The sequence below is a fragment of the Amycolatopsis sp. NPDC102389 genome, from assembly GCF_044765885.1.
In the GTDB taxonomy this organism is placed as follows: domain Bacteria; phylum Actinomycetota; class Actinomycetes; order Mycobacteriales; family Pseudonocardiaceae; genus Amycolatopsis.
The window spans coordinates 1-43,418 of sequence record NZ_JBIWKX010000066.1 but is presented as its reverse complement, the minus strand read 5'-3'; the positions used below and the strand labels follow the sequence as shown (position 1 = coordinate 43,418).

At 68.2% G+C, this 43,418-nt stretch carries 36 protein-coding genes and 2 pseudogenes; 25 read left to right on the top strand and 13 right to left on the bottom strand.

All coding sequences use genetic code 11. The features are described from left to right. Positions 1 to 118 precede the first annotated feature (118 nt). Complete coding sequence (locus ACIRGA_RS35105) at positions 119 to 2,380, bottom strand: ATP-binding cassette domain-containing protein (RefSeq protein ID WP_400949681.1); 2,262 nt, start codon at positions 2,378 to 2,380, stop codon at positions 119 to 121. A 78-nt stretch (positions 2,381 to 2,458) separates the two neighbouring features. Here ACIRGA_RS35105 and ACIRGA_RS35100 point away from each other — a divergent pair, with 78 nt between their 5' ends. The 5 genes from ACIRGA_RS35100 to ACIRGA_RS35080 all read left to right on the top strand — a co-directional run bounded on the left by ACIRGA_RS35100 (position 2,459) and on the right by ACIRGA_RS35080 (position 6,591). Beyond that, entirely contained in the window at positions 2,459 to 3,241 is a 783-nt protein-coding gene (locus ACIRGA_RS35100) for a TetR/AcrR family transcriptional regulator C-terminal domain-containing protein (protein WP_400949678.1), read from the top strand. A 10-nt stretch (positions 3,242 to 3,251) separates the two neighbouring features. Next, positions 3,252 to 3,683: a nitroreductase family deazaflavin-dependent oxidoreductase gene (locus tag ACIRGA_RS35095; RefSeq protein ID WP_400949675.1), complete on the top strand. Its 432-nt coding sequence runs from the start codon at positions 3,252 to 3,254 to the stop codon at positions 3,681 to 3,683. Between the two features lie 206 nt (positions 3,684 to 3,889). Continuing rightward, entirely contained in the window at positions 3,890 to 4,369 is a 480-nt protein-coding gene (locus tag ACIRGA_RS35090; RefSeq protein ID WP_400949685.1) for a pyridoxamine 5'-phosphate oxidase family protein, read from the top strand. 30 nt (positions 4,370 to 4,399) lie between these two features. Beyond that, positions 4,400 to 5,947 (top strand): GAF domain-containing protein, encoded by a 1,548-nt coding sequence (locus ACIRGA_RS35085; RefSeq protein ID WP_400949672.1) that lies wholly within the window; start codon positions 4,400 to 4,402, stop codon positions 5,945 to 5,947. Next, positions 5,944 to 6,591 carry a response regulator gene (locus tag ACIRGA_RS35080; RefSeq protein WP_400949669.1) on the top strand — a complete coding sequence of 216 codons (648 nt, stop codon included), beginning with the start codon at positions 5,944 to 5,946 and terminating at the stop codon, positions 6,589 to 6,591. The genes ACIRGA_RS35085 and ACIRGA_RS35080 overlap by 4 nt, the downstream gene beginning before the upstream one ends. Here the strand turns inward: ACIRGA_RS35080 and ACIRGA_RS35075 are convergent. Beyond that, the gene (locus ACIRGA_RS35075; protein ID WP_400949666.1) at positions 6,588 to 7,220 is read right to left on the bottom strand and encodes a sigma-70 family RNA polymerase sigma factor; all 633 of its coding nucleotides are present in this window, start codon (positions 7,218 to 7,220) and stop codon (positions 6,588 to 6,590) included. The two genes, ACIRGA_RS35080 and ACIRGA_RS35075, sit on opposite strands and share 4 nt — an antisense overlap. 243 nt (positions 7,221 to 7,463) lie before the next feature. Between ACIRGA_RS35075 and ACIRGA_RS35070 the strand changes: the two genes are divergently transcribed. After that, on the top strand, positions 7,464 to 9,233 hold the full coding sequence (locus tag ACIRGA_RS35070; RefSeq protein ID WP_400949663.1) for a chitinase: 1,770 nt from the start codon (positions 7,464 to 7,466) through the stop codon (positions 9,231 to 9,233). A gap of 383 nt (positions 9,234 to 9,616) precedes the next feature. Here ACIRGA_RS35070 and ACIRGA_RS35065 read toward each other — a convergent pair whose 3' ends face one another. From ACIRGA_RS35065 to ACIRGA_RS35055, 3 genes are all read right to left on the bottom strand, one after another. Further along, a complete protein-coding gene (locus ACIRGA_RS35065) occupies positions 9,617 to 10,957 on the bottom strand; it encodes a cellulose binding domain-containing protein (RefSeq protein ID WP_400949683.1) in 1,341 nt (446 codons plus the stop codon). A gap of 37 nt (positions 10,958 to 10,994) precedes the next feature. Beyond that, on the bottom strand, positions 10,995 to 12,641 hold the full coding sequence (locus ACIRGA_RS35060) for a glycosyl hydrolase family 18 protein (RefSeq protein ID WP_400949660.1): 1,647 nt from the start codon (positions 12,639 to 12,641) through the stop codon (positions 10,995 to 10,997). Positions 12,642 to 12,902: 261 nt separating this feature from the next. After that, entirely contained in the window at positions 12,903 to 13,334 is a 432-nt protein-coding gene (locus tag ACIRGA_RS35055; protein ID WP_400949658.1) for an RpiB/LacA/LacB family sugar-phosphate isomerase, read from the bottom strand. 60 nt (positions 13,335 to 13,394) lie between these two features. On the opposite strand from ACIRGA_RS35055, the gene ACIRGA_RS35050 reads away from it, so the two are divergent. After that, positions 13,395 to 14,024: a TetR/AcrR family transcriptional regulator gene (locus tag ACIRGA_RS35050; RefSeq protein ID WP_400949655.1), complete on the top strand. Its 630-nt coding sequence runs from the start codon at positions 13,395 to 13,397 to the stop codon at positions 14,022 to 14,024. Here ACIRGA_RS35050 and ACIRGA_RS35045 read toward each other — a convergent pair. Further along, positions 14,021 to 14,566 carry a DM13 domain-containing protein gene (locus tag ACIRGA_RS35045; protein ID WP_400949653.1) on the bottom strand — a complete coding sequence of 182 codons (546 nt, stop codon included), beginning with the start codon at positions 14,564 to 14,566 and terminating at the stop codon, positions 14,021 to 14,023. The genes ACIRGA_RS35050 and ACIRGA_RS35045 overlap by 4 nt on opposite strands. Before the next feature lie 170 nt (positions 14,567 to 14,736). On the opposite strand from ACIRGA_RS35045, the gene ACIRGA_RS35040 reads away from it, so the two are divergent. Together ACIRGA_RS35040 and ACIRGA_RS35035 are read left to right on the top strand one after the other, a co-directional pair. Continuing rightward, positions 14,737 to 15,603 carry a bile acid:sodium symporter family protein gene (locus tag ACIRGA_RS35040; protein ID WP_400949650.1) on the top strand — a complete coding sequence of 289 codons (867 nt, stop codon included), beginning with the start codon at positions 14,737 to 14,739 and terminating at the stop codon, positions 15,601 to 15,603. Between the two features lie 14 nt (positions 15,604 to 15,617). Further along, positions 15,618 to 16,382 (top strand): annotated as a pseudogene (locus ACIRGA_RS35035) (alpha/beta fold hydrolase); the annotation flags it as partial. Between the two features lie 105 nt (positions 16,383 to 16,487). Here ACIRGA_RS35035 and ACIRGA_RS35030 read toward each other — a convergent pair. After that, positions 16,488 to 17,825 (bottom strand): aspartate aminotransferase family protein, encoded by a 1,338-nt coding sequence (locus tag ACIRGA_RS35030; protein ID WP_400949648.1) that lies wholly within the window; start codon positions 17,823 to 17,825, stop codon positions 16,488 to 16,490. Between the two features lie 86 nt (positions 17,826 to 17,911). Between ACIRGA_RS35030 and ACIRGA_RS35025 the strand changes: the two genes are divergently transcribed. Beyond that, positions 17,912 to 18,808 (top strand): LysR family transcriptional regulator, encoded by an 897-nt coding sequence (locus ACIRGA_RS35025; protein WP_400949646.1) that lies wholly within the window; start codon positions 17,912 to 17,914, stop codon positions 18,806 to 18,808. Here ACIRGA_RS35025 and ACIRGA_RS35020 read toward each other — a convergent pair. Next, on the bottom strand, positions 18,729 to 19,955 hold the full coding sequence (locus tag ACIRGA_RS35020) for an MFS transporter (RefSeq protein ID WP_400949643.1): 1,227 nt from the start codon (positions 19,953 to 19,955) through the stop codon (positions 18,729 to 18,731). The genes ACIRGA_RS35025 and ACIRGA_RS35020 overlap by 80 nt on opposite strands. A 64-nt stretch (positions 19,956 to 20,019) precedes the next feature. Between ACIRGA_RS35020 and ACIRGA_RS35015 the strand changes: the two genes are divergently transcribed. Together ACIRGA_RS35015 and ACIRGA_RS35010 are read left to right on the top strand one after the other, a co-directional pair. After that, positions 20,020 to 20,391: a MerR family transcriptional regulator gene (locus ACIRGA_RS35015; protein ID WP_350576315.1), complete on the top strand. Its 372-nt coding sequence runs from the start codon at positions 20,020 to 20,022 to the stop codon at positions 20,389 to 20,391. A gap of 88 nt (positions 20,392 to 20,479) precedes the next feature. Next, positions 20,480 to 21,619 (top strand): Gfo/Idh/MocA family protein, encoded by a 1,140-nt coding sequence (locus ACIRGA_RS35010; protein WP_400949640.1) that lies wholly within the window; start codon positions 20,480 to 20,482, stop codon positions 21,617 to 21,619. Here ACIRGA_RS35010 and ACIRGA_RS35005 read toward each other — a convergent pair. Beyond that, positions 21,616 to 22,359, bottom strand: coding sequence for a GAF and ANTAR domain-containing protein (locus ACIRGA_RS35005; protein WP_400949638.1), 744 nt, complete (start codon positions 22,357 to 22,359; stop codon positions 21,616 to 21,618). The two genes, ACIRGA_RS35010 and ACIRGA_RS35005, sit on opposite strands and share 4 nt — an antisense overlap. A gap of 59 nt (positions 22,360 to 22,418) precedes the next feature. Further along, entirely contained in the window at positions 22,419 to 24,302 is a 1,884-nt protein-coding gene (locus tag ACIRGA_RS35000) for a GTP-binding protein (RefSeq protein ID WP_400949635.1), read from the bottom strand. A 259-nt stretch (positions 24,303 to 24,561) separates the two neighbouring features. Between ACIRGA_RS35000 and ACIRGA_RS34995 the strand changes: the two genes are divergently transcribed. From ACIRGA_RS34995 to ACIRGA_RS34975, 5 genes are all read left to right on the top strand, one after another. Continuing rightward, complete coding sequence (locus ACIRGA_RS34995) at positions 24,562 to 28,140, top strand: CARDB domain-containing protein (RefSeq protein WP_400949633.1); 3,579 nt, start codon at positions 24,562 to 24,564, stop codon at positions 28,138 to 28,140. Between the two features lie 113 nt (positions 28,141 to 28,253). Then, positions 28,254 to 28,853, top strand: coding sequence for a TetR/AcrR family transcriptional regulator (locus tag ACIRGA_RS34990; RefSeq protein ID WP_400949631.1), 600 nt, complete (start codon positions 28,254 to 28,256; stop codon positions 28,851 to 28,853). After that, complete coding sequence (locus ACIRGA_RS34985) at positions 28,843 to 29,724, top strand: crotonase/enoyl-CoA hydratase family protein (RefSeq protein ID WP_400949629.1); 882 nt, start codon at positions 28,843 to 28,845, stop codon at positions 29,722 to 29,724. Before ACIRGA_RS34990 ends, ACIRGA_RS34985 begins: the two co-directional genes overlap by 11 nt. Continuing rightward, on the top strand, positions 29,721 to 30,611 hold the full coding sequence (locus ACIRGA_RS34980) for a diiron oxygenase (protein ID WP_400949627.1): 891 nt from the start codon (positions 29,721 to 29,723) through the stop codon (positions 30,609 to 30,611). Before ACIRGA_RS34985 ends, ACIRGA_RS34980 begins: the two co-directional genes overlap by 4 nt. Before the next feature lie 16 nt (positions 30,612 to 30,627). Beyond that, on the top strand, positions 30,628 to 30,873 hold the full coding sequence (locus ACIRGA_RS34975) for a hypothetical protein (protein ID WP_400949625.1): 246 nt from the start codon (positions 30,628 to 30,630) through the stop codon (positions 30,871 to 30,873). 47 nt (positions 30,874 to 30,920) lie between these two features. On the opposite strand, the gene ACIRGA_RS34970 is transcribed toward ACIRGA_RS34975, so the two are convergent. Together ACIRGA_RS34970 and ACIRGA_RS34965 are read right to left on the bottom strand one after the other, a co-directional pair. Beyond that, positions 30,921 to 31,640, bottom strand: coding sequence for a S1 family peptidase (locus tag ACIRGA_RS34970; protein WP_400949622.1), 720 nt, complete (start codon positions 31,638 to 31,640; stop codon positions 30,921 to 30,923). Between the two features lie 325 nt (positions 31,641 to 31,965). Further along, the gene (locus ACIRGA_RS34965) at positions 31,966 to 32,211 is read right to left on the bottom strand and encodes a hypothetical protein (protein ID WP_400949688.1); all 246 of its coding nucleotides are present in this window, start codon (positions 32,209 to 32,211) and stop codon (positions 31,966 to 31,968) included. Between ACIRGA_RS34965 and ACIRGA_RS34960 the strand changes: the two are divergent. From ACIRGA_RS34960 to ACIRGA_RS34925, 8 genes and pseudogenes are all read left to right on the top strand, one after another. Continuing rightward, a pseudogene (locus tag ACIRGA_RS34960) lies at positions 32,201 to 32,382 on the top strand (S8 family serine peptidase); the annotation flags it as partial. The gene ACIRGA_RS34965 and the pseudogene ACIRGA_RS34960 overlap by 11 nt on opposite strands. A gap of 94 nt (positions 32,383 to 32,476) precedes the next feature. Then, positions 32,477 to 33,364, top strand: coding sequence for an XRE family transcriptional regulator (locus ACIRGA_RS34955; protein ID WP_400949619.1), 888 nt, complete (start codon positions 32,477 to 32,479; stop codon positions 33,362 to 33,364). A gap of 200 nt (positions 33,365 to 33,564) precedes the next feature. Continuing rightward, the gene (locus ACIRGA_RS34950; protein ID WP_400949617.1) at positions 33,565 to 34,410 is read left to right on the top strand and encodes an acetylxylan esterase; all 846 of its coding nucleotides are present in this window, start codon (positions 33,565 to 33,567) and stop codon (positions 34,408 to 34,410) included. Between the two features lie 122 nt (positions 34,411 to 34,532). After that, positions 34,533 to 34,694, top strand: coding sequence for a hypothetical protein (locus ACIRGA_RS34945; protein WP_400949614.1), 162 nt, complete (start codon positions 34,533 to 34,535; stop codon positions 34,692 to 34,694). Continuing rightward, on the top strand, positions 34,694 to 37,495 hold the full coding sequence (locus tag ACIRGA_RS34940; protein WP_400949611.1) for an ATP-binding protein: 2,802 nt from the start codon (positions 34,694 to 34,696) through the stop codon (positions 37,493 to 37,495). Before ACIRGA_RS34945 ends, ACIRGA_RS34940 begins: the two co-directional genes overlap by 1 nt. A gap of 258 nt (positions 37,496 to 37,753) precedes the next feature. Then, positions 37,754 to 39,316, top strand: coding sequence for a S8 family serine peptidase (locus ACIRGA_RS34935; RefSeq protein ID WP_400949609.1), 1,563 nt, complete (start codon positions 37,754 to 37,756; stop codon positions 39,314 to 39,316). A gap of 26 nt (positions 39,317 to 39,342) precedes the next feature. Continuing rightward, positions 39,343 to 40,803: a trypsin-like serine protease gene (locus ACIRGA_RS34930; RefSeq protein WP_400949606.1), complete on the top strand. Its 1,461-nt coding sequence runs from the start codon at positions 39,343 to 39,345 to the stop codon at positions 40,801 to 40,803. A 28-nt stretch (positions 40,804 to 40,831) separates the two neighbouring features. Then, positions 40,832 to 42,361: a S8 family peptidase gene (locus ACIRGA_RS34925; protein WP_400949604.1), complete on the top strand. Its 1,530-nt coding sequence runs from the start codon at positions 40,832 to 40,834 to the stop codon at positions 42,359 to 42,361. A 490-nt stretch (positions 42,362 to 42,851) separates the two neighbouring features. Here ACIRGA_RS34925 and ACIRGA_RS34920 read toward each other — a convergent pair whose 3' ends face one another. Continuing rightward, positions 42,852 to 43,349, bottom strand: coding sequence for a hypothetical protein (locus tag ACIRGA_RS34920; RefSeq protein WP_400949602.1), 498 nt, complete (start codon positions 43,347 to 43,349; stop codon positions 42,852 to 42,854). Positions 43,350 to 43,418 lie beyond the last annotated feature (69 nt).

Genomic DNA, 43,418 nt, shown 5'->3' with positions numbered 1-43,418 from the left:
GGGGGGGGGGGGTTCTGGGGGGGGGGGGGGCGGGGGTTGGGGGGGGGGGGGGGGGGGGGGGTTGTTGTTTCTTATACCTCAAAAAACCAAAAAAACACCCCCCCCCCCACCACGCGCGCTAGCGGCCCACGTAGGTGCGAAGGTGCCGCGCCGTGAGCGTGTCACCGGAGGCGACCAGATCGGCCGGAGTCCCCGTGAACACCACCTGACCGCCGTCCGAACCCGCGCCCGGCCCGAGATCCACGATCCAGTCCGCGTGCGCCATCACCGCCTGGTGATGCTCGATGACCACCACCGTGTTCCCGTCGTCGACGAGCCGGTCGAGCAGGCCAAGCAACTGGTCGACGTCGGCGAGGTGCAGACCGGTGGTCGGTTCGTCGAGGACGTAGGTCGCCGACTTCTCCGCCATCCGGATGGCGAGTTTGATCCGCTGCCGTTCCCCGCCGGACAGCGTCGTGAGCGGCTGCCCGAGCCCGAGGTAGCCGAGCCCGACGTCGGAAAGCCGGTCGAGGATCGCCCGCGCCTGTCCGGAGGGGAAGAACTCACGCGCCTCGGCGACCGGCATCGCGAGGACCTCGCTGATGTTCTTGCCCCGCAGCTTGTACGTCAGCACTTCCGCGGTGAACCGCTTGCCCTCGCATTCCTCGCAGACCGTCGCCACCCCGGCCATCATCGCCAGGTCGGTGTAGATCAGCCCGATGCCCTTGCATTTCGGGCACGCGCCTTCGGAGTTCGCGCTGAACAGGGCCGCCTTGACGCCGTTGGCCTTGGCGAACGCGGTGCGGATCGGGTCGAGCAGGCCGGTGTAGGTCGCCGGGTTGCTGCGCCGCGAGCCCCGGATGGCCGACTGGTCGAGCACCACCACGTCGTCCCTTGTGGACAGTGAGCCGTGGATGAGCGAGCTCTTGCCCGAACCGGCGACCCCGGTGACCACGGTCAGCACCCCGAGCGGGATGTCCACGTCGACACCGCGCAGGTTGTGGCGGGTCGCGTTCCGGATCTCGATCCGCCCGCGCGCCACCCGGACGTCGGTGCGCAGCCGCGCCCGGTGGTCGAGGTGCCGTCCGGTGAGCGTGCCGGAAGCGCGCAGCCCGGGGACGTCGCCGGTGTAGCAGATCTGCCCGCCGTTCGGCCCGGCGCCGGGGCCGAGGTCGACGACGTGGTCGGCGATCTCGATCGTCTCCGGTTTGTGCTCGACGACGAGCACCGTGTTCCCCTTGTCCTTCAAGAGAAGCAGGAGACCGTTCATCCGCTGGATGTCGTGCGGGTGCAGCCCGACGGTCGGCTCGTCGAAGACGTAGGTGACGTCGGTGAGGCTGGAACCCAGGTGCCGCACCATCTTCACGCGCTGCGCCTCGCCGCCCGAAAGCGTCCCGGATTCGCGATCGAGGCTGAGGTAGCCGAGCCCGATCTCCACGAGCGAGTCGAGCGTGCCGCGCAGGGTCTGCATCAGCGGCCCCACCGACGGATCGTCGATCTTGCGCAGGAAATCCGCCAGATCGTTGATCTGCATCGACGAGCAGTCGGCGATGTTCAACCCCTCGATCTTCGAGGACAGCGCGGCTTCGTTGAGCCGCGCGCCGCCACAAGCCGGACAGCGCCGGAAAGTGATCGCCCGGTCCACGAAGGCGCGGATGTGCGGCTGCGTCGCTTCCTTGTCCTTCGACAGGAACAGCCGCCGCACCTTCACCAGGAGGCCTTCGTAGGTGGTGTTCATCCCGCCGAGCTTCATCTTGGTGGCGGGCTTGTGCATGAAGTCTTCCCACTGCTGTGGGGTGTAGTCCTTCAGCTTGACAGCGGGATCGACGAAACCGGATTCAGCCAGCCCCTTCCAGTACCAGCTTCCCGGCGTGAAGTTCGGGACGGTGATCGCCCCTTCGTCGAGCGAAAGCTCTTTGTCGACGAGCTGGTCGATGTCGATGCTGGTGACCTTGCCCAGCCCCTCGCATTCGGGGCACATCCCCTCGGGAAGGTTGAAGCTGAACGCTCCCGACGTCCCCACGTGCGGTGTTCCCAGCCTGCTGAAGACGATCCGCAGCATCGTGTGCGCGTCGGTCGCGGTGCCGACCGTGGAGCGGGAATTGGCGCCCATCCGCTCCTGGTCGACGACGATCGCGGCGCTCAGATTTCGCAGCGCGTCCACGTCCGGCCGTCCGACCGGGGCCATGAAGGACTGGATGAACGCGGTGTAGGTCTCGTTGATCAGCCGCTGCGATTCCGCGGCGATGGTGCCGAACACCAAGGACGACTTCCCCGACCCCGAGACACCGGTGAAGACGGTGAGGCGGCGTTTGGGGATGTCGACCGAGACGTCGGCGAGGTTGTTCTCTCTGGCTCCGCGCACCTGGATCATGTCGTGGCTGTCGGCGGCCGAAGGCATGGCTCTCCCCTGGTTGGAACTCTTTAGCCTGTAAAGTGAGGGTAGCAGAGGTTAGTTTATGCTGTAAGGAGTTGGCAAGTGGTCGTCTACGCGGCTCAGGGAGACCCTCGGCGGTCGATGGCCCTGCTGTGGCGGACCGAGTCGCCGGACGCCGAGCGACCCGGCCCCAAACCGGGACTTTCGGTGGATTTGATCGTCGAAACCGCCATCGCGATCGCGGACGGCGAAGGCATGGCGGGCCTCTCGATGCGTGCCGTCGGGGACAGGCTCGGCCGGACGGCCATGGCGCTCTACACCTATGTCCCGAGCAAGAGCGAACTCGTCGATCTCATGTACGACAAGGCGCTCGCCGAGCTTTCGGCCACTTACGACGGAGACGGCTGGCGTGCCGACGCCGCGCGCTGGGCCGAGGATCTCTGGGACTTCTACCTGCGTCACCCCTGGGTCCTGCAGGTCTCGCAGGCGCGGCCGGTGCTCGGGCCGAACGAATACGTCGTCCTGGAGGCGCTGGTGAAGATCCTGCGCCGCACCGGATTGCCGCCGACGGCGCTGCGACGGCTGGTCAGCGCGCTGTACTCGTGCGTGCGCGAGCCCGCCAGGACGGCTTCGGAGGCGCGGCTGGCCGAAAAGGTGACAGGGCAATCCGACGACGAGTGGTGGTACGCGCGGTCCGCGCATCTGAAGGAGGTCTCGCCGGACTTCGCGGAGCGATTCCCGACGCTGACCTGGATGGAGGGCGAGCACGCGTTCCGGATGGAGGACGAAACGGTGTCCTATCTGGAACAGGAGGCGAGGGAGGCCTTCGAGTTCTCCCTGGCGGTCCTGCTGGACGGAATCGAAGTCGCGACCAAAGCGGAGTAGCCTTCTCCGCATGCCCTCCGATTTCGCCTTGAAGACCATGAACGCCGTCCATCGCGTCATCCAGAAGGTCAGCGGCGGCCGCGCCGGCTGGCAGGTCGCCGGGATGACCGTCCTGGAACTGACCACCATCGGCCGCAAATCCGGCCAGCCGCGCACGGTCCTGCTGACCTCGCCGCTGCGCGAGGGCGACGCGTACGTCATCGTCGCCTCCCGCGGTGGCGACGACCAGCACCCGGCGTGGTTCCTCAACCTCCGCGACAACCCCGACGTCCAGGTCACGCTGAAGGGCGAGAGCCCGAAGCCGATGGTCGCGAGCGTGGCCGACGCCGAGCAGCGCGCCCGGCTGTGGCCCAAGATCACCGCGGACTACAAGAACTACGCGCAGTACCAGACCAAGACTGAGCGAGAGATCCCCGTCGTCCTGCTGAGCCCGAAGGCGTAGTTGCGCGTTCGGGCCAGGTGGTGGGGGGGGGGGGGGGGGGGGGGGGGGGGGGGGGGGCGGCGCGCCCCACCCCCCCCCCCCCCCCCCCCCCCCCCCCCCCCCCCCACCACCGCATCCCCCGCACGGGCCGGGTCCATCGGCCCTACCGGCGAGTCGGTAAGCCGGGGACCGTGGATCTCGACGAAGTACACGACGAGAACGCGGGGATGCCGATGTCCGACTCCTTGGGTCTCGAGACGCTCGACCGCGAGCAGTGCCTGGCGCTGCTCGCGGGCGCCGGGCTCGGCCGGGTGGTGTTCACCTCCCGCGCGCTGCCCGCGATCCAGCCCACGCGGTTCGCGCTCCACCACGGCGCGATCATGGTCCGGACCCCGGCGCAGAGCGCGTTGTTCGCCGGGGTGCTCGACACCGTGGTGGCGTTCGCCGTCGACGAGTTCGCCGCGGACGAGGGAACCGGCTGGTTCGTCACCGTCCTCGGCCGCGCCTCCGAGGTGCGTGATCCGATCGTGATCGCCGAGCTCGAGACCCTGCCGCTGGGCTGCTGGACTGGTCAGGCGGACTCCCGGTATCTCCGGATCCTCCTCGAATCGGTAACCGGTCGAAGGATCCTCGGCGCTTGCAGTAACGAAGCACTGTCCGTGATCGACGCACCAGATGAGCGATCCGGGCGCGTTTGTCATTCCTGACCCCACTGCCCGGGGAGTTACTCCGGGACGGTGACGCCAGTGCGGCGGGTGAGTGCGGCGAGCGACGCCAAGGCGCCCAGGATCCTGGACGCGGTGGCCGGGATCGCCCACGATCTCAGCCTCTCCGACGTCCTGCGGCGGATGGTCGAATCCGCCTGCGAGCTGACCGGTGCGCCGTTCGGCGCGTTGAGCGTGCTCGATTCCGACGAGTTCATCCGCTTCGGCGAGGCTTGGGAACGGCCGCCGTCCGAGGACGAGTCCCGGGTGGTGCCCATCCGGATGCGCGGCCGCATCTTCGGGATGTTGTACCTCGCCCGCAAACCGGACGGTGAGGAGTTCACCGACTCCGAGGACGACCTGCTCGTCGCGCTCACCGCGGCGGCCGGTGTGGTGATCGAGAACGCCGCGCTGTTCGATCAGGTGCAGCGGCGCGAGCGCTGGCTCGAAGCCTCCTACCACGTCACCGGCGCGCTCCTGACCGACCAGGATCTGACCGCGACCCTTCGTCTGATCGCCGAACGCGCCCGCGTCGTCGCCGGTGGCACCGCGGGCGCGGTGGCCCGGCCGCGCGGTGACGGGCACCTGGTCTTCGAGATCGTCGAGCCGCCGGGGCCGGACGCGGACCGGCTCGCCGGGATCGCCGTGCCGACCGAGGGCACCGCGACCGGGATGGCGTTCACCACCGGCAAACCCGTCGTGGTCCGGGAATACGGCGAAAAGGTGGTCGAGTTCCAGGGCGGGCGCGGGGCGGTGATGCCCGCGGTGGTCAAGGACCTCGACTCCACGGTCGCCGTCCCGCTGATCGTCGGCGAGGAGAAACTCGGTGTCCTGCTGGTCGCGAAGTTCCGCGACAAGACCCCGTTCTCCGCCTACGACGTCCAGCTCGCCGAGACCTTCGCCGCGCACGCCGCACTGGCGGTCGAGTTCGCCCGCGCGCAGCAGGACAGGCAGCGGCTCGCCGTCTTCGAAGACCGCGACCGGATCGCCCGCGACCTGCACGACCTGGTGATCCAGCGGCTGTTCGCGATCGGGCTCGGGCTGGAGGGGCTTAGCAGGCTCGCGGGCGAACCCGCCGTCGCCGACCGCGTGACCGGTTTCGCGCACGAGATCGACCGCACCATCCGCGAGATCCGCAACAGCATCTTTTCGCTGCAGGAACCGGCGGAGGCCCAGGGCAGCCTCCGGTCGGAGCTGCTGCGGGTCGCGCTGGACGCGGGCTGCGCGTCCGAACCCCGGGTCGGGTTCGACGGTCCGCTCGATTCGTCAGTACCGGACACGGTCCGCTCGGATCTCATCGCGACACTGCGCGAAGCACTGTCCAATGTGGTCAGACATGCCGCGGCGACGACGGTTTCGGTCGACGTCGCCGTCGACCGTGACGGGCGGTGGCTGAACCTTTCGGTGGTGGACGACGGCGTCGGGATACCGGCCGAGCCCGGCCATCGCAGCGGGGTGGCGAACCTCGCCGAACGCGCGGCCCGCTGGAACGGGACGTTCCGCGTCGAAGCGCGGCCCGAAGGCGGGACGAGGCTCGACTGGTCGGTGGAGCTGCCGGCCCGACAGGGGAGTGTGGGATGACGATTTCGGTGTTCCTGCTGGACGATCACGAACTCGTCCGCACCGGGCTGAAGACCGTCTTCGAGGCCGAAGACGATCTCACGGTGGTCGGCGAAGCGTCCACGGCCGCCGAAGCCTACGTCCGGATCCCCGCGGTCAAACCGCAGGTCGCGGTGCTCGACGTCCGGCTGCCGGACGGTGAAGGGGTCAGTGTCTGCCGGGAGATCCGGGCTTCCATCGACCCACCGCCCGCCTGTCTGATGCTGACGTCCTATTCGGACGACGACGCGTTGTTCGGCGCGATCATGGCGGGCGCGGCCGGGTACATGCTCAAGCAGGTCTCCGGCGGCGCGCTCGTCAAGGCCGTCCGCACGGTCGCCGCGGGCGGATCGCTCCTGGACAGCACGCTGACGGCGTCGGTGATGAACCGGCTGCGCGGCGAGAGCGACGCCCCGGATCCGCGATACGAACAGCTGAGCCCGCAGGAGCGGCGGGTGCTCGACCACATCGCCGACGGGCTGACCAACCGCCAGATCGCGGAAAAGCTGTACCTGGCGGAGAAGACGGTCAAGAACTACGTGTCGTCCTTGCTGCACAAGCTCGGTTTCGAACGCCGGACCGCCGCCGCCGTCTACGCCACGCAACGCCGCAAGCCCACCTCTTAGAAAAAGGTGAATCCGCCGGCGAAATCGGGATCCTCGCGCAACACCCGGCGCAGTTCGTTGAGGGCCCGGTGCTGGGTGACGCGGACCGCGCCCGCGCTCGCCATGCCCAGCGCCTTGGCGGTCTCTTCGGCGCTGTAGCCGTGGATCACGCGCAGCACCAGCACGTCACGCTGCTTCGCCGAAAGCACCTCGAACAGTCGTGAGAGCCGTCGGCTGCGATCCGCCTTCTCGACCTCTTCGAACGTCGGGTTCCACGGTCCGTCCAGTTCGGGCTCCGGATCGGGCACCGGCGCGGACGGGTCGCGGGCGAGATTGCGGCGGACGTCGGCGACCTTGTGCGAGGCGATCCCGAAGACGTACGGCAGGAAGCTGGTGTCCTGGTAGTTGTAGCGCGGCAAGGCGACGAGGACGGCCATGAGGACCTCCTGCGCGCAGTCTTCGGCGTTGGAGACGCCCCGGATCGTCCCGCCCAGCCTGCCCGCGCAGTACCGGAACACGATCGGCCGGAGGAGGGCCAGCAGACCCTCGACGGCCCGCCGGTCGCCACTGATCGCCGCACGGATCAATTCGCCGTCCGGTTCCCCCGGGCGGGGCGAATACGTCGGGCGTACGGCTTCCGACACGGTCATCACGCCGGATGGGCCGTTCTCGCCGCGCCCCTGTGCGTTCCCATCGTCCCCACCTCCCGAAAGCCCCCAGCTCTGTTTGGCCCTTTCGACGTTACGGAGCGGGTCCGCGCGTCACACCGGTACAGCAGCCCGGAGTAGTCGGGTCTTTGGACCCTGGTGTCGCCGGGGTATGGACTTTCGCCAGATTGGTCTAGACAATTAGCCCAGCGCGGCGGCAGGCCGCCCTTGCACGGAGGAATCGCGATGAGGCGTTCCAGATCCTTGGCATTTCTGGCCGTTTTGGTGCTCACCTTCACCGGTCTGATCACGGGCGGCGGTACCGCGAACGCGGCCAACCTGCTCCTCAATCCCGGGTTCGAGGCGGGTTCGATGTCCGGCTGGTCCTGCGCGGCGGGCGCGGCCGTCACCACACCGGTGCGTTCGGGTGGTTACGCCGTTTCGGTGACGCCCGGCTCGACGATCGGAAAATGCGCACAGACGGTATCCGTCCGGCCGAACACGACCTACGCGGTTTCGGCCTGGGTGAACGGGAATCCGGTGTACCTCGGCGTCACGGGCGGGCCGTCGACCTGGACCGCGGCGACCTCCTACACGCAGCTGTCGCTTTCGTTCACGACGACGGCCACCCAGACAACGGCGGAGGTGTACGTCCACGGCTGGTACGGGTCGGGCACCTACTACGCGGACGACATCAGCCTCGACGGACCCGGTGGTGGCACCCCCGGCGCGCCGCCGTCACCGGGGAATCCGGCCGTGGGCACGGTGACGAACTCGTCGATCGCCCTGTCGTGGGGCGCCTCGGCGGGGACGGTGACCGGCTATCGCGTGTACGAGGGCGGGAACGTCGTCGCGACCGTGACCGGGACTTCGGCGACGATCTCGGGGCTGACGGCCTGTTCGTCGCACAACTACTCGGTGGCCGCGTACAACAGCGCGGGTGAATCGCCGAAGACGACCGAGGCGAGCGCCACGACTTCCGGCTGCGTCGACAGCGGCCTGCCGAAGCACGCGCTGATCGGCTACCTGCACGCGAGTTTCGCCAACGGTTCCGGCTACACGCGGATGGCCGACGTTCCGGCGGCGTGGGACATCATCAACCTGGCCTTCGGAGAACCGACTTCGGTGACCTCCGGCGACATCCGCTTCACGCGGTGTCCGGTCGCGGAATGCCCGGCCGTGGAAAGCGACGCGGATTTCATCGCCGCGATCCGCGCGAAGCAGGCGCAGGGCAAGAAGGTCCTGATCTCCATCGGTGGCCAGAACGGTCAGGTGCAGCTGACCACGACCGCGGCACGCGACGCCTTCGTCAGCTCGGTGTCCGCGATCATCGACCGGTACGGGCTGAACGGGCTCGACATCGACTTCGAGGGACACTCGCTGTACCTCAATTCCGGGGACAACGACTTCCGCAACCCGACCACGCCGGTGATCGTCAATCTCATCTCGGCGCTGAAGACGCTGAAAGCCAAGTATGGAGCGGGATTCGTCCTGACAATGGCGCCGGAGACGTTCTTCGTGCAGACCGGATACCAGTACTACGGCGGTCTCGGCGGCGCCGACAACCGGACGGGCTCGTACCTGCCGGTGATCCACGCGATGAGGGACGCGCTCACCGTGCTGCACGTCCAGGACTACAACTCCGGACCGGTGATGGGCCTGGACAACCAGTACCACTTCATGGGCGGCGCGGATTTCCACATCGCGATGACCGACATGATCAAGGCGGGTTTCACGGTGTCCTCGACCGGATTCCGGTTCCCAGGGCTGCGTGAGGACCAGATCGCGTTCGGCCTGCCCGCCGCGGTGAGCGCGGGCAACGGGCACACCGCTCCGGCGGCGGTGCATTCCGCGCTGAACTGCCTGGTGAAGAACTCCGGCTGCGGGTCGTATGCGTTGCGGGGCGGTGCTTCGCCGGCGTTGCGCGGGCTGATGACGTGGTCGATCAACTGGGACCGGTACTACGGGTGGGAGTTCCAGAACGCCCACGAGCCTTTCCTGAACGCTCTGCCCTGATCGCTGCGGACTTTCCGTGAAGGCCTCCTTGAGGGACCCAGAGTCCCTCAAGGAGGCCTTCACGGACCGGTTCTGAGGCTCCGGTGACCAATGTGGTCACTGAGGTGTTCGGTAAGTACATGAAGGCCCCCTTCACTGCGCTAGACGTAGTGAAGGGGGCCTTCATGTACTTACGGGCGCGCTGGAGGAACTACCCGTCCGGCACTACATGATCGCGACGTCGTGAAGGCCTCCTTCCCTACCCTCAAAGTAGGGAAGGAGGCTTCACGGACCGCGGCTCGCGAACCCCGCGCAATTAGTCCTCTGGATGCGATCGGTTGCGGGAGAAAGGAGCGGGCCCGCACCGTGCAGCATCGGTGCGGGCCCGCAGTTCAAAAGGGACGTCAGAAGCCCGCGGTGATCCGCGTGAAGTCCCAGTCGTTCTGTGCGATACCACTGCAGTTCTCGGCGACCCCGCCGTTCGGGCAGCCCCGGTCACGGTTGGCCGACCAGAACGCCAGCCTGGCGATCTTGTTGGTCTTCGACCAGTTCGTGATCCGGGTCCAGGTGTCGAGACTCGTCAGTTCCCGCTGGTCCGAAAGACCGTTCATCCCGCTGATGCCCAAGTGGGCGTACGCCGTGGCGTCGTTCCACCCGAAGGCCGACTTCAGCTTGTCCCGCAGACCGTTCGCGGCGTTGATCGTGTTGCCGTACATGTCCGCGCCGCCACCGAAATCGAACGGCATGATCGTGTAGACGTCGATCCCGGCGTTCAACGCCTTCGACTGGTCGATCAGCCGCTGGCCCCAGGAGTTCGGGCCGCTGGTCGTCGTGCCGAAGGTGAGGATGGTCTGGATACCGGGGTTGTTCGCCTTCACGATCTTCAGTGCGTTCAGGACGCGGTCCTGCACGGTCGCGTTCTCGAACTCGTCGGTGTTCTCGATGTCGATGTCGATCGCCTTGAGACCGTAGGCGTCGATCACCTTCTGGTAGGCCCCGGCGAGCGCTTCCGGCGTCGAGCAGTTCGGGCCGAGCTTGTTGCCGCTCCACCCGCCGAAGGACGGCACGACCTGGCCGCCCGCGGCCTTGATCTGCGCGATCGCGTTCGCGTCGGCGCCGCCCTGCAGCGGACGGCTGCCGTCCCAAGCGGGATTGCAGCCACCGGACGACAGGACGAACGCCAGCGTGAACCACTTGATCCCGGTCGCGTTCATGACCGTCTGCGGGTTCGGCGGGTCACCCCAGCCCATGTACAGATACGGCGCGCCACGGCCGCCGGGCAGCGGCGGGTTGCTCGTGGTCGTCGTCGGGGAGGTGGTGGTCGTGCTCGTGGGTGTGGTCGGCGTCGTGGTCGGGCCGCCGCCTCCCGGATCGCAGGAACCACCGTTGATCTTGCAGTTCGCCGGGGCGACGTAGCCACCGGAGTACTTGACGTTGAACCCGAAACTGGTGCTGCCGCCGTTGGACAGGTTGCCGTTCCAGGTGTTCTTCACCGTCACGTGCTGGCCGGAGACGGAATAGCTGCCGTCCCACAGCGAAGCGATCGAGTGCCCCGAGGGGAGGTCGAATTCGACCGTCCAGGCGGGAAGGCTCGATCCGGAGTTGTTGCTGATCGTGTACTTGCCTTCCCAGCCAGAGCCCCAATCGGAGCCCTTGCTGAAGGCGGCGCCGATGCCGCCGGCCGCGGAGGCCGGCGCGATCACGAGGACCGCGCCGGCCGTTGCGGCAGCGGCGGCCAGGCCCACGGCCTGGATCCAAGTCCGCTTAGCCACTGTCAGCCTCTCAGTTCAGGCCATTGCGCATGGCCGTGACCAATTCACCGTTGGAGGTGTCGCCACTGAGCTCCCAGAAGAACGCGCCGCCGAGACCCTGGTTCTTGGTCCAGCCCATCTTTCCGTTGATGGTCGAGGGAGTGTCGTAGCTCCACCAGTTGTTGCCGCACTTCGCGTACGCGGTGCCCGCGATCGTGCCGGTCGACGGGCAGCTGCTCTTGAGGACCTTGTAGTCCTCGATGCCCGCCTCGTACGTCCCCGGCGCCGCACCGGTCGCGGTGCCGCCCGGGGCGTCCTGGGTGACGCCGGTCCAGCCTCGGCCATAGAAACCGATACCCAGCAACAGTTTGCTCGCCGGAACTCCCTTGGCCTTGAGCTTCTGGATGGCCTCGTCGGAGTTGAAGCCCTGCTGCGGGATGCCGGGGTAGGCCGTCAGCGGCGAGTGCGGGGCCGTCGGGCCCTGCGCCGCCCAAGCGCCGAAGAAGTCGTACGTCATGACGTTGTACCAGTCGAAGTAGGCCGACGCGGGGCCGTAGTCGGCGAGGTCGAGCTTGCCGCCGCTGCTGGCGTCCGCGGTGATCGCGGCGGTGACCAGGAACGACGAGCCGAACTTGGTGCGCAGTGCCTGAGCCACGTTCTTGATCGCGGCGGGACCGCTGGTGTCACAGGAAAGACCGCAGGCGTTCGGGTATTCCCAGTCGATGTCGATACCGTCGAAGACGTCGGCCCACCGCGGGTCCTTGATCAGCTTGTAGCAGGAGTCCGCGAACGCGGCCGGGTTCTTCGCCGCCTGGCCGAAGCCGCCGGACCAGGTCCAGCCGCCGAACGACCACAGCACCTTCAGCCCCGGGTACATCTTCTTCAGCTTGCGCAGCTGGTTGAAGTTGCCGCGCAGGGCGCCCGCGTCCCACGTGTCCGCGACACCGTCCACACTGGACCCGGCGTCGTAGAACTTGTCGTAGTCGGCGTAGGTGTCGTCGTTCGCGGAGCAGGAGCCGTTGGTGACGTTGCCGAACGCGTAGTTGATATGCGTCAGCTTGGCCGCCGAACCGGAGGTGTGAATGTTCTTCACGTGGTAGTTACGGCCGTAGACGCCCCACTGCACGAAGTAGCCGAGGTTCTTCTTCGCGCCCGGGTTCGGGTTCGAAGTCGTGGTGGTGGTCGGCGGGTTGCTCGTGCTCGTCGACGTCGGGGGATTCGAGGTCGAGGTGCCTGTGGTCGGTGTGGTCGGCGTCGTCGTCGGGGTGCCACCACCTGGGTCGCAGGAGCCGCCGTTGATCTTGCAGTTGGCGGGCGCGGTGTAAGCGCCGGAGTACTTGACGTTGAAGCCGAAGCTGGTGGAACCACCGTTGGAAAGGTTGCCGTTCCAGGTGTTCTTGACGGTCACGTGCTGGCCGGAGACGGTGTAGCTGCCGTCCCACAGCGAAGCGATCGAGTGGCCCGCCGCGAGATCGAACTCGAGGGTCCAGTTGGTCAGGCTCGATCCCGAGTTGTTGGTGATCGTGTACTTGCCTTCCCAGCCGGAGCCCCAGTCCGAACCCTTGGTCAGGGTGGCTCCGACCCCGCCCGCCGCGTTCGCCGGGACGGTCACCAGACCGACCGCCAGCGCCGCGACGGCCGTGAACAGGCCGACCAGATGCCATCTTTTTCTCGACATTTCACTCCTTACAACCCGGTGCAGGGAAATGATCTTGGAGATGATTTCGTCAAAGGGAAATCGGCGACATCGCGTTGCCTCGGCCGAAGCCGGGCAGGCGGGGATGCGTCTTCATCGACCACCTCCATGCGGAACGCTTTGTTGCGGGAGACGGTACGTGGTCTGGACCAATATGGGAAGCATCACTACATAGAGTGGTGATTTTCCTGCGAACGGCCTAATACGTTCGACAGCGTTAATCGTTCACTGGTTCGGTGCCGGTCACCGGCGGAATTCGTCCATTTCGCCGAGCCGGGCGATATTCGCCGATTCATCGGGATCGGGCGCGATGCCGGAAAGGAACACGTCGGTGATTTCGACGGCCACGTCGGGAGCGAGCCGCTTGAGGCTCAGCGCCAGCACGTTGGCGTCGTTCCACTTGCGCGCGCCGGCGGCGATCCAGGTGTCCCAGGCCAGTGCGGCGCGGACCCCGGGGACCTTGTTGGCCGCGATGGCCGTGCCCGTCCCGGTCCAGCACATCACCACGCCGAAATCGGCCTCGCCTGCCGCGACCGCCCTGCCGACCGCCGCGCCGAGTTCCGGCCAGATGTCCGACGTCGCCGGGCGGAGCACCTCGTGGCCCGCCTCGGCGAGGTACGCCTGGACGGCGTCCGTGGTGGCGTTCCGGTCGTCGGCGGCGAAGGCGATCCTCATATCCGGATCGTAACGCCGCGTCGACGGGTGACGAACCGGAAGTCATGGGAGGATCTCGGCGTGGACTCGTCTGCGGAGGAGCACCAGGTCCAGCGTGACCAGGAGATCGCACGGACACGGATTCTCGACACCGCCGCCCGCCTGATCGGCGAGGCAGGTTTCGCCCGGCTCAAGATCGGCATGATCTGCGCCAGGACCGGTTATCCCAGCGGCGTCGTGTACCAGTTGTTCGGCTCGAAGGAGACGCTGGTGCAGCGGCTCGTCGAGTTCGCCGCGGAGAAGTTCGCCGACGTCTTCAGCGCCGCCGTCGCCACGCGGACCGGCGGACTGACGCCCAGCCCGATGGACATGTTGCGCGCACTGCTGGACATCTTCTTCGAGCTGCTCACCGACATGCCGCCGCTGAACCGGGCGTTCGTGGTGCTCTGGACGGACGCGACCGTCGGCGATCCGGCGGTGCGGTCGGCGATGACCGAGGCCGACCGCCGGTACCGCTTCGCCATCGCGCAGACCGTCGCCGCCGGGCTCGCGGACGGTTCCATCACCGGCGTCCGCGACCCGGACGCGTACGCGGCCGCGCTGGTGGGGCAGCTGCGAGGGATCGCGGTGGCCGCGATCATCGACCCCGGCGGCATCGATCTGCGCGCCGTTCGCGCGGAGATGGAATACGCGGTGGACCGGCTCGCCTAAACCTTCTGCAACGAGGCTGCGCCGAAGGACACGTTGAACCGGTCGCACCAGATCGTCACGCTCGAATAGCGCGCCAGATCGGTGCCCGCCGGCAGCTGATAGTTCTGGCTTCCCTTGTTGCCCTTGAGTTTCCCGGCGCTGACGTAGGCACCGTCGTCGAACACGGACCAGCCGTCCTTGCCGGGCAGGACCGGCGCGTCGGTGAGCCAGACCCGCAGATCCGGGCCATTGCTCGTGTCGAGATTCTCCAGGCGCAGCACCAATGATCCGTCGGCCGCGCGCAGGATCCGGACGTCGCCACTGGTCGTGTGCTCATGGCTGATCAGTGCGCCGGTGGCCACCACCGTGGGCTCTTTCGGGGCGGGCGCGGCACTTTCGGAGATCTGCGTGGAGGGTTGCGCCGACGGCTGGGCCGCGACGGGCACGGCCTCCTGGACCGTTTCGTTCACCCAGAGCTTCCACGGCTGGAACCAGTAGAGACCGGCGGCCACCGCCACCACCAGACCGGCCGCCACGACGGCGAGCACCCGCTTGCGTTTCATGGGGGACATTCAACCGCGCGAACCGTCCGGATCGCCCGGTTCGGGCGGTTACCGAACCCTTACGGCGCCGATCGGGCGGGGTCACGGCTGGGTTTCGGTGCCTTGACCACGGGTCGCGCCGCTGACACGATTGCCGCTCTGAAAAGGGCATATCGGACGGAGGCCCCTCGATGGGTTCGGCGATGTTCTCCATCCTCCTGCCGGTAGCGCTGGCACTCGTCATGTTCGGGCTGGGGCTGACCCTGACCGTCGGCGACTTCACTCGGGTGCTGAAGTACCCGAAGGCCGCCGTCATCGCGCTGGTGTGCCAGATGATCTTGCTGCCCGTGATCTGCGTCGGCCTCATCGTGGTGTTCGGCCTCGACAGCGTGCTGGCGGTCGGCATGATGCTGCTCGTCGCCTCGCCCGGCGGGACCTCGGCGAACCTGTTCAGTCACCTCGCCGGCGGCGATGTCGCCCTCAACGTCACGCTCACGGCGATCAACTCCGTGCTGGCCGTGTTCACCCTGCCGCTGGTGGTCGGCCTGTCGATGGCCGAATTCCTCGACGGCGGTGCGTCTGTCGGGCTCCAGCCCGCGAAGTTCGTGCAGGTGTTCGCGATCGTGCTGATCCCGGTCGTGCTCGGGATGGCGGTGCGGGCCCGGTTCACCGGCTGGGCCGAGCGGATGCGCAAACCGGTCAAGATCGGCTCCGCCGTGGTGCTCGTGCTGGTGATCGTGGCCGCGATCGCGCAGGAGTTCCGGACGCTGGTGGACAACATCTGGACGCTCGGGCCGGTGGCGCTGGCGCTTTCCGTGCTCAGCCTCGCGATCGGGTACTACGTGCCGCGGCTGTTCCGCGTGGACCGCGGGCAGGCAATCGCGTCGGCCATGGAGATCGGCGTCCACAACGCGACCCTCGCGATCGCCGTGGCGATCTCCGTGCTCGGGGACAAGGCGATGGCCGTGCCCGCCGGGATCTACGGCGTGCTCATGTTCCTGCCCGCCGGGATCGCGGCGTTCCTGTTGTCCCGCAGCAGGGAGCGCGCGCCGGTCTGAGCTACTTTGGGGGCGTGCCTCGTTCCCCCATCGGCGAAATCCTCGACGTGAACGGCGTCGCCGTCCATGTCCGCCAGGACGGCGCCGGGCCGCCGTTGGTGCTGTTGCACGGGTATTGCGGGTCGGTGCACTGGTTCGACCGGCTCACCCTCGGCCTGGCCGCGGCGCATCACGTGATCCGGGTGGATCTGCTGGGGCACGGATGCACCGGTGGTTCGTCGGGTTTGGACGCGGCGTCGCAAGCGCGCATGGTGGCCGGTGTCCTCGATTCGCTGGGCGTCGAAGACGTTTTGGTCGCCGGTCACTCCTTCGGTGCCGATGTCGCCTTGGCGCTGGCCGCGATCTCGCCACGGGTGGGTTCCCTGGTGCTGATCGGGCAGGCGCCGGACTACAGCTACGCGTCCTTCCCGCCGGGCAGCTCGGTATTGCTGCCGATGGTCAGCGCGCTCGTGCGGACGGTCGCCGATCGGCGATGGGTCCGGTTCGCGTCGCGATTCCGGCGAGGGGGCTGGTTCGACGATCCGTTGCAGGACTTGGCCGATCACGCCGTCACCGCACCGGCGATGGCCCGTGTGGTCCTGGTGGACCGCGCGCGACTGCTCGCGTTTCGTCCTCTCGATGCGCAAGTGGCGGCCTTGGGGTTGCCGTGCTTGGTGATTCTCGGGCGGCGGGACCGTTTTTACGACTGTGACAAGACTTTCGCGCGGTACTCGGCGGTCGGTGCCCGCGTGGAGGTCGTGGACGGCGCCGGGCATTCGCCGTTCTTGGAGCGGCCGGGCGAGGTCGCACGGTTGCTTCGCGAGTTCAGGGGGTGGGGGGGGGGGGGGGGGGGGGGGGGGGGGGGGTGCGCCCCCCCCCCCCCCCCCCCCCCCCACCACCTTGACTCAAGACCAGCGCGCGCCGGCGTCGCCAATGGCCTTGTCCAGGATTCCCAGCCCTTCCGCGAGTTCGTCCTCGGTCGCGGTCAGTGGGGGAGCGATCCGGAAGACGCCGCCCATCCCCGGCAGCTGCACGATGTTCATGTGCAGCCCCAATTCGAGGCAGCGCCGCGTGACGAGCGCGCCCAGTTCGTCGGAACTCTGTTTCGTGGCACGGTCCACGACCAGTTCCACGCCGACCAGCAGGCCCCGCCCGCGGATGTCGCCGACGACGGGATGACGGGCGGCGAGGTCGTCGAGGCCGCGGCGGAGGAAGGCGCCCAGTTCGGTGGCGCGTTCGTCGAGGCGGTCGCGGGTGAGGACGTCGAGCACGGTGTTCCCGACGGCCGCCACCAGCGGATCCGCGACATGCGTGGTGAAGAACAGGTAGCCGCGGTCGTGCGCCTCCTGCTCGATTTCCGCGCTGGTGATCACCGCGGCCAGCGGAAGCCCGGCGCCCAGCGTCTTGGAGAGCGTGAGGATATCGGGAACGACACCGTCGCGTTCGAAGGCGTACCAGTTTCCCGTGCGGCACAAGCCGGTCTGCGCCTCGTCGAGGATCAGGAGCATCCCTCGTTCACGGCATTTCTCTTGTAGGGCGGCGAAATAGCCCACCGGCGGTTCGATGATCCCGCCGGAGCTGAGGATCGGTTCGACGATGCACGCCGCGAGGCTGCCGACGGACTGGGCGTCGATCATCTCGAACCCGAAGTCCAGCTGCCGCTTCCAGTCCAGTTCCCCTTCCGGGGTAAGGAAATCCGGGCGATACGCATTCGGCACGGGAATGGCGAAGTTGCCGGGCGCGGTCGGGCCGTACCCCTTGCGGCCCGCGCTGTAGGTCGCGTTCGCCGCCGCTTGCGTCATCCCGTGCCACGACCGGGCGAACGACACGATCTCGTGCTTCCCGGTCACGAGTTTCGCCATCCTGATCGCGGCCTCGTTCGACTCCGCCCCGGTGGTCAGCAGCAGCGCCTTTTCCAGCGGTGACGGCAAGGTCTCGGCCAGCCGTCGCGCGAGGTCGACGACGGGGCGGCTCAGCATGCCGCTGAACAGATGGTCGAGCGAGCCGATCTGCCGCCGTACGGTCTCGACGATCTCGGGATGCGAATGCCCGAGGATCGCGCTCATCTGCCCGGACGTGAAGTCGAGGATCCGCCGCCCGGATTCGGTGAACAGGTAGCTCCCGGCGGCGTGGTCGATGATCTCGCGGGTGAAATCGCCGGCCCCGGCGTAGCGCACGAGATGCCGGTCGGCGTCGGCCCAGAAACGGTCGGCGGTGGACAGGTCGGTGTGGGGAGCAGCCATGTCTCGACGGTAAGTCGGAGCCGAGCGACACGTCCAGCTCACGATTCCGGCTGTGCTGTTCGGCTGATCCGTACAACAATGGCCTCATGCTCAATCCGTGGAGGCTCAGCCTGCTGAGCAGGCTGGACACGCTCGGCACCGTCCGCGCGGTCGCGAAAGCGGCCAACCTGAGCGCGTCGAGCGTGTCCCAGCAGCTGGCGGTCCTCGAGGCCGAGACGCGCACGCAACTGCTGGAACGCACCGGCCGCCGCGTCCGGCTGACCCCGGCCGGCCGGATGCTGGCCCGCCGCGCGAGAGCGATCCTCGACCACATGGACACCGTCGAGGCCGAGTTGCGTGGTCTCGGTGAGGGACCGGCGGGCCTCGTCCGCCTCGGTGCCTTCCAGAGCGCCATCCACACCATCGCCGTCCCGGCGGTGAACCGGCTGGCCCGCTCGCATCCGCGGCTCCAGATCGAACTGCTCGAACTCGAACCGCACGTGAGCATGCCCGCGCTCCGCGTCGGCGACGCCGACGTCATCATCACCACCACGGACTTCGTCGAGCAGCCGCTGGGGCCCGACATCGACCTGGTACCGCTCGCGACCGACCCGATCGTGCTCGTCGTCCCGCCCGGCCATCCGGCCGACGGCCGGGGCCCCGCCGACCTCGCCGCCTACGCGAGCGAGCCATGGGCGTTCGACATCCCCCAGTCGTACATGGCGAACCTCGCCACCCGGCTCTGCCGCGAAGCCGGTTTCGAGCCGCGCGTGATCGCCCGGTTCAGCAACTACATGATGACCTTGCAGCACGTCGAGGCCGGGCTTTCGATCGCGCTCCTGCCCGGCCTCGCCGTCGACAAGCGCTACCGCGTCGCCACCCGCGAGCTCGCGACGCCGGTCGATCGCTCCATCACCGCGGCGATCAGGCGCGGGTCCGCGCCTCGCGCCGCTGTCGACCTGGTTCTCGAGGCGATCCGGAGCCATCCGGAACTGCCGCTGTGAACCCGTGCCGTCGCGCCACCAGCACCACGGCCAGCGTCGGCACGAGCAGCACCAGGACGCTCCAGGGCAACGACTCCGCGCCGAAGCCGTCGAGGAGGACACCACCGGCGATCCCTCCGGCCGCCATCGCCGCGTTCCACAGGGTGACCAGCATGGCCTGCGCGATGTCCGCCGCGCCGCCCTTGTCGCCCGCCTGCGCGGCGGCGGTCTGCAACAGCGTCGGGACGCCACCCCAGCCGAGCCCCCACAGGGTCACGGCGACGTAGACGAGTGCCGGACTTTCGCCCAGCAGAGCCAAAATCGTCGCACCGAGCGCCACGAGGACGGTGCCGGCGACGGTCAGCGCCCGCAGCCGCCGGTCGATGTGGACGCCGACGAGCCAGATGCTGACCATCGAAGCCAGCCCGAACACCAGCAGGATCCGGTCCACCGAGCCGCCCATCGACACGTGTCCGAGGAAGGTGGCGATGTAGGTGTAGAGGATGTTGTGCGCCAGCACGAACGTCAGCGTCACGAACAGGACCGCGGCCACGCCCGGCACGGCGAGGGTCCTGCGCACCGGGAGCCTGCCGCCCTTGTCCTGCCCGGGGAAATCGGGGACGGCCAGCGCGATCCAGCCGAGCAGGGCGAGTGCGAGCGCCGACATCAGCGAGAACGTCACTTGCCAGCCGAAGACGCCGCCCAGGAAGGTGCCGGCGGGGATGCCGAGCGAGAGTGCGAGTGGGATGCCGGTCATCACGACGGCGATCGCCTTGCCCTGCACCGGTTCCGGCGCCAGCCGCCGGGCATAGCCTGCCAGCAGCGCCCAGACCACGCCCGCCGCGATCCCGGCGACGAACCGCGCGCCGAGGGTCAGGGGATAGTTCGTGGACAGCGCCGTGACCGTGTTGGCGACGGCGAAACCGGCGACTCCGGCCAGGAGCAAACGTTTGCGGCGCCAGCCCGCGGTCGCGGCGGACAGGGGGATCGCGGTGAGCGCGGTGCCGATCGCGTACACCGTCACCAGCTGCCCTGTCGCCGCTTCGCCCACGCCGAGGCCGGCGCTCATCGCGGGCAGCACCCCTGCAGGCAGGGCTTCGGTGAGGACGGTGACGAACGCCGCCGTGGTCAGCGCGAGCAGCGCGCCGAGCGGGAGTTTCGAAGTCATGCCTCGTATGCTCGAACCATCACATAGATGTGAAGGTCAAGTCGGCCGGGGTGAGGTGGCGCACATGCGGATCGGGGAGCTGTCGGAGCGGACGGGGACGTCGCGCCGTCTGCTGCGGTACTACGAAGAGCAGGGTCTCATCATCTCGGAGCGGCTGGCCAACGGCTACCGCGACTACGCCGAGCCGTCGGTCGACCGGGTCATCCAGGTCCGCGGCCTGCTCGACGCCGGGCTGCCGACCAGGATCATCAAGCAGATCCTGCCGTGCCTGGACAAACCCCGGCAGATCTACTTCCCGGACGCGACCGCCGAGATGCTCGAAACCCTGGAGGCCGAACGCGACCGGATGACCCGGCGGGCCGAATGCCTGCTCCGCAACCGGGACGCCATCACCGAGTACCTCGACGCCGTCCGCGCCTACGATCCCGCGTCCTGAGCCGGAGGGACTTTCCTCGCATCGGTCTTGACAGGCTGAGAAAGCGCTTTCAGGATGTGCTCAGGAAAGCGCTTTCAAAGGAGAACGGATGACCACGCGGAAACTCGGCGTCGTGATGAACGGCGTCACCGGGCGGATGGGCTATCGGCAGCACCTGGTGCGCTCGGTCCTGGCGATCAGGGAGGCCGGCGGGGTCGAGCTGGCCGACGGCTCGCGGGTCCAGCTGGAGCCGGTCCTGGTGGGGCGCAACGCGGACAAGCTCGAAGAGATCGCCACCCGGCACGGGCTGACCCGCTGGACCACCGATCTCGACGCCGCGCTCGGCGACGACGATCTCCCGCTCTACTTCGACGCGCAGCTGACCGCGGTCCGCGAGAAGTCGATCATCCGCGCCATCGACGCGGGCAAGCACATCTACACCGAGAAGCCGGTGGCGGAGTCGGTCGAGGGCGCGCTCGCGCTGGCGCGGCACGCCGAGGCGGCCGGGGTCAAGAACGGCGTCGTCCACGACAAGCTGTACCTGCCCGGTCTGCTCAAGCTGAAGCGCCTGATCGACAGCGGCTTCTTCGGGCAGATCCTGTCCGTGCGCGGTGAGTTCGGCTACTGGGTCTTCGAGGGCGACTGGCAGGCCGCGCAGCGTCCCAGCTGGAACTACCGCGCGGAAGACGGCGGCGGCATCGTCGTCGATATGTTCTGCCACTGGAACTACGTGCTGGAGAACCTCTTCGGCGCCGTCAACGCCGTGACCGCGAAGGCCGTCACCCACATCCCGGAGCGCGTCGACGAGAAGGGCGACCGGTACGCGGCCACGGCCGACGACGCCGCGTACGCGATCTTCGAGCTCGAAGGCGGGGTCATCGCCCAGCTCAACTCGTCCTGGTGCGTGCGGGTCCACCGCGACGAACTGGTGGAGTTCCAGGTCGACGGCACCAAGGGCAGCGCGGTCGCCGGGCTGCACAACTGCGTCATCCAGCCGAGGGAGGCCACGCCGAAGCCGGTGTGGAACCCGGACCTCGCGGAGACGCGGTCTTACCGTTCGCAGTGGCAGGAAGTGCCGGACAACGACGACTTCGGCAACGGTTTCCGCGCCCAGTGGGAGCAGTTCGTCCGCCACGTCGTGGAGGACGCGCCGCACCCCTACGACTTCATGGCGGGGGTACGCGGTATCAGGCTCGCGGAAGCAGGCCTCGAGTCCTCACGCGAGAACCGCCGGATCTCGCTGGGCTAACGGCCGAAAACCGCGCTCGGATCCTCGGCGATCAACACCGAAATCTCCCGGATCTTGCGGTTCGTGTGCTGCGACGCCTCGGTGAGCCAGCGGAAGGCTTCTTCGGCGTTCAGCTCCAGACGTGCCATCACGATTCCCTTCGCGGTGGCGATGGCGTCCCTGGTCTCCAACGCGGCGACCAGGGTCTCCGCCTGGCGTTCGGCGGCGGCCCAGCGGGACGCGGTCAGGATGATCGCCGAGATCGCCGAGGTGAACATCGCGACCAGGGTCGCTTCCACCGGGTCGAAGGCGTTCTCCTGGAAGCTCCAGACGTTGAGCGCGCCGGCCAGCGGCTCGGTTTCCCGCCGCCGGAAATGGGACTCGTCCGGGACGAACAGCGGGCAGGCCAGCGCGGTCCGCACGCCGAGCTGCTCGGCGGCGGTGGCGAAGTCCGGCCAGCGCGCGGCGGCGTCGGCGTCCAGCAGGGTCCGGACGATCGTCCCGCTCTCGGCGGCCTTCAGGCAGGGCCCCTCGTCCGCGGTGTACTGCGCCTTGTCCAAGGGAAGGAGGGAATCGTCGGTGGCGGCGACGGTGCTCGGTTCGTTGTCGGAGTACAGCGTCACCGTGGCCGCGTCCGCGCCCGGCAGCAGGCCGACCACCTTCTTCGCCACCCGTTCCAGCAACTCGTCGCGGGGCTCGTCGAGCCGCATCGACTCCGTGAGCTCCCGCAACGCCGAAGCGGTGTCGCGAAACTGATCCATCGTGGCCCTTTCCCTCGGACGGCGGATTTCGCCGACCCCTCAGAACGTACTCGTTCCGGCTAGCCGGGCATTGGCCGATTCGGGCTAACCCGTGGCCGGTAGCCCGCCGGTTCGGTGATCATCAGGCCTTCGCCGTGGGTGAGACCGGGCAGCTGCTGGTCGAACCGGGCGACCTCGCCCAGGGGCAGGACGCCCGTCAGCTCGGCCCGGTCGCCCCGCACCACCGACCCGGTGACGAGCCCGCCGCCTTCGACCAGGCGGGAGAGCGTCGCGGGCAGTGTCCCGGCCGGCAGTTCCAGTTCGACCCGGCTGACCGGTTCGAGCACCTCGGTCCCCGCCTCCCGGAGCGCTTCTGCCAGCACGAACGGGGTGACCTTGCGGAAGTCACCCGCCGCGCTGACCGGGCTGAAGTAGCCGGTATGGGTGACGGTCACCACGCAGTCGATCACCTCCCGGCCGGACGGGCCCCGCCGCAGGGTCGCGTCGACGGTCTCCTCGATGGCCTTGTGGAAGGCGAGCGGGAGGGAACCGAGTTCGACGTCGAGGCCGAAGGTCAGCCCGGAACCGGGCGCGCCGGGGCCGACCCGCAGCCCGAGCGTCGCGAAATACGGATTCCGCTTCTCCGTGATGAACCACACCGAATGCCCCGTGCCGATCGGCCGTTCGACGAGCACCGGCCGGGTGAGGCTGAAATCGACGTCGAGGCCGTGCTGGGCGGCGAGTGTCTCCGCGATGATCTCCTTCTGCACTTCGCCGTAGAGCCGCACCGAGATCCGGCGTGTCTCGTCGTCCTGCCGGACGGTGATCAGCGGGTCCTGTTCCGCCAGCTCCTGAAGCGCGGCGAAGACGGCGGGCGTCTGGGCGGGCAGGGCGGGAGTGACCACGGTTTCCAAGGCGGGCGGCGGAAACTGGGTGGCCGCACCCTCGTCTTCGGGGACGCCGATGAGGTCGCCGATCCGGATCTCCTTGAGCCCGGCGACCTTGGCGATCTGCCCGGCCCGCGCACGAGCCTCGACGGTTTCGTCGCCGAGCTCGAAGACGCGCACCGCGCTCACCTTCGCCTCCTTCGTGAGTCCCCGGCGATGAAACCGGACGTGGTCGCGCGCGCCGATCTCGCCGGAGAACACGCGGACATACGCGATCTTCTCGTGCGCGCGGCCGCGTTCGATCTTGAACACCGTGGCGCGCAGCCGGTCGTCCGGCACGGGTTTTCCCGCGCCGGCAAGGAATTCGCGGATACCCGAAGTCAGGCCGTCGATCCCTTCGCCGCTTCGCGCGGAGCCGAAGAAGATGGGGGAGACGACGCCGCGCCGGGTCTGGCGGACGATCTCGGCTCGGTAGTCCTCGGCCGTCAGCGTGTCTTCGAGATACGCGGTGAGGAAGGCGTCGCTGTGCTCGGCGAGCTGCTCGGCCTGCCCAGCCGGCGGGGAGAGCGGCCGGACCTTCGCGGTCGCCGTGCCCATGTCGTCGACTTCGGACATCGGCACGCAGGCGACGCCGAGGCGTTCGGAGAGATCGGAGAGGAGGCCGTCGTACCTGGCGCCCGCCCGGTCGATCTTGTTGACGAAGATCAGCACGGGGATCCGCAGCCGCTCGAGCGCGCGCATGAGCACCCGAGTCTGCGCCTGCACCCCCTCGACGGCGGACACGACGAGGACGACGCCGTCGAGCACCCGCAGCGCGCGTTCGACTTCGGCGATGAAGTCCGGGTGGCCGGGGGTGTCGATCAGGTTGACGCGCAGGTCGCCGACGCGGAACGACACGACGGCCGAGCGGATGGTGATGCCGCGACGGCGTTCCAGCTCCATCGTGTCGGTGCGGGTGTCCCCGGTGTCGACGCGGCCGAGGGTGCCGATGGCACCGGTGTGATGGAGCAGGCGCTCCGTCAGGCTCGTCTTACCGGCGTCGACATGGGCGAGGATTCCGAGGTTCAGGTACTCCATGGATGAACGGCTCCAGGGCTGTCGAAAGGTCCATACGGCTCGGGGACTCGACAGCTCGGCGCACGCCGTTCTCCTTCTTTCCGGGAAAGCACCTGGTCGCGCCGGACGTTAGCAGCGTGCTTCCGGCCGGTCACGCGATTTAGCACCGGCCGTTGACTTGCGGCGTCCCATGGGCTGTAATTCTTGAACAATTCAGCGCAAGAACATGACAAGAGTCAGGAAGATTCCGCTCAGTCCCCTCCCGGAACAGAGGAATGTCATGAGAACGAAGCGCCCACTGACGCGCGCGTCGACGTTTGCCGCCCTGTCCCTTCTGCTGGCACCACCCGCCGTAGCCGCGAGCGAAGCACCGACGACCCTCGCGACTCCTGCCGCTGTCGAAGCCGCCGACGCGACGTACACCGCCAGCAGCCAGCTGCCCGGTTACGCCGTTTCGAACGTCGGCGACGGGAACCAGGCCACCTACTGGGAAAGCACGAACAACCAGTTCCCCCAATGGATCCAGGCCGACCTCGGGGCGGCCACGAACATCGCCCGGCTCGTGCTCAAACTGCCCTCCGGCTGGGAAGCCCGCACCCAGACGTTCTCGGTGCAGGGCAGCGGGAACGGCGCGAGCTTCAGCGATCTCGCGCCGTCGGCCGGGCACCGGTTCGACCCGGCGGCGGGCAATACCGTCACCCTCGACGTCACCGGGAACACCCGGTTCGTGCGGCTGAACATCACCGCCAACACCGGCTGGCCCGCGGCCCAGCTCGCGGAGTTCGAAGTGCACGGTCCGGCGGGCGGGGACACGCAGCCGCCGTCGGCGCCGGGGAACCTCGCCTACACCGAGCCGTCGAGCGGCAAGGTCCGGCTCACCTGGTCGGCTTCGACGGACAACACCGGCGTCGCGGGGTACGACGTGTACGCCAACGGGCAGCCGCGCGGCAGCGTCGCCGGCGACGTCCTGACCTACACCGACGATCAGCCGGAAAGCGCGACCGTCGCGTATTCCGTGCGGGCCCGCGACGCGGCGGGCAACCAGTCGCCGAGCAGCGGAACGGTGACCAGGACGGGAACCCGGGCCGGGACGAATCTCGCGCTGGGCAAGCCGATCACGGCGTCTTCGGTGCAGCACAGCTATGTCGCGGCGAACGCCAACGACGATTCCGTGACCACGTATTGGGAGGGCGCGGCGTATCCGAATCTGCTGACCGTGGCGCTCGGGTCGAACGCCGATCTCGACCGCGTCGTGGTCAAACTCAACCCGGATCCCGCGTGGGCCCAGCGGACGCAGACGATCGCCGTCGAAGGGCGTGACCAGGGCGCGGCGGCGTTCACCACGCTGGTGCCCGCGCAGACGTACACCTTCACTCCGTCGAGCGGCAACACCGTGACGATCCCGGTCGGCGGCCGCGCCGCCGACGTCCGCCTGCGGATCACCGCCAACTCCGGCGCCCCGGGTGGTCAGGCCGCGGAGTTCCAGGTCTTCGGTGTCCCCGCCCCGAATCCCGACCTGACGGTCTCGGGCGTTTCGTGGTCGCCGCAGAACCCGGTGGAGACCGACGCGATCACCGTGTCCGCGACCGTGCGCAACGCCGGCACCGCGGCCTCGGGCGCGACGAACGTCAACCTGTACCTGGGCATGGCGAAGGTCGGCACGGCACCGGTCGGCGCACTCGCGGCGGGGGCGTCGGCGACGGTCTCGGCGGACATCGGCGCCCGGGAAGCGGGCAGTCACCAGATCACCGCGAAGGTCGACGAGGCCAACGCCGTCGTCGAGCAGGACGAGAACAACAACTCCTACACCGGTGCGGCGGCGCTCGTCGTCGGCCCGGTGCGGAGTTCGGACCTCGTCGCGGCCACCGCGTGGTCGCCGAACAACCCGACGCCGGGCGGCACCGTGACCTTCTCCGCGACGGTGCGCAACCAGGGCACGGTCGCTTCGGCAGGCGGCGCGCACGGCGTGACGGTGACGATCACCGATCAGAACGGCGCCGTCGTCAAGACGTTCAGTGGTTCGTACTCCGGTGAGATCGCCGCCGGGGCCACCGCGCCGCCGGTGAACGTCGGCACCTGGACCGCCGGGAACGGCCGGTACACGGTCAAGACCGTCGTCGCGAACGACGCTAACGAGTTGCCCGCCGAACAGGGCAACAACACTGGCACGCAAGCGTTGTTCGTCGGACGCGGCGCGAACATGCCATACGACATGTACGAGGCCGAAGACGGTGTGGTCGCGGGCGGCGCGTCCGTGATCGGCCCGAACCGCAAGATCGGCGACCTCGCGGGCGAGGCGTCGGGCCGCAAGGCCGTGACGCTGAACTCGACCGGCTCCTCGGTCGAGTTCACCACTCGCGCGGCCACGAACACCCTGGTGACCCGGTTCTCGATGCCGGACGCCGCGGGTGGCGGCGGGCAGAACTCGACGTTGAACGTCTACGTCGACGGCACCTTCCTGAAGGCCATCGACCTGACTTCCCGTCACGCATGGCTTTACGGGCCGGAAGCCTCTCCGCAGAACTCGCCGGGAGCCGGTCCGGCTCGGCACATCTACGACGAGGCCAGCATGCTGCTCGGCACGACCGTGCCCGCCGGACACAAGATCAAACTGCAGAAGGACTCCGGCAACGGCTTGAACTACGCGATCGACTTCGTGAACTTCGAGCTGGCGACGGCGAACGCGAACCCCGACCCCGCGCGCTACGCCGTCCCGGCCGGGTTCACCCAGCGGGATGTGCAGGCCGCGCTGGACAAGGCCCGTCAGGACCCGAACCTCACCGGTGTCTTCCTGCCGCCGGGGCAGTATCCGATGACGAACAAGGTCACCGTGTACGGCAAGCCGATCACGGTGCTCGGCGCCGGGCCGTGGTTCACGAAGTTCACCGCGCCCGCCGGGCAGGAGAACACTGACATCGGCTTCGACGCGCAGGCGAGCGCGAGCGGTTCGACGTTCGGCGGGTTCGCCGTGTTCGGGAACTACACGTCCCGCAACGACGGCCCCGGCAAGGTCTTCAACTTCACGAACGTCACGAACATGACCATCGACGACATCTGGGTGGAGCACCAGATGTGCCTGCTGTGGGCGACCAATGTGGACAACACGACGGTGAAGAACTCGCGCATCCGCGACCTGTTCGCCGACGGGGTCAACTTCACCAACGGCAGCACGGGAAACCGGGTCACCAACAACGAGGCCCGCTCCACCGGTGACGACAGTTTCGCGCTGTTCGCCGCCACGGATCTCAACGCGGGCAACCAATACGACAACGTGTTCGAGAACCTGACAGTGTTGCTCCCGTGGCGCGCGGCCGGGCTGGCAGTGTACGGCGGGTACAGCAACACCTTCCGGAACATGTACATCGCGGACACGCTGACGTACTCCGGGATCACGCTCAGCTCGCTCGACTTCGGCTACCCGTTCCTCGGGTTCGGCCCGCAGCCGACGAGCGTCCAGAATGTCTCGCTGGTCCGCACCGGTGGTCATTTCTGGGGGCAGCAGACGTTCCCGGCGATCTGGATGTTCTCCGCTTCCAAGGAGTTCCGCGGCATCCGGGTGTCCGATGTGGACATTCAGAGCCCGACCTACAGCGGCATCATGTTCCAGACGAAGTACACCGGGACCCGGCCGGAGAACCCGGTCGAGGACACGGTGCTGACGAACGTGTCGATCACCGGCGCGCACCGCAGTGGTGACGAGTTCGACGCGAAGTCGGGAATCGGGATCTGGGTCAACGAGCTGCCGGAACCGGGTCAGGGTCCGGCCGTCGGCTCGGCGACGTTCACCGGGCTCACCCTGAACGACAACGCCGAAGACATCCGGAACACGACGAGCACCTTCACCCTCGACCGCAACTGAGCCGGTGGTCCGTGAAGGCCTCCTTGAGGGACCCAGAGTCCCTCAAGGAGGCCTTCACGGAACGAGACTCGTGGGCGTTGCTGAAGTGCGGAATCCGTGCTTCACTCCTTGACATGCCGTACCGACGGACCCCGAAGACGCAGGCCAGACTGGACTCGCAGCGAGGCGAGATCCTGGCCGCGGCCATCGCGCTGCTGGCCGAGACCGGCTACGCGGGCTGCTCCATGGCCGCGGTCGCCACGCGGGCGGGCGTGGGCACCGGCAGCGTGTACCGGCAGTTCCCGTCCAAGGCCGACCTCGTCGTCGAGGTCTTCCGTGAGGTGGTCTCCCGGGAGGTCGACGCCGTCGAGGCCGCCGCGTCCCACGGCGACGTCCGCGAGCGGGTGGTCGCCGTGATCGAGACCTTCGCCGGGCGGGCGTTGAAGGCGCCGCGGCTGGCGTACGCGTTGCTGGCCGAGCCGGTCGACGCCGTGGTGGAGGCCGAACGGCTGGTCTTCCGTCGCGCGTTCCGCGAGGTGATCGCCAGGAACATCGCCGACGGCGTGAAGCGGGGGCTGCTGCCTCCTCAGGACGCGGAAGCGACCGCCGCGGCGCTGGTCGGCGCGGGCGCGGAAACGCTGGTCGGCCCCTTGGCGGGGGAGGGCGGACCGGACACGATCCCGCATCTGGTCACGTTCACCCTGCGCGCGCTGGGCGGCTCCGATGACCTTTGAGACGCTCACGTACCGCGTCCGAGACCGGAAGGCCTACCTGACCCTGAACCGCCCCGAGCGGCTCAACGCGATCAACGACGTCATGCCCCGCGAAATCCGCCAAGCCGTGGAGCGGGCCAACGAGGACGACGCGGTCCGGGTGATCGTGGTGCGCGGCGAAGGCCGGTCGTTCTGCGCGGGCTACGACCTCAAACAGTTCGCCGAGGGAGACGCCGAAGGACGCTGGAATCAAGGCCCGGTCTGGGATCCGATCAAGGACTACCGGGTGATGAAGCGCAACACCGACGACTTCTTCAGCCTGTGGCGGTCGCTGAAACCCACCATCTGCCAGGTGCAAGGGCACGCGATCGCCGGCGGCAGCGACATCGCGCTGTCGTGCGACGTGCTGATCATGGCGACCGACGCGCGTCTCGGCTATCCGCCCGCCCGGGTCTGGGGCTGCCCGACGACCGCGATGTGGGTCTACCGCGCCGGCGCCCAGCGCGCGAAGCGGATGCTGCTCACCGGCGACACCATCGACGGCGTCACCGCGGCGGACTGGGGGCTCGCGCTCGATGCGGTGGAACCCGAACGGCTCGAAGCCGCAGTCGAGGAACTGGCCGACCGGATGGCGGGCGTCCCGACGAACCAGCTGGTGATGCAGAAGCTGATGATCAACCAGGCCTACGACAGCATGGGCCTCTCCGGCACCCAGACACTCGCGACGCTGTTCGACGGCATCACCCGGCACACCCCGGAAGGCCGCTGGTTCCGCGAGTTCGCCGAACGCGACGGTTTCCACGAGGCGGTGGCCTACCGCGATTCCGGCCAGGTCATCCCGGACGGCGGCGGACCGCTGCCGGAGCACAAGGATCCAAGGAGGTCGTCATGACCGCGAACACCGAAAGCGAACGCGTCGCCGAGCGCCTGCAACGCTCCTCCGCGCGGCTCTCCTACGACCCGGACGTCGACGTCGACTGGCTGGCACCGCTCGTCGACGGCGCGTACGGCAAGGCGCCGGAACGATGTTCCTTGTACGGCACCGCATTGTGGGACCGCCTCGACGAGGACCAGCGCGCCGAGCTGAGCCGTCAGGAGGCCGCGGCCGCGGCGGCGTCGGGTATCTGGTTCGAGCTGATCCTCATGCAGGGCCTCGTGCGGCACGTCTACAACAGCGACCCGACGACCCACAACGCCCAGTACGCGCTCACCGAGATCGCCGACGAATGCCGTCACAGCACCATGTTCGCCCGCTCGATCGCGAAGAGCGGCGGCGTCGTCCGGCGCCCGAGCCGCACGGCGCACCGCGCGGGCAAGGTGTTCGGCGCGATCTGCGGTCCGGCACTGCTGTTCGCCGGTGCGATCTACGTCGAAGAGCTCGCAGACGGCATGCAACGCGAGATGATGCGCGACGACAGTCTTCAGCCGATGATCCGGATGATCTCCCGCATCCACGTCATCGAAGAGGCACGCCACATCAGCTTCGCCAAGGACGAGCTGAGCCGGGCCTGGGCCCGCCACGGCCGCGTCGGCCGCGAACTGATCCGCTGGGCGATCGCCGGGATGGCCTACGTCGCGACGTCGGAGTTGTTGCACCCCAAGGCATACACCTCTGTCGGCCTCGACCCCCGCGAAGCCCGCCAGGTCGCCACCGCGAACCCGCACTGGCGCCGGACCAAGGCGGCGTGGGCGGCCAAGGCCGTCGAACACTTCACCGAGATCGGCCTCATCGGCGGCCCGAGCCGCCGGCTCTGGCGCCGCGCCGGCGTCCTCGACTGAACAAGGAAGGCTCTCCATGTCCAAGCTTCTCGGCCTCGGTATCGCCGTGACCGGCCTCGCCCACTTCGCCGCTCCGGCCGCCTTCGAACCCGTGACGAAGATGGCCTTCGCCGACGACGTCCGCAACTGGACCTACCGCAACGGCGCCACCGAACTCGCCATCGGCCTGGCGATCGCGGCCCGTCCGACCCGGAAGGCCGGGTTCGCGGGATTGGCCGTCTACGCCGGATGGCTGGGCAGGCGGGTCCTCGCCCGGCGCTGACCTGAACCGGCACGCCTCGCCGACCGAGGCGTGCCGGTGCCCGATGATCAGGAGCCGGTCTGCTGCCTGATCCAGCTCAGGTGCTGGGCGATGCCGGTGTAGAGGGTGCTGGTGGCGCATTCGCCGCCATTGTCGCCGGGGCCGTGCGTCTCCCCGACCAGGGTCCAGCGTCCGGTGGTGCCGACGACCGCCGGTCCGCCGGAATCGCCGTGGCAGGCGGAATGCCCGCGGTCACCGGAGATGCAGACGTCGCCGGCGCGGCCACCGCCGGCGTAGCAGGAGCTGCTGGGCAGCACCCGGAGATCGATCTGGCGCAGTGTGGTCGGTGTGCTGCAGCTCGGCCAGCTCGTGCAACCCCAGCCGAGGAGCCGCGCGGTGGTGTTCGGCGCCGGATTGGCCGTGGCCATCTCGACCGGGGTGGCGCGGACGGCCGCGGACAGGTGCATGAGGGTGAGGTCCGTGCCCGGCTTGGTGACCCGGCGGTCGATCCGGCCGACTTCGCCGCCGGAGTTCTTGTTCGTCGAACCGATCCGGCCCTGCGAAGCGCTTCCGCAGTGGGCGGCCGTCACAATCCATTGAGGCGCGACGAGGCTGCCGCCACAGCCGTTGCTGAGCGAGACCATGAAACTGTAGGTCTCCGTGGCGGTGGTCCCGCCGATGATCGAGGGCTGGACACCCGAGTCCGTCTGGGCTTGCGCGATTCCGGGCGTGGACACCGCGAGTGCCGCCGCCAGGATCCCGAGAGCGACTGAAGCAATTTTCCGCATGGTTGCTCACCTTCGGGCGGCCGAGCCGCCTGGTGGTCGTTGGAGGAACGAGGGCGATGCCGGCCGCCCAAAGATGTCCGACGACGGGACAGGCGGAATACCTTCCTAGGTAGTAAGACGAAAGTCGCGGATCGTTCCGGCTGTCGCCGAGTACGCGGAACCCCGGCCTGCCACCCTCTTTCCGGCGCAGGAAAGGATTTCACGGCGGAAAGCCCGGAATATTCACGGTGAAGGCGGCGGAATGGTCATCGCCGAAAGGCGCGCACTCGAAGATTATACGGTCCGTGGACGAAAACGGGTGAATGGAACAGACGGCACTTTTCTTTCAGTCGGCGAACCCGCCGAGGGACAGGACGGCTTGGGCTAGCAGCGCCGAGCTGAAGAAGGAACCGGCGAAAACGAGAAGGGTGACGACGACCGCGCGCCAGCTCAAGGTCCGCAAGATCCTCAGCTGCCGGATGGTCACGCACAGGCCGACGCAGCTGAGCACGGCGGTGGCCAGTGTCAGCAGGTCGACGGTGGACACGATCCGCAGCGTGGTCTCCGACCACGGCAGTCCCGGGACGTCCATGGCGACCCCGCACGTGGTCGGGGCCGCGGCGCTCTACCTCTCCGCGCACCGGAGCGCCACCCCGCAGCAGGTTCGTGACGCCCTGGTGAACAACGCTTCGGCCGGGTCGTCAAGAACGCGGGCAGCGGCTCCCCGAACAAGCTGCTGAACGTGTCGTTCCTCGGTTCCTGACCGACGACCCTTCTCGGTGGGCCACCGGCGCAGGCCGGTGGCCCACCGACTTTCGTCGCTTCCGGCCGGGTGGTCCGGTGATCATGATGAAGAGGTGACGCCGCCGTTTCCCGGACCGTTCGCGATCACGCTGGACGCCGCGATCGACGAGTCCGGGCTGTCCTTGGAACGACTTCAACACCACCTCGCCACCCGGGGTGTGCGACTGTCGCGTTCGGCTTTGTCGTACTGGCGGCGCGGGCGTTCGCAGCCGGAACGCGAGACGTCACTGCACGCGGTGACCCAGCTGGAACTCGTGCTGGGGCTCCCGTCAGGAGCGCTGATCTCCCAGCTCGGCCCCCGGGCACCACGCGGCCGCTGGCTCGGGCCGCCCGCGAACCGCATCGAGCGACGGCGGCTGTGGCCCGATCTCCGGACGCTGCCCGAAGACCTGCGGCCGCCGCCGGACGGGCAACTGTCCTTCTGGTCGGTCCACGACCGCATGGTCCTCGACGAGTTCGGACGCGAACACATACTGCACGTCCGGCTCGTCGCCGAAGCCAAGACCGACGGGGTCGACCGGCTCATGACCTACTACCAGGCCGACAATCCGCTCGACGAGGAGCCGGTTTACCGCGACGTCCGGTGTGCGCGGCTCGGCCGGGTCCATGTGGACACCGGCAGCGGGATGGTCGCGGGCGAGATGCTGCTGGACCGCACGCTCGGGGTGGGCGAGGTGACCGCCCTGGACTACGAGATCCGATTCCCGCCCGGCGCCCGTCTCGACCACTACCACCGGCGCTTCACGAGACCGGCCGCGGAATACCTCTGCCAGGTCCAATTCGGCCTGCGGGTTCCGAAACGGGTGCGCGCGTACGAACAGCGGGCGCTCTCGGGCCCCCAGCGTAAAGGAACCCCGCTGAGTATCGGGACCACTCGGATGCTCACGTTGGCGATGCGTGATCTGGGCCCTGGCATCCAAGGCGCGTGCTGGGACTGGTGAGGTAATTCTGTGAACAGCGGACGCCGACCTGGGCTTCTCTGCCCGGTCGGCGCCGACGTTCACAGAAACCTGGTCCGGCGGAACACGCGGCGCTAGGTTCACGACGTCATCCTGATTCCATCGCGCGGAAAGAAATCCCCTGCGTCGATAGGCCTTTCCGGATCGTGCGACTCCATTCCCTTCATTTCAGCGGAGGAACCATGCGTTCATTCACCCGCCGGGCCTTCCTGACCGCGACGGCCGTGACCGCCGCGGTCGCCCTGACTCCCGCGGTGTCCATCGCCGCACCACAGAATTACTCGATCGGTGCCCGTGACTACGAAAAGGCAGGCCCACACGGGTCCGTCAAGGCCGCCGGCGGCGCCGCGCACACGCTGTACTACCCGGCGGACCTCGGGAGTGACGCCTCCGCTCACCCGGTGCTGATCTGGGGGAACGGCACCGGTGCGACGGTCGAACAGTACGAACTCCTGTTCACCCACCTCGCGAGCTGGGGCTACGTCGTCGCGGCGGCGAACACCGGCCAGTCGGGCTCGGGTAAGGAAATGCTCGACGGAGCCAAGTACCTGATCGCGGAGAACTCCCGTGAGGGCAGCGTTTTCCACGGCAGGATCGACGCCGGTCGGATCGCGGCCGCCGGGCACTCGCAGGGTGGGGGCGGTGCGATCGCCGCCGGTGCGGACCCGTTGGTCAAAACCGTCATCCCCGTCATGCCGGGACCGCAGGGCAACGTGAACAACCTGCACGGCCCGGCGTTCTTCGTGTCCGGCCAGGCGGACACCGTCGTCCCCGCGTTCTACGTCCACAGCCGGTTCTTGGCTTGCGACCAGGTGCCCGCGGTGTACGGCCAGCTGAGGGGCGCCACGCACTTCCTGCAAGGAGAGACCCGCTACCGGGTGGTGGGCGCGTTGACCGCGTGGCTGCAATACCACCTCGCCGGCGAACAGACCGCGAAGAGCGTCTTCTTCGGTGCGAACCCCGGGCTCGCCCAGGACGACGACGGCTGGTCCGAGTTCAAGCGCAACAAGGCCGCGAACGCCGCGTAGGCGGATTGGGTCAGGGTCCTTACTTATCGCCTTCGTGCTGGTCAGTGCCGACGGCCGAGTGGAAGGTGTAGGGACTGCCTGCCGAAGGGAAGACCGTGTCGAAGCGAGTCCAGGGGGCTGTGGTGTCCGCTCTCGAATTGCACTTGGTCAGGGAACGCATGGTGGCGGGTGTGGCGCGCCGGATGGCCACCATGCCGGACGTCGCCCCGTACCTGCGGGGTTCCTCACGCGACGCGGCGGAGGTTCTGTTCGACTGTCTTGTCGACCTGGCACGGCCACACTGATGACGAGCCGCCCGGAATGGCCCGAGGTGGTCAAGGAGGTCGACCGGCCTGCCGCGTTCGTCGTGGTCGAGGGCGAACCCGGCGCCGGCCGGACGACGTTGCTCGGCAGGCTGGGCCGTCACGAACGGCAGGACTCCGTCGTGCTCGAGGCACGTTGCGCGCGCCTGGCGGACTCCGTCCCGCTCGGGCCGGTACTCGAGGCCTTGAAGGCGGCTACCGTCGAATGGGCCGCAGCGGCATCGAGGCTGTCACCCCTCGCGGGCTGTCTCCGGCCACTGCTTCCGGAACTCGACGCCGTGCTGCCGCCGCCCCTGGAGGCGGCCGACTCGCGTGCGCTGGTCTTCAGGGCGTTGCGTGAACTGCTGACGCTGCACGAGCGCACCGTCCTCCTCGTCGACGACGTCCACGACGCCGACGAGGAGACACGCGATCTCCTGCGTTATCTGGCGGCCTGCCCCTCACCGCGCCTGGCGGTCGTGACCGGTTCGGTGCCCCGCCGGCGGCAACCCGTACCCGGGGCCACCTGGTGGCCTCCCCGGACGGGCGTGACCGCGCACTTCACCTTGGAGCCGCTGGAGATCGAGCAGGTCGCCGAGCTGGTGGACTCGCGTGGACTCGCCGAGCGGATCCACCGGCGGACCGGCGGGGTCGCCGGCGCGGTCGACGCCGTGCTGAAGGCGATCGCGGACGTCGCGGACGAGCGGTCCGCGACGAAGCTCGCCGAGTCCGTTCTCCCGTCGGCCTGGACCGCGTCAGTGGCCGCGCGGCTCGCGGACACGTCGCCCGGTTGTGCGTCGCTGGTCGAAGCGGCGGCGGTGCTGGGGTATCCGGCGGGAAGCCGCGCGCTCGCGGAGGTGTCCGGTGTGGACGGTGATGGGATCGTCGACGCCTTGATGTGCGCGCTGGACGCCGGATTCCTGCTGGATCTGGGGCGGGACCGGTACAGGATTCGCAGTCCGTTGCTGGCCGACTCCGTTTACGACTCGATTCCGGGACCGCGCCGATGCCTGATGCACACGCGTGCCGCGGAGCTTCTCGCCGCCGACACGGAACCGGCCGCGGTGCGGATCGCTCGTCATCACCGCGAGGCGGGTGCACTGGACGAATGGATCCGGTGGACCTCCGCCGCCGTCGACAGCGCGGCGGCGGAGGGAAGTCCGGACGTGGCCGTCCGGCTGCTCGCGGCGGTGCTCGGGGATCCGGGATTGTCGCGAGCGGGAAGGGAGAAGTTCGCCGTCCGGCTCAGCAGGGAGATGGTGCACGGCCTGGTCGACGAGGACACTGTGCGGCTGCTCCGCGGCGCGGTGCGCGATTGGTCGCTGAGCAGGACGGCAAGGGGCGAAATCCGGCTGAACCTCGGCAGGGTCCTGATCAACCAGGCCGGGCAGGTGGACGCCGGGCGCTCGGAGATCGAACTCGCCCTCACCGATCTCTCCGGCAAACGCGCGCTGCTCGCCCGCGGCCTGGCCACGCTGGCACTACCCCATGTCGGAGCGGTGTCGGTCGAGGAGAACCTGCGCTGGCTCGACCAGGCGGAGCAGGTGAGCAAGGGCATCCGCGACGTCGAGGTGCTCGCCGCGGTGACCGCGAACCGGATGTCCAGCCGGATGCAGGTGGCCGATCCCGGCGTCTGGCAGGACGTCGGCGACCCGCCGGACTCGCCGCCGTCGGCGGACGTGCGACGGCAGGTCAGCCGTACCTACATCAATCTCGCCGACGCGGCCGCGTGGAACGGCCACTACCCGGTCGCCCGGACGTATCTCGCGACGGCACGCCGCCTGATCCACGATGAGCACCAGCCGTATCTGGAGGCGCTGGCGGACGGGGCCAGGCTCCGGATCGACGTCGCGACGGGAGCCTGGACGCAGGTGGAGACCGAGGCCCGTCACCTGGCCGAGCGGGTCGGCCATCAAAGCTCGCTCGCCGCGGAACCGTTGCTCGCACTCGGCTGGCACGATTTCGGGCTGGGACATCGGGCGTCGGCACTGAGCAATTTCGACGCCGCTTTCGCCCTCGCCGGTGGAAGTGTTCCGCTGCAGGCGTCCGCGTTCGCCGGGCGAGTGGCGGTGCTCCTCGCGGCAAAGGATCTCGCCGCGGCACGGCGGCTCACGGAATTCGGTCTGGACAGTCTGCGCCGTAAGAACAACTGGGTCTGGGCGGCGGAGCTGATGCCCTTGGCCGTGCGGGTCATGCTCGACCGGCAGGAGGCAGGCGCCGCCGGAGAGCTCGTGGCCGAGTACCGGCAAGGCATCGCCGGTCGCGACGCGCCACTGGCGCACGCCGCGGAGATCCTCTGCCGGGGCTTGCTCGCCCGCGCCCGTCCAGCCGAAGCCGCCGAACTGTTCGGCCAGGCGGCCAAGGCATATCACTCGTTGCCTCGACCCTACGCCGCCGCGGGCGCGGACGAACTCGCCGGTGAATGCCATCTCGAACTCGATGACCAGGAGCGGCTCCTGGGTGCGTTCACCTCGGCCGAGACGACCTATCGTGCGCTCGGGGCCCTTGTGGACGCTCAGCGGTGCCGCCGGATCCTGGTCCGCCGCGAGGATCCCCGCACCCCGCGGCGCGGGCGCCGAGGCTACGGCCAGGCTCTGTCACCCCGCGAGCGTGAAGTCGTGCTCCTGGCGGCGCGGAATCTCACCAACCGGCAGATCGCGGAACGGCTCTTCCTGTCGGCGCGCACGGTCGAGGTCCACATCGGACGGGCGCTGAGCAAACTCGATCTGCCTTCACGTGCGGTGCTGAGCGAGGAATTGCTGCGCACCCGGCTCTCCCTGCCGCACGACTCGACGACGGCCTGACCACATTCGTGTGCCCGCGTCAATAAATAGGGGCCCGCATCTGTTTTCACTACTGTCCTGAATAATTTTCCGCGATCGATGTAGCGGCTGTTTGCAGTGAGAAAAGCCCTGGTCGGGGCGTTGCGTCATTTAATTGAGTAGTCGCCACGAGCGGACCACTATTGTTTCTCCCGGCCCGAAATTTCACAGTTGTCGCAACGTGGTCGCGATCACGTTCGTCTCTCTCCCTGCCTTTCCCCGCTTCAGCGGAGTATGCCGATGGGTGAACGTTCCCGTTCTCGAAGGGCCGCCGTGGTCGCCGGCCTCGCCCTTGCTCTTTCCGCCACCGCACTCGGGCTTCCCGCCACCGCGTCGCAAGGGAGCCAAGCGATCCTGAAAGGCGGGCCCGCGGCGATCCCCGGCGCCTACCTGGTCACTCTCAAGGCGGGACAGGCCACCACCGCGAACGTCCAGGCACTGGCAGCAGGCTATGGCGGACAGGTCACGCGCACCTACGACGCCGCGCTGCGCGGTTTCGCGAGCCGGATGACCGAGGCGCAGGCGGCACGGCTCGCCGCAGACCCGGCGGTCGCCTCGGTCGAGCCGGACGGCATCGCGTACGCGACCGACGTCCAGAACGATCCCACCTGGGGCCTGGACCGGATCGACCAGAAGGATCTGCCGCTCGACAAGAAGTACGGCTACGCCGACAAAGGCGACGGTGCCACGGTCTACGTCCTCGACACCGGGACGGACTACCGGCAGAGCGAGTTCGGCGGGCGCGCGAGCAGCGGCTACGACTTCGTCGACAACGACGGCGACGCGTCGGACTGCCACGGCCACGGCACGCACGTCGCCGGCACCGTCGGCAGCACGACCTACGGTGTCGCGAAAGGCGTGAAGATCGTCGCCGTCCGCGTGCTCGGCTGCAATTCCAGCGCGCCGTGGTCGACGATCGTGTCGGGGATCGACTGGGTCACGAAGAACGCCGAGAAGCCCGCGGTGCTCACGATGAGCATCGGCGGCGGCGCGACGTCCACTGTGGACCAAGCGGTGCGGGGCGCGGTCCAGGCCGGGATCACCGTCACGGTCGCTGCGGGCAACGAGGGGCAGGACGCCTGCAACGTCTCGCCCGCCAGGACACCGGAAGTGATCACGGTCGCCGCGAGCGACAGCCAGGACAAGCGCTCGATCTTCAACTCCTCGCAGTCGTCGAACTACGGGACCTGCACCGATCTGTTCGGACCGGGCAGCAACATCACCTCGACCCGCAACGGCGGCGGCACGCAGCAGATGAGCGGCACGTCGATGGCCACCCCGCATGTCGCGGGTGCGGCCGCGCTCTACCTGACCGCGAACCCGTCGGCCACCCCGGCGGGGGTCACCAAGGCGCTGCTCGACAACGCCACCCCCGGCAAGATCTCCGACGCCAAGGGATCACCGAACAAGCTGCTGTACACCGGTTTCCTCGGTGGGGGCACGCCGAACCCGCCGTCCTGCGCGGGCGGCACCAGCGCCGACGACGTCGCCGTCCCGGACGCAGGTGAAGCCGTGGGCAGCACCGTGACCATCGGATCCTGCGACGCGAAGGGAACCTCCGGCACGTCGGTGGCCGTGGCGATCAAACACCCGTACACGGGCGACCTGAAGATCGACCTCGTCACGCCGAGCGGCAAGGTCGTCAACCTCAAGCAGGCGGGCGGCGAAAGCACCGTCGACCTCGCCAAGACCTACACCGTCGACACCTCGGGCGAGAACCGTTCCGGTGACTGGAAGCTGCGTGTCCAGGACGTCTACCGGTTCGACACCGGCGTGCTCGACAGCTTCGGCCTGACCTTCTGATTTCATCCCTGCTGAAAGGAAACACCGTGAAAAGGAAAAGAGTTCTCGGACTGCTGGCACTGGGTGTGGCGGCGCTGTCGATCCCCGTGGCCGGCGGAACCGCCGGGGCGACGCCCCAGCCGACCGCTTCGGCGATCGCTCCCACCGATGCCGCCCCGGTTCCCGACGGCGCCCACGCCCAGGGCATCGGCGGCGTGCCCGCTTCGGTGAAGGACTATCCCTTCGCCATCGCGGCTCTGCGTGAGGGCGGCTCCAGGCCGAAGGGACAGAGCTGCAGCGGTTCCGTCGTGGCGCCCCGCAAGGTGATGGTCGCGGCGCACTGCAAGGAACTGGCCGGGGAGAAGTCCGTCCTTTATGGACTCGACGATCTGGTGAGCACCGGCGGCACGCAGCTCAAGGCCGTCGACTACAAGGTCCACCCGAAGTTCACTCAGCCCTGGTACGGCTACGACGTCGCCATCATCACCACTGACGCGGACATCCCCGTCCCCGCCGGCGGTTACGCCAAGGTCGCCACCTCCGCCGACACCGGCCTCGAAGCGCCGGGCAAGGACGGTTTCAGCCTGGGCTACGGCAAGAAGAGCTACAACGACAGCCCCGCCGACGTCACTTTGCAGAAGCTGACCCTGCCGATCGTCCCCGCGAACCAGTGCACCGGCGTCGAGAACGGCGTCGACCCCAAGACGATGATCTGCGCCGGGTACTCCGACGGCCGCAAGACCGTGTTGCCCGGTGACAGCGGCGGCCCGTTCATCGTCAACGGTGTCGTCGTCGGCATCACGTCGTGGAGCCGCAGCGACTTCCGGTGGTACAGCGTCTACAGCCGCCTGAACAACGAAATGGGCGACTGGGTCAAGCAGCAGATCGGCGAAGTCCCCAGCACCGACAAGTTCACCCTCGCGGCCTCGCCGGGCTCGGCGAAGGTCGACCCCGGAAAGTACGTCTCGACGTCGATCACCAGCAAGCCGGGCAAGAACGGCGCCGAGGACGTCGCGCTGACCGCGTCGGGGCTCCCCGACGGTGCCAAGGCGACCTTCCAGCCCTCGACCATCAAGTCCGGAGACACCGCGAAGCTCACGATCGAGACCGCGGCCGGCACGCCCGAACGGGACTACACGATCACCGTCTCCGGCAAGGGAACGACCGACACCGTGACCACCACGCTGACGCTCACCGTCGGCAAGGGCGGCAGCGAACCGAGTGACCTCAAGGTGGCGCTCAACCCCGCGTCGGGCAGCACCCGCGGCGGCTTTCTGATCAGCACCAAGGTGTCCGTGACCGGTGGCAGCGGTTCCATCATGCTCTCGGCCGCCGGTTCGGGCCTGACGTTCGCGCCGACCTTCAACCCGCAGACCATTTCCAGCGGCGGCACCTCGACGATGCAGGTCTTCGCGCCGTTCAAGGCGGGGACCTATCCGATCACCGTGACGGCGAAGGACGGCTCCGGCAAGGCCTCGACCGCCACGTACACGCTCACCGTCCAGTGACTTCCCGTCGATCCTGAGGTGATCATCCATGCGTAAATTACTGCTGACTTTGGGCGCGTTGACTCCCTTGCTGGCGCTGGGCATCGGAAACGCCGTCGCGTCCGAGGCCGAAGGTGTTGTGGTGCAAGCGAAACAGCACTACGGCGACCAGTACATCGTGGTACTGAAGGACGGCGTCGCGACCGCGCAGGCGTCGGCGTCTTCGCTGACCGGACGCTTCGGCGGTGAAGTGCGGTCCACCTGGTCCGCGGCACTGAACGGCTTCTCGGTGAAGAAGATGACCGAGCAGCAGGCTCGGCGGCTCGCGGCGGATCCGTCGGTCAAGGCCGTCTATCAGGACGGCACCGCCCGCGGCGCCGACACGCAGGCGAACCCGACGTGGGGCCTGGACCGCGTCGACCAGAAGGCCCTGCCGCTGGACAAGAAGTACACCTACAACAACAGCGGTGAGGGCGTCACCGCGTACGACCTCGACAGCGGCATCAACCCCGACAACCCGGAGTACGAAGGCCGCGCCAGCCTCGGCAAGGACTTCATGGGCGGCGACGGCAGGGACTGCCACGGCCACGGCAGCCACACCTCCGGAACGCTCGGCAGCAAGACCTACGGTGTCGCCAAGAAGATCAAGATCGTCGGGCTGAAGGTCTTGGGTTGCAACAACTCCGGACCCGACTCGGGCATCATCGACGCCGTCGACTGGGTGACGGCCAACGCGAAGAAGCCGGCCGTGGCGAACATGAGTCTCACCATGGACGCGCCCGGAGTGGGCGACGACGCGCTCAAGAAGTCGATCGCGTCGGGCGTCGTCTACGGTGTCGCGGCGGGCAACGCGTCGACCGACGCCTGCGACACCAGCCCCGCCCGCGTGCCGGAAGCCATCACGGTGAACGCCACGGACTCCAGCGACAACCGGTCGTCGTTCTCGAACTACGGTCCCTGCACGGACATCTTCGCGCCGGGTACCAACATCACGTCGCTGAGCCCGAGCAACGGCGGGTCCGCGGGGATGAGCGGGACCTCGATGGCGACGCCGCACGTCGTCGGCGCGGCCGCGCTCTACCTGGCGGCCAACCCGTCGGCGACACCGAAGCAGGTGCGCGATGCCTTGGTGAACAACGCGTCGGACGGGGTCGTCAAGAACCCGGGCAGTGGCTCGCTGAACAAGCTGCTGAACGTGTCGTTCATCGGTGGCGGCGGCCCTGGACCGACGTGCGGGACGAAGTCGAACACCACGCCGGTGGCGATTCCGGACGCCGGTGCCGCGGTGACGAGCTCGGTCACGCAGGAGGGTTGCGACGGCAGGGCGTCTTCGTCGCTGCAGGTCAAGGTCGACGTCAGCCACACTTACACGGGTGACCTGGTGCTCGACCTGATCGGGCCGAGCGGCAAGGTCTACCGGCTGAAGGGTTCCGGCGGGGTCGGCTCCGCGGGCGGTGTCCACGAGACGTACACGGTCGACGCCTCCGGTGAGAACGCCAACGGCACCTGGAAGCTCAGCGCCCAGGACGTCTACAAGTTCGACACCGGTTCGATCGACGGGTTCACGGTCACCTTCTGACCGGCCACCGCGGTCACCGGCCGCGGAACGAAGCCTGGTGGGCCACCGAAAGGAAGGCGGCCCGCCAGGCTTTCCGCGTCGAGCGGAGAAGAAGACCGGAATGGAGTGACGGATACGGCTTCATTAGGCCCCGTACACGATCAAAGCCCACCTGCAAGATCCTCTTTGCGAAGAATCCTGCAGGTGGGCTTTGATTTCTTACTGTGCGCCATCAGGGACTCGAACCCCGAACCCGCTGGTTAAGAGTCGGAACCTTGGCGTGTCGGACGGTGTCAAATGATGTCGAACAAGACCTTTTCGTCTGGTCGCGGGGCAGCCGCTGTGTCGGGGTGTGTCGCCTGGTGTCGGACTGTTTCGGATCTCTCGGGCGCGTCTCGGGCTCGCGTGTGTCGGGTTCTGCCGTTTGCCTTCTGGCGGGGTGAGGGCGGTGGTCGCTGTGATCCGGCGGTCAGCAGCGAGCGCGACGCTGGTGTCTGGTCGGAGGTAGTGATCAACCGCGGTGGTCGAGCCAGTCGTCGGTGTCGCGGTGTCGGTTGAGCCCGACCGCGTCGAACTCGTCGTGATGGTTGCCATTGTCGACTCCGAGGCGTCGGAGAGCCTGTGAGATCGGAGTGCCGTCAGGCGGAGTCGCCTGCTTCTCCGGGAGGTGGAGCGGACCGAGGACAACGTGCCCGCAGTCCCACACTTGCGCGTTCTGCGAGCCTGCCCCTCCGAAGTACTCGGCCTCGATGTAGGCAACAGGACCGTCCGTCGAACAAGCGGCCAGCTCGCGGTCGAACCCTGCGGGCATCTTCCAGAATCTGCTGAGCCAGGGTGCGTCGGTGATGGTGACCGCATCGAAGAGTGCGTCGGTCAAGGGGAGCAGTGACAAGTGCTGGCCGAGCGGCACGATGTGTGCCTCGTCGGTAACACTGACCAGCTTGCTCAGTAGTGGATGACTGGCGACGACGGCTTGCAGGTAGTGAGGTTGTCCCCGGGAACCGGACACCGGGGTTTTATGCCACGAGGGCGAGATCTTGACGATAGCTTATGCGGGTTTCGTGGGGTGTTTGGTAGT

Coding starts and splice junctions, on each gene's coding strand:
- ACIRGA_RS34975 (WP_400949625.1), top strand. CDS start 30,628: ATGTCCAAGCTTCTCGGCCTCGGTATCGCCGTGACCGGCCTCGCCCAC.
- ACIRGA_RS35045 (WP_400949653.1), bottom strand. CDS start 14,566: ATGAAACGCAAGCGGGTGCTCGCCGTCGTGGCGGCCGGTCTGGTGGTG.
- ACIRGA_RS34940 (WP_400949611.1), top strand. CDS start 34,694: ATGACGAGCCGCCCGGAATGGCCCGAGGTGGTCAAGGAGGTCGACCGG.
- ACIRGA_RS35000 (WP_400949635.1), bottom strand. CDS start 24,302: ATGGAGTACCTGAACCTCGGAATCCTCGCCCATGTCGACGCCGGTAAG.
- ACIRGA_RS34935 (WP_400949609.1), top strand. CDS start 37,754: ATGGGTGAACGTTCCCGTTCTCGAAGGGCCGCCGTGGTCGCCGGCCTC.
- ACIRGA_RS34995 (WP_400949633.1), top strand. CDS start 24,562: ATGAGAACGAAGCGCCCACTGACGCGCGCGTCGACGTTTGCCGCCCTG.
- ACIRGA_RS35030 (WP_400949648.1), bottom strand. CDS start 17,825: ATGGCTGCTCCCCACACCGACCTGTCCACCGCCGACCGTTTCTGGGCC.
- ACIRGA_RS35005 (WP_400949638.1), bottom strand. CDS start 22,359: ATGGATCAGTTTCGCGACACCGCTTCGGCGTTGCGGGAGCTCACGGAG.
- ACIRGA_RS34985 (WP_400949629.1), top strand. CDS start 28,843: ATGACCTTTGAGACGCTCACGTACCGCGTCCGAGACCGGAAGGCCTAC.
- ACIRGA_RS34970 (WP_400949622.1), bottom strand. CDS start 31,640: ATGCGGAAAATTGCTTCAGTCGCTCTCGGGATCCTGGCGGCGGCACTC.
- ACIRGA_RS35055 (WP_400949658.1), bottom strand. CDS start 13,334: ATGAGGATCGCCTTCGCCGCCGACGACCGGAACGCCACCACGGACGCC.
- ACIRGA_RS34950 (WP_400949617.1), top strand. CDS start 33,565: ATGCGTTCATTCACCCGCCGGGCCTTCCTGACCGCGACGGCCGTGACC.
- ACIRGA_RS35040 (WP_400949650.1), top strand. CDS start 14,737: ATGGGTTCGGCGATGTTCTCCATCCTCCTGCCGGTAGCGCTGGCACTC.
- ACIRGA_RS35060 (WP_400949660.1), bottom strand. CDS start 12,641: ATGTCGAGAAAAAGATGGCATCTGGTCGGCCTGTTCACGGCCGTCGCG.
- ACIRGA_RS35105 (WP_400949681.1), bottom strand. CDS start 2,380: ATGCCTTCGGCCGCCGACAGCCACGACATGATCCAGGTGCGCGGAGCC.
- ACIRGA_RS35095 (WP_400949675.1), top strand. CDS start 3,252: ATGCCCTCCGATTTCGCCTTGAAGACCATGAACGCCGTCCATCGCGTC.
- ACIRGA_RS35010 (WP_400949640.1), top strand. CDS start 20,480: ATGACCACGCGGAAACTCGGCGTCGTGATGAACGGCGTCACCGGGCGG.
- ACIRGA_RS34980 (WP_400949627.1), top strand. CDS start 29,721: ATGACCGCGAACACCGAAAGCGAACGCGTCGCCGAGCGCCTGCAACGC.
- ACIRGA_RS34925 (WP_400949604.1), top strand. CDS start 40,832: ATGCGTAAATTACTGCTGACTTTGGGCGCGTTGACTCCCTTGCTGGCG.
- ACIRGA_RS35015 (WP_350576315.1), top strand. CDS start 20,020: ATGCGGATCGGGGAGCTGTCGGAGCGGACGGGGACGTCGCGCCGTCTG.
- ACIRGA_RS34990 (WP_400949631.1), top strand. CDS start 28,254: ATGCCGTACCGACGGACCCCGAAGACGCAGGCCAGACTGGACTCGCAG.
- ACIRGA_RS35080 (WP_400949669.1), top strand. CDS start 5,944: ATGACGATTTCGGTGTTCCTGCTGGACGATCACGAACTCGTCCGCACC.
- ACIRGA_RS35090 (WP_400949685.1), top strand. CDS start 3,890: ATGCCGATGTCCGACTCCTTGGGTCTCGAGACGCTCGACCGCGAGCAG.
- ACIRGA_RS35025 (WP_400949646.1), top strand. CDS start 17,912: ATGCTCAATCCGTGGAGGCTCAGCCTGCTGAGCAGGCTGGACACGCTC.
- ACIRGA_RS35020 (WP_400949643.1), bottom strand. CDS start 19,955: ATGACTTCGAAACTCCCGCTCGGCGCGCTGCTCGCGCTGACCACGGCG.
- ACIRGA_RS35070 (WP_400949663.1), top strand. CDS start 7,464: ATGAGGCGTTCCAGATCCTTGGCATTTCTGGCCGTTTTGGTGCTCACC.
- ACIRGA_RS34965 (WP_400949688.1), bottom strand. CDS start 32,211: ATGGACGTCCCGGGACTGCCGTGGTCGGAGACCACGCTGCGGATCGTG.
- ACIRGA_RS35075 (WP_400949666.1), bottom strand. CDS start 7,220: ATGACCGTGTCGGAAGCCGTACGCCCGACGTATTCGCCCCGCCCGGGG.